At 69.9% G+C, this 50,659-nt stretch carries 42 protein-coding genes and 2 pseudogenes; 17 read left to right on the top strand and 27 right to left on the bottom strand.

The genetic code is table 11. The features are described 5' to 3' along the window. Positions 1 to 568, top strand: a pseudogene (locus tag GEV28_RS15995) (hypothetical protein); the annotation flags it as partial. Between the two features lie 86 nt (positions 569 to 654). Here GEV28_RS15995 and GEV28_RS15990 read toward each other — a convergent pair. The 5 genes from GEV28_RS15990 to GEV28_RS15970 all read right to left on the bottom strand — a co-directional run bounded on the left by GEV28_RS15990 (position 655) and on the right by GEV28_RS15970 (position 8,819). Then, a complete protein-coding gene (locus GEV28_RS15990; protein ID WP_291412864.1) occupies positions 655 to 4,044 on the bottom strand; it encodes a glycoside hydrolase N-terminal domain-containing protein in 3,390 nt (1,129 codons plus the stop codon). 84 nt (positions 4,045 to 4,128) lie between these two features. Continuing rightward, on the bottom strand, positions 4,129 to 5,103 hold the full coding sequence (locus GEV28_RS15985; protein ID WP_291412863.1) for an ABC transporter substrate-binding protein: 975 nt from the start codon (positions 5,101 to 5,103) through the stop codon (positions 4,129 to 4,131). Positions 5,104 to 5,106: 3 nt separating this feature from the next. Further along, positions 5,107 to 6,072, bottom strand: coding sequence for an ABC transporter permease (locus GEV28_RS15980; protein ID WP_291412862.1), 966 nt, complete (start codon positions 6,070 to 6,072; stop codon positions 5,107 to 5,109). 98 nt (positions 6,073 to 6,170) lie between these two features. Then, complete coding sequence (locus GEV28_RS15975) at positions 6,171 to 7,766, bottom strand: sugar ABC transporter ATP-binding protein (RefSeq protein ID WP_291412861.1); 1,596 nt, start codon at positions 7,764 to 7,766, stop codon at positions 6,171 to 6,173. A gap of 33 nt (positions 7,767 to 7,799) precedes the next feature. Beyond that, positions 7,800 to 8,819 carry an enolase C-terminal domain-like protein gene (locus GEV28_RS15970; protein ID WP_291412860.1) on the bottom strand — a complete coding sequence of 340 codons (1,020 nt, stop codon included), beginning with the start codon at positions 8,817 to 8,819 and terminating at the stop codon, positions 7,800 to 7,802. Positions 8,820 to 8,995: 176 nt separating this feature from the next. On the opposite strand from GEV28_RS15970, the gene GEV28_RS15965 reads away from it, so the two are divergent. From GEV28_RS15965 to GEV28_RS15950, 4 genes are all read left to right on the top strand, one after another. Then, positions 8,996 to 9,973, top strand: a complete 978-nt coding sequence (locus GEV28_RS15965; RefSeq protein ID WP_291412859.1) for an aldo/keto reductase — start codon at positions 8,996 to 8,998, stop codon at positions 9,971 to 9,973. 61 nt (positions 9,974 to 10,034) lie between these two features. Further along, positions 10,035 to 11,105: an XRE family transcriptional regulator gene (locus GEV28_RS15960; protein WP_291412858.1), complete on the top strand. Its 1,071-nt coding sequence runs from the start codon at positions 10,035 to 10,037 to the stop codon at positions 11,103 to 11,105. After that, positions 11,089 to 11,637, top strand: coding sequence for a GNAT family N-acetyltransferase (locus GEV28_RS15955; RefSeq protein ID WP_291412857.1), 549 nt, complete (start codon positions 11,089 to 11,091; stop codon positions 11,635 to 11,637). Before GEV28_RS15960 ends, GEV28_RS15955 begins: the two co-directional genes overlap by 17 nt. Positions 11,638 to 11,721: 84 nt before the next feature. Beyond that, positions 11,722 to 11,853: a hypothetical protein gene (locus tag GEV28_RS15950; RefSeq protein ID WP_291412856.1), complete on the top strand. Its 132-nt coding sequence runs from the start codon at positions 11,722 to 11,724 to the stop codon at positions 11,851 to 11,853. Positions 11,854 to 11,874: 21 nt separating this feature from the next. Here GEV28_RS15950 and GEV28_RS15945 read toward each other — a convergent pair whose 3' ends face one another. The 4 genes from GEV28_RS15945 to GEV28_RS15930 form a co-directional block, all read right to left on the bottom strand. Beyond that, the gene (locus GEV28_RS15945) at positions 11,875 to 13,905 is read right to left on the bottom strand and encodes a hypothetical protein (RefSeq protein WP_291412855.1); all 2,031 of its coding nucleotides are present in this window, start codon (positions 13,903 to 13,905) and stop codon (positions 11,875 to 11,877) included. Positions 13,906 to 13,972: 67 nt separating this feature from the next. Next, positions 13,973 to 14,758, bottom strand: a complete 786-nt coding sequence (locus GEV28_RS15940; RefSeq protein ID WP_291412854.1) for a class I SAM-dependent methyltransferase — start codon at positions 14,756 to 14,758, stop codon at positions 13,973 to 13,975. After that, on the bottom strand, positions 14,755 to 17,241 hold the full coding sequence (locus GEV28_RS15935) for a DNA topoisomerase IV subunit A (protein WP_291412853.1): 2,487 nt from the start codon (positions 17,239 to 17,241) through the stop codon (positions 14,755 to 14,757). The genes GEV28_RS15940 and GEV28_RS15935 overlap by 4 nt, the downstream gene beginning before the upstream one ends. Before the next feature lie 13 nt (positions 17,242 to 17,254). Continuing rightward, positions 17,255 to 20,761: an ATP-binding protein gene (locus GEV28_RS15930; protein ID WP_291412852.1), complete on the bottom strand. Its 3,507-nt coding sequence runs from the start codon at positions 20,759 to 20,761 to the stop codon at positions 17,255 to 17,257. Between the two features lie 152 nt (positions 20,762 to 20,913). On the opposite strand from GEV28_RS15930, the gene GEV28_RS15925 reads away from it, so the two are divergent. Together GEV28_RS15925 and GEV28_RS15920 are read left to right on the top strand one after the other, a co-directional pair. Further along, complete coding sequence (locus GEV28_RS15925) at positions 20,914 to 22,347, top strand: 3' terminal RNA ribose 2'-O-methyltransferase Hen1 (RefSeq protein WP_291412851.1); 1,434 nt, start codon at positions 20,914 to 20,916, stop codon at positions 22,345 to 22,347. Next, the gene (locus GEV28_RS15920; protein WP_291412850.1) at positions 22,344 to 24,884 is read left to right on the top strand and encodes a polynucleotide kinase-phosphatase; all 2,541 of its coding nucleotides are present in this window, start codon (positions 22,344 to 22,346) and stop codon (positions 24,882 to 24,884) included. Before GEV28_RS15925 ends, GEV28_RS15920 begins: the two co-directional genes overlap by 4 nt. 8 nt (positions 24,885 to 24,892) lie before the next feature. On the opposite strand, the gene GEV28_RS15915 is transcribed toward GEV28_RS15920, so the two are convergent. Then, positions 24,893 to 25,624, bottom strand: a complete 732-nt coding sequence (locus tag GEV28_RS15915; protein ID WP_291412849.1) for an SDR family oxidoreductase — start codon at positions 25,622 to 25,624, stop codon at positions 24,893 to 24,895. 48 nt (positions 25,625 to 25,672) lie between these two features. Here GEV28_RS15915 and GEV28_RS15910 point away from each other — a divergent pair, with 48 nt between their 5' ends. Then, positions 25,673 to 26,398: a haloacid dehalogenase type II gene (locus GEV28_RS15910; protein WP_291412848.1), complete on the top strand. Its 726-nt coding sequence runs from the start codon at positions 25,673 to 25,675 to the stop codon at positions 26,396 to 26,398. On the opposite strand, the gene GEV28_RS15905 is transcribed toward GEV28_RS15910, so the two are convergent. The 3 genes from GEV28_RS15905 to GEV28_RS15895 are packed head-to-tail and all read right to left on the bottom strand — an operon-like array spanning position 26,385 to position 29,626. Then, the gene (locus GEV28_RS15905; protein ID WP_291412847.1) at positions 26,385 to 27,269 is read right to left on the bottom strand and encodes a hypothetical protein; all 885 of its coding nucleotides are present in this window, start codon (positions 27,267 to 27,269) and stop codon (positions 26,385 to 26,387) included. The two genes, GEV28_RS15910 and GEV28_RS15905, sit on opposite strands and share 14 nt — an antisense overlap. A 36-nt stretch (positions 27,270 to 27,305) precedes the next feature. Continuing rightward, positions 27,306 to 28,151 carry an alpha/beta fold hydrolase gene (locus GEV28_RS15900; RefSeq protein WP_291412846.1) on the bottom strand — a complete coding sequence of 282 codons (846 nt, stop codon included), beginning with the start codon at positions 28,149 to 28,151 and terminating at the stop codon, positions 27,306 to 27,308. After that, entirely contained in the window at positions 28,148 to 29,626 is a 1,479-nt protein-coding gene (locus GEV28_RS15895) for an NAD(P)/FAD-dependent oxidoreductase (protein ID WP_291412845.1), read from the bottom strand. The genes GEV28_RS15900 and GEV28_RS15895 overlap by 4 nt, the downstream gene beginning before the upstream one ends. 106 nt (positions 29,627 to 29,732) lie before the next feature. Between GEV28_RS15895 and GEV28_RS15890 the strand changes: the two genes are divergently transcribed. From GEV28_RS15890 to GEV28_RS15880, 3 genes are all read left to right on the top strand, one after another. Then, a complete protein-coding gene (locus GEV28_RS15890; RefSeq protein ID WP_291412844.1) occupies positions 29,733 to 30,383 on the top strand; it encodes a TetR/AcrR family transcriptional regulator in 651 nt (216 codons plus the stop codon). Between the two features lie 231 nt (positions 30,384 to 30,614). Then, positions 30,615 to 30,992 (top strand): hypothetical protein, encoded by a 378-nt coding sequence (locus tag GEV28_RS15885; protein WP_291412843.1) that lies wholly within the window; start codon positions 30,615 to 30,617, stop codon positions 30,990 to 30,992. A 52-nt stretch (positions 30,993 to 31,044) separates the two neighbouring features. After that, positions 31,045 to 31,422, top strand: coding sequence for a hypothetical protein (locus tag GEV28_RS15880; protein ID WP_291412842.1), 378 nt, complete (start codon positions 31,045 to 31,047; stop codon positions 31,420 to 31,422). Positions 31,423 to 31,506: 84 nt separating this feature from the next. Here GEV28_RS15880 and GEV28_RS42305 read toward each other — a convergent pair. The 3 genes and pseudogenes from GEV28_RS42305 to GEV28_RS15870 all read right to left on the bottom strand — a co-directional run. Then, positions 31,507 to 31,614, bottom strand: a pseudogene (locus GEV28_RS42305) (DUF397 domain-containing protein); the annotation flags it as partial. Positions 31,615 to 31,669: 55 nt separating this feature from the next. Then, on the bottom strand, positions 31,670 to 31,846 hold the full coding sequence (locus GEV28_RS15875) for a DUF397 domain-containing protein (protein WP_291412841.1): 177 nt from the start codon (positions 31,844 to 31,846) through the stop codon (positions 31,670 to 31,672). Beyond that, entirely contained in the window at positions 31,843 to 32,673 is an 831-nt protein-coding gene (locus GEV28_RS15870) for a helix-turn-helix transcriptional regulator (RefSeq protein ID WP_291412840.1), read from the bottom strand. The genes GEV28_RS15875 and GEV28_RS15870 overlap by 4 nt, the downstream gene beginning before the upstream one ends. Before the next feature lie 687 nt (positions 32,674 to 33,360). Between GEV28_RS15870 and GEV28_RS15865 the strand changes: the two genes are divergently transcribed. Genes GEV28_RS15865 through GEV28_RS15855 form a run of 3 tightly spaced genes read left to right on the top strand, consistent with a single transcriptional unit; the run spans position 33,361 to position 34,356 of the window. Continuing rightward, complete coding sequence (locus tag GEV28_RS15865) at positions 33,361 to 33,594, top strand: hypothetical protein (RefSeq protein WP_291412839.1); 234 nt, start codon at positions 33,361 to 33,363, stop codon at positions 33,592 to 33,594. Next, positions 33,591 to 34,061, top strand: a complete 471-nt coding sequence (locus GEV28_RS15860; protein ID WP_291412838.1) for a hypothetical protein — start codon at positions 33,591 to 33,593, stop codon at positions 34,059 to 34,061. The genes GEV28_RS15865 and GEV28_RS15860 overlap by 4 nt, the downstream gene beginning before the upstream one ends. A gap of 52 nt (positions 34,062 to 34,113) precedes the next feature. Further along, the gene (locus GEV28_RS15855; RefSeq protein ID WP_291412837.1) at positions 34,114 to 34,356 is read left to right on the top strand and encodes an SHOCT domain-containing protein; all 243 of its coding nucleotides are present in this window, start codon (positions 34,114 to 34,116) and stop codon (positions 34,354 to 34,356) included. A gap of 157 nt (positions 34,357 to 34,513) precedes the next feature. Here the strand turns inward: GEV28_RS15855 and GEV28_RS15850 are convergent, their stop codons facing one another. From GEV28_RS15850 to GEV28_RS15835, 4 genes are all read right to left on the bottom strand, one after another. Beyond that, positions 34,514 to 35,368, bottom strand: a complete 855-nt coding sequence (locus GEV28_RS15850) for a universal stress protein (RefSeq protein ID WP_291412836.1) — start codon at positions 35,366 to 35,368, stop codon at positions 34,514 to 34,516. Beyond that, positions 35,365 to 36,270 carry a universal stress protein gene (locus GEV28_RS15845; RefSeq protein ID WP_291412835.1) on the bottom strand — a complete coding sequence of 302 codons (906 nt, stop codon included), beginning with the start codon at positions 36,268 to 36,270 and terminating at the stop codon, positions 35,365 to 35,367. Before GEV28_RS15845 ends, GEV28_RS15850 begins: the two co-directional genes overlap by 4 nt. A 58-nt stretch (positions 36,271 to 36,328) precedes the next feature. Further along, positions 36,329 to 36,832, bottom strand: a complete 504-nt coding sequence (locus tag GEV28_RS15840) for a hypothetical protein (protein WP_291412834.1) — start codon at positions 36,830 to 36,832, stop codon at positions 36,329 to 36,331. A gap of 116 nt (positions 36,833 to 36,948) precedes the next feature. Then, complete coding sequence (locus GEV28_RS15835) at positions 36,949 to 37,074, bottom strand: hypothetical protein (protein WP_291412833.1); 126 nt, start codon at positions 37,072 to 37,074, stop codon at positions 36,949 to 36,951. Between the two features lie 524 nt (positions 37,075 to 37,598). Between GEV28_RS15835 and GEV28_RS15830 the strand changes: the two genes are divergently transcribed. Both GEV28_RS15830 and GEV28_RS15825 read left to right on the top strand, forming a co-directional pair. Then, positions 37,599 to 38,093, top strand: a complete 495-nt coding sequence (locus GEV28_RS15830) for a flavodoxin domain-containing protein (RefSeq protein ID WP_291412832.1) — start codon at positions 37,599 to 37,601, stop codon at positions 38,091 to 38,093. Between the two features lie 16 nt (positions 38,094 to 38,109). Beyond that, positions 38,110 to 39,138 carry an NAD(P)H nitroreductase gene (locus GEV28_RS15825; RefSeq protein WP_291412831.1) on the top strand — a complete coding sequence of 343 codons (1,029 nt, stop codon included), beginning with the start codon at positions 38,110 to 38,112 and terminating at the stop codon, positions 39,136 to 39,138. Positions 39,139 to 39,335: 197 nt separating this feature from the next. Here GEV28_RS15825 and GEV28_RS15820 read toward each other — a convergent pair whose 3' ends face one another. After that, positions 39,336 to 40,763, bottom strand: a complete 1,428-nt coding sequence (locus tag GEV28_RS15820; protein ID WP_291412830.1) for a GAF domain-containing sensor histidine kinase — start codon at positions 40,761 to 40,763, stop codon at positions 39,336 to 39,338. 383 nt (positions 40,764 to 41,146) lie between these two features. Between GEV28_RS15820 and GEV28_RS15815 the strand changes: the two genes are divergently transcribed. After that, positions 41,147 to 41,575 (top strand): pyridoxamine 5'-phosphate oxidase family protein, encoded by a 429-nt coding sequence (locus tag GEV28_RS15815; RefSeq protein ID WP_291412829.1) that lies wholly within the window; start codon positions 41,147 to 41,149, stop codon positions 41,573 to 41,575. Positions 41,576 to 41,627: 52 nt separating this feature from the next. Here the strand turns inward: GEV28_RS15815 and narI are convergent, their stop codons facing one another. From narI to GEV28_RS15785, 6 genes are all read right to left on the bottom strand, one after another. Next, entirely contained in the window at positions 41,628 to 42,356 is a 729-nt protein-coding gene (narI, locus tag GEV28_RS15810; protein ID WP_291412828.1) for a respiratory nitrate reductase subunit gamma, read from the bottom strand. Continuing rightward, the gene (gene narJ, locus GEV28_RS15805; protein WP_291412827.1) at positions 42,353 to 43,000 is read right to left on the bottom strand and encodes a nitrate reductase molybdenum cofactor assembly chaperone; all 648 of its coding nucleotides are present in this window, start codon (positions 42,998 to 43,000) and stop codon (positions 42,353 to 42,355) included. The genes narI and narJ overlap by 4 nt, the downstream gene beginning before the upstream one ends. Next, positions 42,997 to 44,703, bottom strand: coding sequence for a nitrate reductase subunit beta (gene narH / locus GEV28_RS15800; RefSeq protein ID WP_291412826.1), 1,707 nt, complete (start codon positions 44,701 to 44,703; stop codon positions 42,997 to 42,999). The genes narJ and narH overlap by 4 nt, the downstream gene beginning before the upstream one ends. Continuing rightward, positions 44,703 to 48,365, bottom strand: a complete 3,663-nt coding sequence (locus tag GEV28_RS15795; RefSeq protein ID WP_291412825.1) for a nitrate reductase subunit alpha — start codon at positions 48,363 to 48,365, stop codon at positions 44,703 to 44,705. Before GEV28_RS15795 ends, narH begins: the two co-directional genes overlap by 1 nt. Before the next feature lie 105 nt (positions 48,366 to 48,470). Next, positions 48,471 to 48,950, bottom strand: a complete 480-nt coding sequence (locus GEV28_RS15790; RefSeq protein ID WP_291412824.1) for a hemerythrin domain-containing protein — start codon at positions 48,948 to 48,950, stop codon at positions 48,471 to 48,473. Then, complete coding sequence (locus tag GEV28_RS15785; RefSeq protein ID WP_291412865.1) at positions 48,943 to 50,124, bottom strand: MFS transporter; 1,182 nt, start codon at positions 50,122 to 50,124, stop codon at positions 48,943 to 48,945. The genes GEV28_RS15790 and GEV28_RS15785 overlap by 8 nt, the downstream gene beginning before the upstream one ends. Between the last annotated feature and the right edge of the window lie 535 nt (positions 50,125 to 50,659).

Genomic DNA, 50,659 nt, shown 5'->3' with positions numbered 1-50,659 from the left:
AGGAGAACGCCGGCTGACGGTGGCCGCCGACGAGACCCCGCGCGGTGTCGCCGCGGCCGCCCTCGTGCGGGACGCGGCGGCGGCCGCCGGCCTCGAGGCGCGACCCGCCCCCAACCCGCCACCGGGCCCGACCGCCGGCCGGGCACCCGGCACCGCCGACCCGACACCGAGCGCCACCGGCACAGCCGCGGCCAACGGAGCCCGCGAGCCGGATGTGGCCGTGGACGCCGGCGCGCTGGTGGTTGTGTCCGGGTGGTCCGCCGCCGACGCCACCCTGTCAGAGGTCGCCGCGGGTCGACTCCCCGCCGGCGGCGCCTACCTCGCGCCGTGGCTGGTCACCGGGTCGCTGCCGCTCATCGCCGCGAGCACACACGTCACCCGGCGGTTCGCCCCGGCCGACCCGCTGCCCGGCCGCTACCGGTCCGCGCTGCGCGACGACTACCCCGGCATGCCGCCGTCCCCGGCCGGGTTCGGGGCCTGGCTCGCCGGCCGGACCGTCACCGAGCGCCTGCCGCACCCGCGCGTCGTGGCGGCGACGGCCGGCGCCGACACCTGGTCACCGACCTAGCTCGCGAGTCCCCCACCCGGGACCCGCGAGTCCCCACCGGCAGGGGACTCGCGGGTCGCGAACGGGGGACTCGCGAGGTAGTGCGGTCAGCCGAAGGCGTGGGTGCGCCAGTCGGGCACCTGCTCGGCGGTGAGCGCGACCGGCAGGATCGCCGTCCGGTCCACCGCGCCGGTCAGCCGCTGGCCGCCACCCTGGTCCGCGCCGAAACGCAGCTCCCTGTTGGCGCAGCCGTTGATCCCGTCGTCCGGAACCGTGGCCGTCGCCGCCTGCTGGCCGTCGAGGTACACGGTCAGCTCACCCGCGTCGGTCATCGTCACCACGACGTCGACCCAGCGCCCGGTCGGCACCACCGCGGACGTGGTGGTCCCGGTGCCCGACCCGATGAACCGCACCTGGTTCGACGGCGTCAGGTCGATCAGCACGCCGTCCGTGCCCGGGTCGCCGCTCGGCTGCCAGTCGAACAGCCGCCGGAAGCCCGAACCCGACACCTTCACCTCGGTCGCGAACGTCGCCTGCCTGAGGAACCCGAGCATCGTCGGCGCGGTGCGCAGGTAGGACTGGCCGTCGAGCACCACGCCCGACCCGGTCGGTGCCGTGTCGTCGTAGGTCGCGGTGCCCTCGACGGTCGCGTCCCGGTTCGCCGCCGACACGTCGTCCACAGTGGACCCGGCGGTCGGGTCCCAGGCCACCAGCGGGCCGGCCGGCGGGAGCGCGCACGGCGGTGCCGGCTCGATCGACACCCCGGAGGACCCGGTGTGCCGCCAGCCGTCCCCGGTGAGCACCGCCCGGATCGGCTCGAACTCCGCCTGCCCGCTGACCGCCGTCACCGAGAACGTGTACGTCGCCGACCGGCCACTCCGCAGCTGCGGCACCTGCCGCGTGGCCGGCGTGGCCGTCCACCCCTCGGGCAGCGCCAACGCCAGCTCACCGGCGGGGAGCGTGCGGCCCAGCGCCGACACGGTGACGGCCACGTCGAACGGGGTCGACGCCACGACCTGTTCCGGCGCCTCGACCTGGACCGCCGCGAGCGCCCTGACCACGTACGTGCGGCCACGCTTCGCGTCGATCGTGATGTTCGCGCCCGACTTCGTCACGTGCACCGGCTTCCCGCGCGAGTCGACCACCTCGTACCGGCCGGCGAACAGGTCGGACGACACGGTCAGCGGCCCGGACCTCCCTGCCTCCAGCTCGATCCGGGTCGGCGTGCCGCCGGTCCAGTCCACGTCCACGGTCACGTCGCCGCGGGCCCGCAGCCCCTCGACCGAGCCGTCGGCCCAGAGGTCCGGCAGCGCCGGCAGCACGTCGACCACCCCGGACTGGCTCTGCACCAGCATCTCCGCGACCCCGGCGGCGGCGCCGAAGTTGCCGTCGATCTGGAACGGCGGGTGGGTGTCCCACAGGTTGTCGAGCGTGCTGGACTTCAGCAGCTCGGACAGCATCAGGTGGGAGTGGTTCCCGTCCAGCAGCCGAGCCCAGAAGTTGATCTTCCAGGCCTTGCTCCAGCCGGTGCCGCCGTCCCCGCGTGCCTCGAGCGACGTGCGGGCCGCGGCCATCAGCTCCGGGTCGTCCTGCGGGGTGATCTGCCGGCCGGGGTGCAGGGCGAACAGGTGCGACACGTGCCGGTGGGTGTTGTTCGGGTCGTCCCAGTCCTCCTTCCACTCCTGCAGCTGGCCCCACGACCCGACCCGGATACCCGGGTCCAGCCTGTCCAAGGTGGACTGCGCCTGCGCGGCGAACTCCTGGTCGCCGAGCTTCTTCGCCGACGCCACCGTGTTGGTCAGCAGGTCCCACACGATCTCCTGGGACATCGACGCGCCCACCGAGAACGGCCCGTTCTCCGGCGAGTAGCTCGGCGTCACGACGAGCTTGCCGTCGCGGGGGTCGACCACCAGCTCGTCCATCCAGAACTCGGTGAGCGAGCGCATCAGCGGGTAGGCCCGCTCGCGCAGGAACATCTCGTCCCGGGTGAACAGGTAGTGCTCGTAGTAGTGCTGGGCGAGCCACGCGCCGGCCTCGGGGAACCAGAAGGACTGCGCGTAGTTGTGCAGGCCGGTGAAGCCGTACGGGTTGGTCTCGTTGTTCACCACCCAGCCGCGGTTGCCGTAGATCTCCTGGGCGGTCACCTCGCCCGGCGCCACCATCGAGTCCACGTAGTCGAACAGCGGCGCGGTGGTCTCCGACAGGTTCGTCGTCTCGGCCGGCCAGTAGTTCATCTGCAGGTTGATGTTCACGTGGTAGTCCGCGTCCCACGGCGGGCTGGTCGAGTTGTTCCACACGCCCTGCAGGTTGGCCGGCAGCGAGCCCGGCCGGGACGACGCGACCAGCAGGTAGCGGCCGTACTGGAAGTACAGCGCCTCCAGCGCCTTGCGCTGCGCGGCCGGGGTGGCCGGGTCGCGGTAGGCACGCAGGAGGTCGTCGGTCGGGATGTCCGGCATCTCCTGGCCGATGTCCAGGCGCACCCGGTCGAACAGCTCCTGGTAGTCCTCGAGGTGCGCGGCGCGCAGCCGGCCGAAGCCCTTGTGCGCGGCCCGGTCCACCCGCTGGGTGACCACGCCGTGCGGGTCGCGCCCGGTGCGGTAGGTCGGGTACACGTTGGAGTAGTCGGTGGCCGCGGCGATCACCAGGGTCACCGCGTTCGCGCCGCTCACCGTCACCGAGCCGTCCGCGTTGTCCGTGCGCGTGCCGCCCTCGTTGAGCACCCGGATCTGGGACTCGTAGCGCAGCCCGTTGTCGTTGAGCGCGCCCGCGAACGTGATCCGCCCGTCGCGGGCGGTCACGGTCTTCGACCGGTTGTCCGGCGCGGTGACCGCGGTGGTGAAGCCGACCTTCCCGCGCTGGTCGGCGGACATCCGGGCGACGATCACGTCGTCGGCCGCCGAGGCGAGGTACTCGCGGGAGTACCGCACCCCGCCGGAGGTGTAGCCGACGCCCGCGGTGGCCTCGGCGATGTCGAGGTCGCGCCGGTAGCCGGTGACGTCGGCCGGCTCCTCGGGCTGGGTGAGCCGGATGTCGCCGAAGATCTGGTACGAGCCGAAGCCGGTCTTGGGCTGGCCGAGCTGCTGGGCGACCCAGTTCGGGTCGGCCTCGCCCTCGGTCGCGATCCGCTCCTGCACCGCCTCGATGGCCCCCGGCCGCGGCGCGCGCCAGTTGCCGAAGTCGTAGCCGGGCGAGCCGGGGCCGCCCGACCACAGGGTCTTCTCGTTGAACTGCAACAACTCGGTCCGCACGCCGCCGAACACGCTCGCGCCCATGGCGCCGTTGCCGATCGGCAGCGACTCGGACTCCCAGTTGGTCGCCGGCTCGTCGTACCACAGGGTGAGGTCGGCGTCGCGGCTCGCATGACCGCCGCCGTGCCCGCCGGAGCCGGTCGCGGCCGCGCCGGTGCCCACCAGTGCGGTGCCGGCGAACGCGGTGGCCGCCACCACCGTGGTCACCAGCACTCGGGTCGTTCTCTCGCGTAAGGGTCTGTTCGCCATCACGACTCCTCTGTCATGAGCGCAGGCCTGAACAGGCATCGGAAAGGGTTTCCGTGCCGGATAAGGGATCTTCAGGAAATCAGGTCAGTCGTACAACACGGCTTTGATGTCGGCGGCGTCCACATTGGTCTTGTCGTACCACTTGAAACCGGTGTCGACGGTCTTCGGCTGGTCCTCGCCGTTGATCGCCTTCATCGCGGCGACCACGAGCTCCCGGCCCATGTCGACCGGGTCCTGGGTGACCGCGCCGGCCATCGCGCCGTCCCGGATCGCGTCGACCTGGGCCTTGCCGGAGTCGAAGCCGACCAGCTGCAGGCCGGTCTTGCCGCTCTCCTCGACACCCTTGATGACGCCGATCGCGGAGCCCTCGTTGGACGCGTAGATGCCCTTGAGGTCCGGGTTCGCCGAGATGATCGACTTGGTGATGTTGGCCGACTCCAGCTGGTCGCCGCCGCCGTACTGCGGCTCGAGCACGGTGATGTCCGGCGCGTTCTGCTCCATCCACGCCATGAAGCCGTCCCGGCGGTCGGTGCCGGACTTGGAGGTCTGGTCGTGCACGACCATGGCCACCTTGCCCTTGTTGCCCACCAGCTCGGCCATGTGCTTGGCGGCCTCGGCCGCGGCGGCCTTGTTGTCCGTGCTCACCGTCGTCACCGGCACGTCGCTGTCCACCCCGGAGTCGAACGCGATCACCGGGATGTTCTGCGACTTCGCCTGCTGCAGCAGCGGTTCCGCCGCCTGGCTGTCCAGCGCGGCGAACCCGATGGCCTGGGGCGACTTGGCGATGTCGTTGGTGAGCATGTTGATCTGCTCCTCGACATCCTGCTCGGTCGGCGGGCCGACGAAGGTGACCCGCGCGCCCTGCTTCGCGGCCTCCTCCTCGGCACCCTTCTTCACCGCCTGCCAGAACTGGTGCTGGAAGCCCTTGGAGACGATCGCGATGTAGGGCTTGTCGCCACCACCGCCACCGTCGCCGGTGCCACCCTCCTCGCCGCACGCGGTGAGGGAGAGGGTCAGGGCGGCACCGAGGAGAACCGCACCGGCCTTGAGCATCTTCATTGATCAGGCCTCTTTCTTCCGGAGAATGTCGGTGTAGACGGCCACGAGGATCACGCAGCCGAGGATGACGTTCTGCCACTCCTGTGGGATGGACATGATCTGCAGGCCGTTGTTCAGCGTGGAGATGATCAGCGCGCCGATGAGCGTGCCGACGATGGATCCCTTGCCCCCGGACAACGACGTGCCGCCGATGACCACCGCGGCGATCGCCTGCAGCTCGTAGCCCATGCCGGTGGCCGGCTGGGCGGACCCGAGCCGCGCGGAGATCATGATGCCCGCGAGGCCGATGAACAGGCCCGCGAGCGCGTAGATCGCGATCTTCCACTTCCGCACGTCGATGCCCGACAGCGCGGTGGCCTCCTCGTTGCTGCCGATCGAGTAGGTGTAGCGGCCGAGCACGGTCTTGGTCAGCAGCACGCCCGCGATGACCGCCACGACGATCAGCACGAGCACCGCGTTCGGGAACTCGACGCCGGGGATGATGTTGCCGGTGGAGATCTTGGTGTAGGACGGGTCATCGCTGAAGTAGATCGGCGCGCTGTTGGACAGCACCAGCGCGAGCCCCTCCGCCACCAGCATCATCGCGAGCGTGGCGATGAACGGCGGAATCTTGAGGATGGCGATGTTGATGCCGTTGACGAGCCCCATCAGCCCGCCGAACAGGACCGTCGCGACGAGCCCGACCACCAGCGGCAGGTCCATGTTCACGATGAACACGCCGGACATCACCGCGCACAGCGCCATGCCGGTGCCGATCGACAGGTCGATGCCGCCGGTGATGATCACGAACGTGGTGCCGATCGCCAGCGTGCCGATCACCACCGTCGAGAACAGGATCGCGGTGAAGTTGCCGTAGGTGAAGAAGAACGGGCTCGCGAACGAGAAGAACGCGTAGATCACGATGAGGCTCGCGAACGCGAGCAACCGCTGCAGCGTGCCCGCCTCCCCGGACTTAACCCTTGTGGTCACCGTGGGTTGGTCCGGTCCAGTTCCGGACGTACCGGTGGCTGGGTTGCGTCCCGTTCCCCTTGGGTGCGGTTGGCGGGCACCCGGTTCGTGCATGGGTGTCATGTGTCTCCCTCCCCCTCGGCAGCGCCGGTTTCCACCGGGTCGAGGCCCAGCTCGACGGCGTCCTCGACGTTCTCGTCCGGCCGGAGCGTGGCGTAGTGCATGATGCTCTCCTGCGTCGCCTCGGCCGCGGTGAGGATCCGGGTCACCCGGCCCTCGCTCATCACCACCACCCGGTGCGACATGCGCAGCACCTCGGGCAGCTCCGAGGAGATCATGATGATGGACTTTCCTTGCCCGGCAAGCTCGTTGAGCAGCTGGTAGATCTCTTCCTTCGCGCCGACGTCGATGCCGCGGGTCGGCTCGTCGAAGATCAGGATGTCGCAGTCGCGCACCAGCCACTTGGCGATGACGACCTTCTGCTGGTTGCCGCCGGAGAGGAACTTGGTCGTCTGGTCCACCGACGGCGTCTTGATCTTCAGCGCGCCGACGTACTCGCCCGCCCTGGTCCGCGCGGCCCGGTCGTTGATGAACCCGGCGGTGGCGAACTTGTCCCGCAGCGCGCCGAGCGTGACGTTGGCCTTGACGTCCTTGTCGAGCAGCAGCCCGTAGCGTTTGCGGTCCTCGGACAGGTAGCCGATGCCGTACCGGACCGCGTCGGCCGGGTGCCCGATGCGGACCGGCCTGCCGCGCAGGAAGATCGTGCCGCGGTCGGTCGGGTCGGCGCCGACGATCGCGCGGGCGGTCTCGGTGCGGCCGGCACCCATCAGCCCGGCGAAGCCGAGGATCTCGCCCTCGCGCAGGTCGAACGAGACGTCCTTGAGGAGCGCCTTGGTCGACAGGCCGGCCACCTCGAGGACGGTCTCGCGGTCGTCCCGGACGTCGTGCGGGCCGGCGCCGTCGGCGATCGTGCGGCCGACCATCATCGAGATGATCTCCCGGGTGGTGCTGCTCGCGACCTCGACGGTGTCCACGTACTCGCCGTCCCGGATGACGGTGACCCGGTCGGCGATCCGCCTGATCTCCTCCATGCGGTGGGAGATGTAGATGACCCCGGTCTCCGGCCTCACGAAACGTCGGATCAATTCGTGGAGCGTCGCCACCTCGGCGTCGTTCAGCGCCGCGGTCGGCTCGTCCATGATCAGCACCTTGGGATCGTGCGACAGCGCCTTGGCGATCTCGACCATCTGCTGGTTGGCGACGGTCAGGTTGCCGACGATCGCGTCGGGGTCGAGCGGCAGGTGCAGCCGCTCGATGAGCTCGCGCGCGTCGCGGGCGAGCCTGCGCTCGTCGAGCAGGACCCGCATGCGGCGCGGCTCGCGACCGATGAAGACGTTCTGCGCCACGGTGAGGTGCGGCACCAGGTTGAACTCCTGATGGATGATGCTGATGCCGAGCTCCATCGCGTGCTTGGGCCCGGCGATCTCCACCGTCTCGCCGCCCAGCAGGAAGAACCCGGTGTCGGCGGGGTAGATGCCGGAGAGCAGCTTCATCAGCGTGGACTTGCCGGCGCCGTTCTCCCCGACCAGCGCGAGCACCTCGCCCGCGCGCAGCTCCAGGTGCATGTCGGACAGGGCCCGCACGCCGGGGAAGGTCTTGTCGACGCCCGCCACCTCGAGGAGGGGCACCGTGGCGACCTGGGGTTCGACGGTCAACACCTCGCCCCCTTCCCGCTTCGGCGGTACAGCTCAGCCATGGGTGTACTCCACAATGGACGCATCGAGCAGCTGTGCGCCCGCGCCGGGCGCCTTGGGAGCACGGTAGCGCCCACCGGTCACCTCGACCGGGGTGACGACGTGCTCGTGCAGGTGGTCCACGAACTCGATCATGCGGCCTTCCGCGCTGCCGGACACCGCGAGGTAGTCGAACATCGCCAGGTGCTGGACTGTCTCGCAGAGCCCGACGCCGCCGGCGTGCGGGCACACCGGAACCCCGTACCTGGCCGCCAGCAACAGGATCGCGATGTTCTCGTTGACACCGGCCACCCGGGTCGCGTCGAGCTGGAGGATCTGGAGCGCGCCCGCCTGGAGGAACTGCTTGAACATCACCCGGTTCGCCATGTGCTCGCCGGTGGCCACCGGGATCGGCGCGACCCCGCGGGCGATCGCCGCGTGGCCGAGCACGTCGTCGGGGTTGGTCGGCTCCTCGACCCACGCGACGTCGAACGGCTGGAGTGCCGTGACCCACTCGGCGGCCTCGGCGACCTCGCACCGCTGGTTGGCGTCGACGGCGATCCGGATGCCGGGCCCGCAGACGTCGCGCGCGATGCCCAGTCGTCGGATGTCCTCGGTGAGGTTGGCGCCGACCTTGAGCTTGATCTGGGTGAACCCGTCGGTGACGGCCTCGCGGCAGAGGCGGGCGAGCTTGGCGTCGTCGTAGCCGAGCCGGCCGGGGGTGGTGGTGTGGGCGCGCAGTTGCGAGTCGTGGACCAGCTCGCGCCAGAAACCGCCGAGGTCGTCGAGCACCTCGTCGAGGTCGCGGTCCTCCAGGTAGGGCGCGAGCGCTCGGATGGCGGCGACCTGGACCTCGTTGCCGCGGCCGATGGTGAACACGAAGCCGTGGCCGTCGGGCCCGCCGGCGGCGTCCGTGCAGATGCGCACGTAGGCGGCCGAGTAGTCGGGGTCGGGGTTCATGGCGTCCGACCCGTCCAGTGACAGCGACGTGGGGAACCGCACGTCACTCGTGTCCAACGCAACGATGCGAGCCACGAACGCTCCTGCTCCTGGGCGTGATCTCCCCCGGAGGTTAGACATCGGATGTATTCGGCGTCAAGGCTCTTGTCTACACCGCCGACTCCACCACCGACCACACATTGAAACCTCGGATCTCTGCCGGGCATATCGTTGGACGGTCAGCCGTGCCGTGGTTGGGAGGAGATCCACAGATGGAGTACGTGCGCCTTGGCGGTTCCGGGCTCGAGGTGTCGAGGGTGGTGCTGGGCTGCATGAGCTTCGGCGACCCCGCCCGCGGCAACCATGTGTGGACGCTGGGCCTCGACGAGGCGCGACCGCTCGTCAAGCAGGCGCTCGACGCCGGGATCACCACCTTCGACACCGCCAACGTGTACTCCGACGGGTCCAGCGAGGAGATCACCGGCCAGGCGCTCGACGAGCTGGTCAAGCGGGACGAGGTCGTCATCGCCACCAAGGTCCACGGGCGGATGGGGCCGGGACCCAAGGGCTCGGGCCTGTCCCGCGCGGCGATCATGACCCAGGTCGAGGAGAGCCTGCGCCGGCTCGGCACCGACTACATCGACCTCTACCAGATCCACCGCTACGACCCGCGGGTCCCGATCGAGGAGACCATGGAGGCGCTGCACGATCTCGTGCGTGCCGGCAAGGTGCGCTACCTCGGCGCCTCGTCGATGTGGACCTGGCAGTTCGCGCAGGCGCAGTACGTCGCCGACCTGAACGGCTGGACCCGGTTCGTCGCGATGCAGGACCAGTACAACCTGATCATGCGCGAGGAGGAGCGGGAGATGCTCCCCTTCTGTCTCGACCAGGGTGTCGGCACCCTGCCCTGGAGCCCGCTGGCCCGAGGCCGGCTCACCCGCGACTGGGACGACACGACCACGCGCGCCGAGAACGACGACTTCGGCAGCTCCCTCTACCGCCAGGCACAGGACGCGGACCGCCGGGTCGTGGACGCGGTGAAGGCCGTCGCCGAGGCCCGCGGCACGGCGCGGGCCCAGGTCGCCCTCGCCTGGCTGCTCCACCAGCCGGCCGTCAGCGCCCCCATCGTCGGCGTGACGAAGGACCACCACCTCGCCGACGCCGTGGCCGCGGTGAACCTCCACCTGTCCGCCGACGAGCTGGCCCAGCTGGAGGAGCACTATCTCCCGCACACCCCCGAGGGGTTCTGACCGCAACCACCCGGGATTCTCCGCACACGACCTGGCTAGTCGCCGCAAAGTCTTGGAGCAATTGTCAATTCTGAGCAGCGCCGCGCTGATTCGCCCGATCCGGCAATGGGTCGCGTCATTACCTGCCGGGCGTGACGAGCCGATCGGCCTTGACAATCTCGACGAGCTCCGGGATGCCGTCAAGCTGTTCCGGCGCTGGGATGCGTCCGGTGTCGGAGGTCTGAAACGCAAGGCTGTGGTCGGCCAGCTCAACGCTGTGGCGGAAAGCGTGCACGAAACCAGGGACGCCGTGACCAGAGCCAAGCTGCTGCCGATCATGGCCGAACTGTCGCAACTGGCCGGGTGGATGGCTTACGACCACGGCTTAGCCGGTGCCGCCCAGCGCTACTACATGATGGCGTTACATGCCTGCCGCGAAGCCGGGCCAGCAGCGCTGGCGCTCGGCGTCAAGGTCATCGGTGACATGACCCAACTGTCCACGGCGCTCGGCAGCTACGACGACAGCCTGAACCTGGCGCAGGCCGGCCTGTACGCCTTGCACCGGTCGGAGAGCCGGTTGGTCCGGTCAGAACTACTCGGGCTCGAATCACGTGCATACGCGCAGCTCGGTAGCCGGGAAGCGCCCGACGCGGCCCGCTCGGCTGAAGCCTGCGTCGAGGTCTGGTACGAAGCCGCCGACGACGGACCAGCACCCGACTGGCCGCACTACATGAACCAAGCCGAGGTTGACTGCTTGGCCGCCAACACCTACACCCAGCTCGCACTGCAGACGGAAGATCAAGCCCGCTGGCGGGCCTACGCCGGCCGCGCCGAGTACCACACCTTGCAAGCCCGCCAGGCCAGGGCCAACGGCTACGACCGCAGCCGCATCCTCGATGAGATCCGCTTGGCCAAAGTGCGGCTGAGCCAGCGCGAACCGGCGGAATCGGTGGAGGTGGCGACCGCTGCGCTCAGCCTGGCCGGAGCTGTCCGGTCATCCGTCGTCTACGACTGGCTGATTCGCTTCCACGCTGAGCTGGTCACCCGGCACGCGGGCGAAGCGTCGGTAACTAACGTCACCGACCAACTCCGCGACTACCTCCGCCAAGCCGCTCCCATACGAGAGGGTGACGTGATTGCCGCCGAAGGTTGAGTACGCCTCGATAGACGGCGAGCAGGCCGCACAGCACAGGGACGAGTTGACCGAGCTGTACACGGAGGTATACGCCGAGCCCCCGTACGAGTGGGGTCAGGAGCACGCCGAGCTGTTCGCTGAACGCTTCGACGGCCAGCGACGGCAAGACGGCTTCACTCTGGTTGAGGCTTGCGACCAGGGCCAATTGGTCGGCATGGGTTTCGGTGTCACCCTGCTGCCGAATACGCCCTGGTGGCAGAACCTCACCACGCCGGTGAGCAAGACGATCACGGAGGAGCACTCGAATCGCACGTTTGCCCTGGTAGAGCTACTGGTACGCGCTCCCTGGCGACGCCAGCACGTGGCCGAGACGATGCATGATCTCCTGCTTACTGACCGCGTCGAGGAACGGGCCACGCTGACAGTGCTGCCAGCCGCCGAGGCAGCGCAGGCCGCCTACCGCAAGTGGGGCTGGCACAGAGCGGCCCAGAAGCGCAATCCGCTGCCGGGTTCGCCGGCGTTTGATGTGATGGTGAGGAAACTGGGGTAATGGCTTAACAGCGACGACGAACTAACCTGCTGGCGGCCACCCGCGCCGCGGGTCGCCGACCACCGTGTGTCGGCCCGGAAGGGCGTGTCTGCGGAGATCATCCGCGAGACGCTCTACCGGCTCCTCCACCTCCAGGAGCCCGAGCTCCAGGCGACGTGGCGCCGGGTCGACCATCCCCGCCTAGTGCAGGACGAGCCCTGGGCCTCCCTGCGCTGACCGGCTGACCGGTGGTCCCGGTCAGCCCCAGGCGAGGCTGCGCTCCCACGTCTGGAGGTAGACCTCGGCGCCGCGGGCCATGTCGTTCGTGATCTCCGTGGCGTCGGGACCCGCGGCGATCCGCAGGTCGGCCAGCCAGTCCGGGAGCAGGCCGTAGTGCGCCATGCCGTCGACGTTCAGGTCGTACACCCGCTCTCCGGTCCGCTGGTGGTCCACTGTGGACCCGCCGTCGAAGGTGGGGAACGGGTACTCCAGCGGGTGGGCCGCCGCGTCCGCGCGGGGCGGCGGCTGGTGGCCGAAGCCACCCGTGTCGAAGCCCGCGCCGGTGCCGAACTCGTAGTCGGGGTCGGCCGCGGCCTTGACAGTGTGCCAGTCCTCGACGAACTGCTGCGTGCCCGAACCGTACGGGCCGGCGACGCCACCCAGCGACAGGATCCGCGGGTAGTAGCTCGGGTCCAGCCACGAGTGGCTCGACACCACGCCCGGGTAGTCGTTGGCCTCCAGCAGGTCCAGCGCCTGGTCCATCGACCGCACGCCCATGTGGTCGACGTCGATCATGATGCCGCGCGACATCATGCCTTCCATCGCGTACCGGCCCAGGTCGGTCAGCCCGTTGATGTTGCAGTGCGGCGCGCTCGGGTACACCGGCAGCGTGACCCCCGGCGGCAGCAGCCCCGACAGCGGCCCGGCCAAGATGTCGCTCTCGACCGAGATCGTGTTGTCGTGCGCGGGACCCGTGCACGTCTCCGCCTGCCAGAACCGGCCGGTCGAGTAGAAGTTGGCCGCGTTGACGACCACGCCCACGGTGCCGCCGTCGAACCTGACGCCGCACAGCGCGTTGTCGAACTTGTGGCACACGAACATCCGCCGCACACCCAGGTCGTACAGCTCGTCCAGGCCGGCGTCGATGTCCGCCTGGTCGCACTGCGGCACGCCGTTCCTGATCCCGCAGCCGAACGGCTGGGACACCTCGACCCCCAGCACGACCGCGAGCTTGCCCTGCTCGATCACCGACCGCGCCTGCGCCGGGTCGCGCACGATCCGGAACCACCCCTGCCCGGCCCCGCCGTTCCGCGCGTCGATGAAGTCCTGCAGCTCGTAGATCCGCTGCGCCTGCAGCCGGATCGACGCCATGTCCTCGCACGGGTTGTGCTTCAGCGGGTAGATCTCGCACAGCGCCGCGTTGTTCACGAACAGGTTGGTGTAGACGCGAAGCCCACCACGCCAGGCCCGCTCCAGCCACTTGTAGTACGACGCCTGGTGGGTCCACGAGTTGTGCTTGGGCCAGTCCGTGAACGTCGGCCAGCCGGTCGTGTCGTGAGTGAACGTCGGGTAGCCGCCGCCGGCCAGGTTCTCCCACCACGCGCCCAGGCCGTTCGGCTCGTGGTCCGGGCAGTCGACGAGTGCCGCGGTGATCCCGTACGGGCTCCACGGGTCGCCGCAGATGATGTCGCCGCCGATGAACTCGAACGAGGTCAGGTGGTTGTGCAGGTCGACGACCCCGCGCACCTCACCGTCCGGGGTGGTGCCGGTGAACGGCGAGCCCTCGACGTCGACCTCGGCCTCCGGCGCGGTGGCACAGCCCGTGGTCTCCACGAACGTGAAGCTGGTGCCGGTGGCGCGCAGCGCCAGGGTGGAGAAGATCGGGTCGGCGGCGAGCTGGCGGTTCGCGGCCGGGGAGGTGATCGTGACGGTCTCGCCGGAGGCGGTCAGCCGCCACTCGGTCCGCGGCCCGGCCGCGGCCGCCTTCAGCACCCCGAGCACACCCAGCCCGGTGCCGAGGAAGTCCTTGGCGGTGCCGTAGAACAGGTAGCTCGCCTGCGCGGTCTCCTGCAGGCGGAACGGCTGCGACGGCGCGTCACCGGTGGCCTGGTAGCCACCCAGGGCGTTGCGCACCACGTACTTGCCGGACGGCGCCTTCAGCGCGACGCAGCCGCCGTCGAGGTCGTTCACGTCGGGCGCGGCCGCGGCGGGCGACGAGCCCGGCAGGGCCACGACCCCCGCCACCAGAGCGGCCGCGACCAACCCGACAACCCGCCTTCGGTGCGCCATTGCTACTCCCCGGTAAGGTGACTGGTCCTCACCTTGGCGGGGCGTGTGGCGCTCGTCAATCCGCCGATCAGCGGGCAGTGCCGGCGAGAACCTCCCGGCCGTCGGCGAAGTCGTCCGGGCCGAGCCCGGTCAGCCGGCGCCGGACCGAGCGCAGGAACTCCTCCTGGGCGGCCGGCTCGAGCCGGGCCAGGCGGCGGGCGGCGACGCCGAGGCTGGTGTGGTGGGCGACGAACTCCTCGCGGTTCTGCGGGAGCGACCACGGCACCGGGCCGACATCGACGGCGGTGAAGCCGGCCGCCGACAGCACGGCCGCCAGCTTCTCCGCGCTGTTGAGCACGACGTGCCGGCTGACCAGCGGGTCGTCCTGCGGCGCCCCGTGCCGGTCGAGCTCCTCGCGCCAGATCTCGACGGCGCGCACCGGCCGCTCCTGCCCCCACACCGCGATCCCGGCCACGCCGCCCGGCCGCAGCACCCGGCGCGTCTCCCGCAGACCCGCCGCCGGGTCGGGCAGGTGGAACAGAATGAACGCGAGGACCATGACGTCGAAGACCCCGTCGGCGAACGGCAGCCGGGCCGCGTCGACCACCACGCGGGGGAAGCCCGCGGGCGACCGGCGCAACATGCCTGCGGCCCGGTCGGCCCCGACGACAACCGCGTCCGGCGCGGCGGCCCGCAGGTCGGCCAGCAGCGTGCCGACGCCTGTGCCGAGGTCGAGCACCCGGCGGGCGCCGGCCAGCGGCAGCCGGTCCAGCAGCCGCAGGCTCACCGGGTTGAGCACGCCGGCCCACCCGCGCTCGTACGCCTCGGCCGACGCCGAGTAATGGTCCGCGAGCGCGCGGGTGGCGTCGGTCACGAGCGCTCGATCAGCCGGCCCACCATGTCCGGGCCCGGGTGCGCGGTGCCCGAGCCGTCGCGGCGCGGGTCGGGCTCGGGCAGCTCGACGGCCGAGCCCGTGCGCGACACGCCCGCCGGCCGCGGACCCACCCACCCGAGCACCAACCGGCTCTCCCCCTTGAGGAAGCGCTGGGTGCGCACGCCGCCGGTGGCCCGGCCCTTGGCCGGGTATCTCGCGAACGGTGTGACCTTGACGCTCTGCCCGCTGGCCGTGACGACCATCGGCTCGCCGTGCTCGTTGTCGTCGGTGCGCAGTGCGGCGAAGAACACGACCTCCGCGCCGGCGACCAGGTTGATGCCGGCCATGCCGCCGCCCTTGAGGCCCTGCGGCCGCACCACCGACAAACCGAAGCGCAGCAGCGCCGAGTCCGACGACAGGAACACGCACGTCTCCGTGCCGTCGCTGAGCCACGTGGCGCCGATGACCTCGTCGCCGTCCTTGAGGCCGATGACCTCGAACTCGTCGGACCGCACCGGCCAGTCCGGCGCGCACACCTTCACCTGGCCCTGCCGGGTGCCGAGCGCGAGGCCCGGCGAGCCCTCGGCCCGCTCGCCGAGCGGCACGATGCCGACGACCTTCTCGCCCTTCTCCAGCGGCACGAGCTCGCTGGTCGCCATGCCGCCGCCCAGCGACACGGTGCCCGCGTGCTCGGGCAGGACCGGCAGCGGCAGCACGTCGGTCTTGAACGCCCGGCCGCGGCTGGTGACCACCAGGACCTGCCCGCGCGCGGTGGAGTGCACGAGCGCGGCCACCGCGTCGTGTTTCGCGCGGCCGCTGCGCCTTCTGGCCTCGGTGGCCTCCTCGGACTCCGCCGCCGTGCGTGCCACCAGGCCGGTGGCGGACAGGATGACCTGGCACGGGTCGTCCGCGACCTCCAGCGGGCCGGCCGGCTTGGACGCGGCCAGCACCTCCTTGAGGTCGCCGTCGATGAGCGCGGTACGCCGCTCGCCGGCGAGGTCCTTGGCGATCTTGGCCAGCTCCGTGGAGACGACCTTCTTGAGCACCGACTCGTCGTCGAGGATCTTGGACAGCTCGGCGATCTCGGCACGCAGCCGGTCCTGCTCGTTCTCCAGCTCCAGCTTGTCGTACTTGGTGAGCCTCCGAAGTGGAGTGTCCAAGATGTAGGTCGCCTGGGTCTCGGAGAGCTTGAACCGCTTCATGAGGCCCTCCTTGGCCTCGGCAGCGTTCTCGCTGGCCCGGATGAGCCGGATGACCTTGTCGATGTCGAGCAGCGCGATGAGCAGGCCCTCGACGAGGTGCAGCCGCTCCTCGCGCTTGCGGCGGCGGAACTTGGTGCGCCGGGTGACGACCTCGTAGCGGTGCCGCAGGAAGACCTCGAGCAGTGCCTTGAGGCCCAGCGTCCGCGGCTGGCCGTCGACGAGGACGAGGTTGTTGATGCCGAACGACTGCTCCATCGGCGTGAGCCGGTAGAGGTCGGAGAGCAGCGCCTGCGGGTTGACCCCGACCTTGCACTCGATGACGAGGCGGGTGCCGTTCTCGCCGTCGGTGAGGTCCTTGACGTCGGCGATGCCGGTGAGCCGCTTGGACTTGGTGACCTCGTCGGTGATCTTCTCGATGATCTTCTCGGGGCCGACCGCGTACGGCAGCTCGACGACCGTGATGGCCTGCCGGCCGCGGCTGCCCTCCAGCGGGCCGGTCTCGACCTTGGCCCGCATGCGGACGACGCCGCGGCCGGTCTCGTAGGCGCGGCGGACCTCGTCGAGGCCGAGCAGCATGCCACCGGTGGGCAGGTCGGGGCCGGGGACGAACTCCATGAGCTTGTCGAGCGTGGCGGTGGGGTGGTTGATGAGCCACCGCGTCGCACCGATGATCTCGCCCAGGTTGTGCGGGATCATGTTGGTGGCCATGCCGACCGCGATGCCGGACGTGCCGTTGACGAGCAGGTTGGGGAAGGCCGCCGGCAGCACGGTGGGTTCTTCGAGCGACCCGTCGTAGTTGGGCCGGTAGTCGACGGTGTCCTCGCCCAGCTCCCCGACGAGCAGCATCGCCTCCGGCGACAGGCGCGACTCGGTGTATCTGCTCGCGGCCGGTCCATCGTCCGGGGAACCAAAATTTCCGTGCCCGTCGATGAGGGGCGCGTTCATCGAGAAGTCCTGGGCCAGGCGGACCATCGCGTCGTAGATGGCCATGTCGCCGTGCGGGTGGTAGCGGCCCATCACGTCGCCGACCACGCGGCTGGACTTCACGTACGCGTGCGTGGGCCGGTAACCGTTCTCGCTCATGGAGAACAGGATTCGGCGGTGCACCGGCTTGAGGCCGTCGCGGGCGTCGGGCAGGGCCCGGGAGTGGATGACCGAGTACGCGTACTCGAGGTAGGAGTCCTCGATCTCGGTCTTCAACGGGTTGTCGAAGACCTGCGCGCCCGCCCGGTCGAACGCGGACGGGTCGACCCGGGTCGTGCGGGCCTTGCGGCGTGCCATTGCTTTCCTATCCTCAGATGTCGATCGTCGACTGGTCCACCCGGACGGAGGACTCGACCAGCCACGCCCGCCTCGGCTCGACCTTCTCACCCATCAGCAGCTCCAGCGCTTGTTCGGCCGCGTCGACGTCGTCCATGGTGATCCGGCGGACCGAACGGGTCGCCGGGTTCATCGTGGTGTCCCACAGCTCGTCGGCGTCCATCTCGCCGAGGCCCTTGAACCGCGGCACCGGCGTGACGATCTGCTTGCCGGCCTTCTCCAGCGCCGCGAGCTTGGTCTCCATCTCCCGCTGGGTGAAGGTGAAGTGCGTCTCGGGGCTGCGGCCCCTGGTGGTGATCTTGTGCAGCGGCGGCATGGCCGCGAAGAGTCGGCCGTCCTCGATGACGGGCCGCATGTACCGGGCGAACAGCGTGATGAGCAGCGTGCGGATGTGCGATCCGTCCACATCGGCGTCGGCCATCAGGATGACCCGGCCGTAGCGCATGGTGGACAGGTCGAACGTGCGCCCGCTGCCCGCCCCGAGCACCTGCACGATCGACGCGATCTCGGCGTTGCGCAACGTGTCGGCGAGGCTCGCCTTCTGGACGTTGAGAATCTTGCCGCGCAAGGGAAGCAGCGCCTGATACTCCGACACGCGCGCGTGCCGCGCACTGTTGTGCACGAACACCCCTGCTTCGAGCGCGAAGTTGCGGTAGCCCTCGACCGTCAGGTCGTACACGTCCGCGGTCTCGTCGAGCGGCTCGACGGCGGCCACCGTGTGATTGACCTGGGTGGCAGCTTCCCTCAATCGCGCGTAGTCGCCGTCGCAGTACGCCAGGAGGCGAGCGAACCGGAGCCCGGTCTTCGCCCATTGCAGCCGATCCGCCTCGTATGCGGAGCTCAGGTCGGAGTCGGACAGGTGCAGAAAGGCCGACAGACGCTTGAGCGCGGCGATTCGGCGTCCGTCCTTCTGCCGAGCCACCCGATCCGCGCGAGGCACCGTGGTCACGTATCGCGCGCGTCCGGCCTGCACGCTGGCCAGATGACCGTTCGCAGGATCGCTCATCCGGCGCTTCATCCGCAGCGAGTGTGCCGCACCGAACTCGGGGTGCTCGCGATGCCACGCGAGGACCGCCGCTCGCTGCCTCTCCCGCTCGGCCGGGTCAGCGAACTGCTCCACGGTCGCCTTCCTGCGCCAGTCGAGCAGGCATTCGTCCTGCCACTGTGCGCGGGAGCGGGCACTCCACTCGACGCGCCGCACGGGATCGGCGAAGAACGAGCGAACCCGCTGCGCGGCAACCGCCCGGTGCTCCGGATGTGCCCAGTACTCGGCCTGGCGTTCCCTCATTCGTTCGGCGTAGGCCGCCTTCTCCTGCTCGCTCAGAGCGGTATACCAATCCTGGAATCCCTGCTGAATCCTCTCGCGGAACGCGGGATCCTGGTTCCGCGCCGCGAGTCGCGCGAGGCACGCCTCGCGGAAGGCGGGATCCTGCCACTGTGCGGTGAGCATCGCCGACTTGAACTCCTGGCCCCCGCTGCTGGCCAGCCACGCGCGATACCCCTCGTGCACATGATCGCCCATCATCGCCGCGTGCAAGGCGGCGTGGTCGTCCCACGTCATGCGCCGGATGTTGCGTGGATCGTTGTTCCGCTTGTTGACATCCACATGATGGCGAACTGTTCCGTTGTCGGCGCTGTCCAAGCCGTGCCGAAGGTTGTAGCCGTCGGCCACGTAGTGCGTGTAGACCCACTCCTCGCGGTCGTTCATCCACACGCGTTCGTACCCGTCCAGCTTGTCGCCCTTCGCCTTGGCCGACACCGACCGGTACAGCGGCATCAACGAGACGCCCGATTCCAGGGAGTCGGCACGGCGATAGGAACCGTCGCGCAGCCGGAACCGATGGTCCGGCGTGCACCGCACGGACTCGCCGTTGTCGAGCGTGACTCGCACCAGCGGCGCGGCTCGCTTGGTCAGCCGCGGCTCGGCCAGCAGAACGACGACCACTCGACCGGACTTGTTGGTGGCGTAACCGAAGTGAGTGACGCCGCGCTGCCAGTCGGCCGCCAGGTCGGCGAACGAACGGCTCTGCCCGGATGCCAACGCCACCATCGTGTCCCCGGTAAAACAGCCGAGCGCGCTGTCGCCTTCCACGAGGAACAGCTCGCTCCGGGAGATGCCCGTCGCGCGGCAGTCGACCAGTTTCGGGGGCATCGCCGCGCCTTCCAGCGCGGTCTTGCGGCGGGCGGCGTCCTTCTGCTGCTTCTGGACCAACCGGACGCGGGCCGCGTCGACCACCTTCTGGAGGACGGTCTTGGCCTCGGTCTTGGTCCTGCGGTTCTCCGTCCACGCCTTGAGCTGCTGCTCGACGATGCCCTGCAGCACCTTGGTGATGCCCGCCGTGGACAGCTCGTCCTTGGTCTGCGAGGTGAACTGCGGCTCGGGGATCCGCACGTGCACGACCGCGGTCATGCCCTCCTGCACGTCATCGAGGGTGGGCGGGTCCTCCTTGGGCTTCAACAGACCGCGCGTCCTGCCGATGGCCTCCTGCACGGCCTTGACCACCGCGCGGTCGAAGCCGCGGCGGTGGGTGCCGCCGTGCACGTTGCGGATCGTGTTGGTGAAGCACTCGACCGTGCGGTCGTAGCCGGTGCCCCAGCGCAACGCGACCTCGACCTCGGCCCGGCGCTCCACTTTGGACTGCATGACACCGTTCTCGTCGGCGGCGTTCTCCCGGTAGGTGCCATCGCCGGTGATCATGAGCATGCCGGACACCGGCTTCTCGTCGCCCGGCGCGAGGAAGTCGACCATGTCCGCGAGGCCGTTGGGGTAGGCGAAGGTCTCCTCCGCGATGGCGCCCTCGGTGGTGTTGCGCAGCACGTAGCCGACCCCGGGCACGAGGAACGCGGTGTTGCGCAGCTTCGCCCGCACCGCCTCGAGGTCGAGCGCCGCGCTGTTCTCGAAGTAGCGCGCGTCGTACCAGTACCGGATGGACGTGCCGGTGCGCTCGCCGCGCTTCATCCGCCGCGCCACCTGCAGGCCGGACTTCTTGGTGAACTTGGCCTTCGGGCCCTGCCCGTCGAACTCCCCGGGCACGCCGCGGGCGAAGGACATGTGGTGGACCTTGCCCTCCCGCTTCACCGTGACGTCGAACCGGTGCGACAGCGCGTTGACCGCGGACGCGCCGACGCCGTGCAGGCCACCGGAGGTCTTGTAGCCGGAGCCGCCGAACTTGCCGCCCGCGTGCAGCCGCGTGAGTACCAGTTCTACGCCGGACAAACCGGACTTGGCGTGCACGCCGGTGGGGATGCCGCGGCCGTCGTCGTCGACCTGGACGCTGCCGTCGGCGTGCAGGGTGACCACGATCTTGCTGGCGTGACCGGCCACACCTTCGTCGGTGGAGTTGTCGACGATCTCGTTGAAGAGGTGGTTGATCCCCCGGCTGTCGGTGGACCCGATGTACATGCCGGGTCGCTTGCGCACCGCCTCGAGACCCTCGAGATGCGTGAGGTCGTCGGCCCCGTACAGCGTCTCCGCAGTCACCCTCAACTCCCAGATCATCGGTGCCGCCGAGATCGACATCATGCCGACGGCGCGCGCACCACCGTAGAGAAGGGTATCCGCAGCCCCCGACAACCCCGCGCATTTGGCGAAGTCGTTCGCTCGGGTCATGAGCATGCCGAATACTGGCCGGCATGCTCCTGACCGTCTCCACGACCCATCGCCCCGCTAGTGACCTGGGCTTTCTGTTGCACAAACATCCCGATCGGGTCCAGCGGTTCGACGTGGCGGCCGGGGTGGCCCACGTCATGTATCCGGAGGTGGCGGACGAGCGGTGCACCGCGGCGCTGTTCCTGGAGGTGGATCCGGTCGAGCTGGTGCGGTCGGCCCGCGGCCCGGCAGGCGAGGGGTTCTCGCTCGGCCAGTACGTCAACGACCGGCCCTACGCGGCTTCCTCGCTGCTCGCGGTGACCCTCGGCAAGGTGTTCAACACGGCCATGAAGGGCCGCTGCGACGCGCGCCCGGAGCTCGCCGCGACCGCGATCCCGTTGGAGATCCGCGTACCGGTCCTCCCCTGCCGGGGCGGGCCTGCGCTCGCGGCGCGGCTGTTCGAGCCGCTCGGCTGGTCGCTGGTGGCCGCACCGATCGAGCTGGACCCGGCGTTCCCGGAGTGGGGCGCGAGCCGCTACGTCGACCTTCGGCTGGCCGGGACGATGCGGCTGGCCGACGCGCTGTCCCAGCTCTACGTGCTGCTGCCGGTATTCGACGACGCCAAGCACTACTGGGTGTCCGGCGACGAGATCGACAAGCTGATCCGCTCGGGCGGCGCGTGGCTCGCCGCGCACCCGGAGCGAGATCTGATCACCACCCGCTACCTCGCCCACCAGCGCCGCTACGCCGCCGAGGCGCTGGCCCGGCTGACCGAGCTGGACGACCGGCCGGCCGAGGACGCCGCGGCCTCCGAGGTCTCCGACGGACCCGGCCACGACGCGGGCGACCGGCGGCTGCCCTCGCTCGCCGACCAGCGGCGGGCCGCCATTCTCGCCGAGCTGCGGGCCGCGGGTGCGGCGCGGGTCGTGGATCTGGGCTGTGGCGAGGGAAACCTGCTGCACGCCTTGCTGGCCGAGCCGGCGTTCACCGAGATCGTCGGCGTGGACGTGGCGGCCGGCGCGCTGCGGGTGGCGGCCGCGCGGCTGCGGCTCGACCAGCTCGCCGACCGGCAGCGGGCCCGGATCTCCCTGCTGCAGGGCTCGGTGACCTACGCCGACTCCCGGCTCGCCGGCTACGACGCGGTGGTGCTGTCCGAGGTCGTCGAGCACGTCGACCCGCCACGGCTGCCCGCGCTCGCCACGGCCGTGTTCGGGTCGGCCCGCCCCGCCACGGTGCTCGTGACCACACCCAACGCGGAGTACAACGTGCGCTGGGACTCGTTGCCCGCGGGCGAGATGCGCCATCCCGACCACCGTTTCGAGTGGACCCGTGCGGAGCTCGCGGCGTGGGCCGACGCGGTCGCCGGGGCGCACGGGTACACGGTGCGGTACGTGCCGGTCGGCCCGGTCGGCGACGAGGAGGGGGCCGAGGTTGGCGCGCCGACCCAGCTCGCGGTGTTCACGAGGGGGAACCGATGAGGACGCTGGAGATTCCGGAGCTCTCGCTCGTGGCGCTGGTAGGCGTCACCGGCTCGGGCAAGTCGACCTTCGCCGCGCGGCACTTCCTGCCGACCCAGGTGCTGTCCTCGGACGCGTTCCGGGCGCTGGTGTCCGACGACGAGAACGACCAGGGCGCCACCCGCGACGCGTTCGACGCGCTGTTCTACGTGGTGGCCAAGCGGTTGCGGGCGGGGCGGCGCACCGTCGTGGACGCCACGCACGTGCAGCGGCAGGACCGCGCGCAGCTCGTCGCGGCCGCCAGGGAGCAGGACGTGCTGCCGGTGGCGATCGTGTTCGACCTGCCGGTGGCGCTGTCCTACCAGCGCAACGCGGCGCACCGCGAGCTGCCCGAGCACGTGATCCGCCGCCAGCACGACGCGCTGCGCCGCTCCGTGCGCCACCTGCACAAGGAGGGCTTCCGCAAGGTCCACGTGCTGTCCACTGTGGAGGAGGTGGACGGCGCGCGGATCGAGTGGGAGAAGGCATACAACGACAAGCGTGAGCTCGCCGGGCCGTTCGACGTGATCGGCGACGTGCACGGCTGCCGCGCCGAGCTCGAGTCGCTGCTGACGCGGCTGGGCTACGCGCTGACCCGCGACGACGAAGGCCGCCCGGTCGGCGCCACGCATCCGGACGGCCGGACCGCGGTGTTCGTGGGCGACCTCGTGGACCGCGGCCCGGACACCCCGGGGGTGCTTCGGCTCGTGATGGGGATGGTCGCGGCCGGCACAGGGCTGTGCGTGTCGGGCAACCACGAGCACAAGCTGGTCCGCGCGCTGGACGGCCGGGACGTGTCGGTGGCGCACGGGCGCGCGGAGTCGCTGGCGCAGCTGGCCGCCGAGCCCGAGCGGTTCCGCAAGGACGCCAGGGAGTTCATGTACGGGCTGGTCAGCCACTACCGGCTGGACGGCGGCCGGCTGGTCGTCGCGCACGCGGGGCTCAAGGAGGAGTTCCACGGGCGCTCGTCCGGGCGGGTCCGGGCGTTCTGCCTGTACGGCGACACCACCGGCGAGACCGACGAGTACGGCCTGCCGGTGCGCTACCCGTGGGCGAACGACTACCGCGGCGCCGCCACCGTGGTCTACGGGCACACGCCGGTGCCGGAGGCCACCTGGGTCAACAACACGATCTGCGTGGACACCGGCTGCGTGTTCGGCGGCTCGCTGACCGCACTGCGGTGGCCGGAGAAGGAGCTCGTGGCGGTGCCCGCGGAGCGGACGCACTACGAGCCGGTCCGGCCGCTCGCCCCGCCGGAGCGGCCCGCGGACCTGCTGCGGGTCGACGACGTGCTCGGCACCCGGTTCGTCGAGACCGGGCTGCACGGCCGGGTGAAGATCCTCGAGGAGAACGCGGCGGGCGCGCTGGAGGTGATGAGCCGGTTCGCGATCGACCCGCGCTGGCTGGTGTACCTGCCGCCGACGATGGCCCCGTGCGCCACGTCCACTGTGGACGGGATGCTGGAGCACCCCGGCGAGGCGTTCGCCGCCTACCGCGCGGACGGGGTGGCGCGGGTGGTGTGCGAGGAGAAGCACATGGGCTCCCGCGCGGTGGTGGTCGTGTGCCGCTCCGCCGAGGTCGCGCGCGACCGGTTCGGCGCGACGGACGGCACGGGCGCGATCCACACCCGCACCGGCCGGTCGTTCTTCGCCGGCGAGGTCACCGAGCGGCTGCTCGCCCGGGTCCGCGCCGCGGTCGACTCCGCCGGGCTGTGGGCCGAGCTCGGCACGGACTGGCTGGTGCTCGACGCGGAGCTGCTGCCGTGGTCGCTGAAGGCCGGCGAGCTGTTGCGCCGCCAGTACGCTCCGGTGGGCGCCGCGGCCCGGCACGTGCTGCCGGCGGCACTGGACGTGCTGGACCGGGCGGCCGCGCGCTACGCCGACCCCGCGACGATCACCGCGCTCGCCGACCGGCAGCGCATCCGGCTCGCCAACGCGACAGCGTTCACCGAGGCGTACGGCCGGTACTGCTGGCCGGTGCACGACGTCGACGGCGAGCTCGACGGGATCTCGCTGGCGCCGTTCACGGTCCTCGCCGGCGAGGGCGCCTGCCACGCCGACCGGGACCGCGGCTGGCACCATGCCCTGCTCGATCGGCTGGTCGCCGCCGATCCGGCGTTGTTCCGCGCCACCCGACGGTCCATTGTGGACACCACGGACCCGGACTCGGTGGCCGCGGGCGTCGTGTGGTGGACCGAGCTCACCGCGGCGGGCGGCGAGGGCATGGTCGTGAAGCCGTACGAGGGCACCGAGCGAGGCAGGCACGGGCTGGTGCAGCCGGGCGTGAAGTGCCGTGGCCGGGAGTACCTGCGGATCATCTACGGCCCCGACTACCCCGAGCACCTCGACCGGCTGCGGCAGCGCTCGTTGGGCCGCAAGCGGTCCCTGGCGCTGCGCGAGTACGCGCTGGGCCTGGAGGCGGTCACCCGGTTCGCCGCGGCCGAGCCGCTGTGGCGGGTGCACGAGGCGGTGTTCGCCGTGCTGGCCCTGGAGTCCGAGCCGGTGGACCCACGGCTCTGAACCTCGCGCTAACCCCGCCCGATGAACGGCATCGTCGTGGCCATCAGTGTCACGAACGCGACGTTGGCGCTCAGCGGGAGCCCGGCCATGTGCACGACCATGTCCCCCACGTGCGTGGCGTCCATCGTGGGCTCGGGGCGCCGCGAGCCGTCCGCTTGCAGGGTGCCCGAGCCGAAGCCCGCGGTCATGTCGCTGGCCGCGTTGCCGATGTCGAGCTGGCTCACCGCGATGTCGTGCGCGCGGCCCTCCAGGGACAGTGCCTTCGTGAGGCCGGCGATCGCGTGCTTGGTCGCGGTGTAGGCCACCGCGTTCGGGCGCGGAACGTGCGCGGAGACCGAGCCGTTGTTGATGATCCGGCCGCCGCGCGGGTCCTGCGCCTTCATCAGCCGGAACGCCGCCTGGGCGCAGCGGAACGAGCCGGTGAGGTTGGTGTCGACCACGGCCTGCCAGTCCGCTTCGGACAGCTCGTCGGCCGGGCCGACGGGCCCCGACACGCCGGCGTTGTTCACGAGCAGGTCGAGCCGGCCGTACCGGTCGGCGACGTGGTCGAACAGCGCGCGCACGGCGTCGGGGTCGGTGACGTCGGCGACCACCGGGTCGGCACCGGACACCGACTCGAGCGAGGCGCGCGTTCGGCCCGCGACCACCACCCGGTAGCCGGCGCCGGTCAGCGCGGTCGCGATCACCCGGCCGAGGCCGGAGCCGCCGCCGGTCACGAGAGCGATCTTCGGAGTCGACAAGACAACCTCCCGGGGTACGCAGGACCTACCGGCGAAAGGGTGGCACGCATGGACGGCATCAGGGTGATCGCCTGCGACGTCTTCGGCACCACGGTGGACTGGTACACCGGCGTGGCCGACCAGGTCGCCGAGATCCTCCCGGACCTCGACGCGGGCGCGTTCGCGAGCGAGTGGCGCGGGATGTACCTGCCGTCGATGGCGAACGTGCGCGAGGGCCGCCGCCCGTGGGCTTACCTGGACACCCTGCACCGCGAGTCCCTCGACGAGCTGCTCGCCCGGCACGGCGTCGACCCGGACGAGGGCACCCGGCGGCGGCTGGTTCGCGCCTGGCACCGGCTGCCGGCCTGGCCCGACTCGGTCGACGGCCTGGCCAAGCTCGGCCGGCACCACACGCTCGCGACGCTGTCCAACGGCGGCTTCGCGCTGCTCACCAGCCTGGTCAAGCACGCGGGGCTGCCGTTCGACTGCGTCCTGTCCGCCGAGCTCGCCCGCACCTACAAGCCCGACCCGGCCGTCTACCGGACCGCGGCCGGGCTCCTCGACGTCGAGCCGAACGAGGTGCTGATGGTGGCCGCGCACCGCTGGGACCTCGACGGCGCGCGGAAGGCGGGCATGCGGACGGCGTTCCTGGAGCGGCCCGCCGAGAAGGGGCCGCTTCGTGTCGATGGCTCGTTCGCAAGCTCACTCGCAGCCGCCGACCGCGCCGCCGACGTCACCAGTGACCTGTCCGTCGCGAGCTTTACCGAGCTGGCCGACGTCCTCAGCCGGGCGTGAGCCGCCGCGGTCCGACCAGGGCCGCCACGCCGCTGAGCACGTAGCCGAGCGCCGGACCGTACGCGCCGAAGGACAGCCCGTCGTCGCCTCCGCCCAGGTCCTGCACCGCGTAGACGTGCACGCCGGCGATGACCAGCAGGACCAGCCCGGCGATCCGGCGGAACATGGCCAGCCCGGTTTTCAGCATGAAGATCACGAGGATCAGCGCGGCCACCGCGATCACGATCGTGGTGATCTCCTGGCGGGAGAAGTCGAGGCCGGCGTCCTCGCCGAAGAGGCCTGCGGCCGGCCCGACGCCGTAGCGCAGGAGCAGCCAGCCGATCCCGACGATCGCGAGCCCGGCGAAGATCATCTTTCCGGCGACCGACTCCAGCACCGACACGAGCGCCAGCACGATGCCGAGCGCGGCGAGCGGGTAGCTGAACAGCACCAGGTACCAGCCGCCGAAGCCCTGCGCACCGGCGTCGGAGGCGAGGTCCCACAGCTCCGGCAACGAGATCGACTCGCCACCCGCGGCCGCCGCGGACACCCACGGCAGGACGAGCATGCAGAGGATCTGCACCACGATGCCGAGCAGGCTCAGGACCAGGCCGAGGCCGGGCACCCGGAACTTGAACCCGCCGTCGTCCGGATACTCCGGCGGGGGCTCCGGGCGGCGGGCCGCCGGTGGTCTCGGCGGTGGCCCGGGCTGGCCGTACTGCGGCTGCTGCTGGTAGCCGGGGTCCTGATGAGCGTCCTGGTACGAGTCCTGGTACGGATCCCCCGACGGCTGCCGCTGCTGGTACTGCTGGGGGTACTGCCGCGGCGGGTGCTGCCGTCCGTAGGGGTCCTGGCGCCCTGGCTCGCCCTGGTACGGGCCGGATGGGGACATGCGGGCACCGTACCGGCCGTGCGCCCGATGGCAAGGTCAGCCGGGTACCGAGTCCGCCCAGAACCCCCGAACGAGCTGGGCGAACTCCTCCGCGCGCTCGATTTGCGGCATGTGTCCGGTGTCGGCGAACAGGTGCGTGCGGGCGTGCGGCAGCAACACCTTCGCCGCCTCCAGGTGGATCGCCGGCAGGACCAGGTCGTGCGAGCCCCACACCACGAACGTGGGCACGGCCGCCGCCGCGGTCGCGGTGAGCACGGCGTCCCGCCAGGGCCTGCTCACGCCCCGGAACGTGCCGAGCGAGCGGCACAGGTCCAGCATCACCCGGGCCCCGTGCGGTCGCTTGGCGAGCTCGAACGTGCGGGCGATCCGCGCCTCGGTGACGAAGCTCGAGCTCCGGAAGATCGCGCGCTCGGTGCGCCGCGCGCCGCCGCGCGACGGGTGCAGCAGGAGCCGGCCCAGCGGGCGCAGCGCGAGGATCCGCAGCGCGATCGTCACCTCGCTGCCGAACCCGGCGCTGTTCGCCAGCACGAGGCTGCGCACCCGGTCCGGGTAACGCAGCGCGAGCAGCATGGCCACCGCGCCGCCGAGAGAGTTGCCGATCACGTGCGCGGGCCGGGTCTCCCCCACCTCGTCGAGGAAACCGGCGACCGCGTCGGCGAGCCCCGGCAGGGTGGACTTACCGGGCAGCGGGTCGGACTCGCCGAACCCGGCCATGTCCACGCTGTGGACCCGGAGCGCGGCGCCGAGCAGGTCGTGCTGCTCGGCGAAGTCGTCGAGGCTGCGGCCGATCCCGTGCAGCATCAGCACGGGCGGACCGTCGCCGGTCACCCGGTAGCGCACCCGCCGCCCGGCGACCAGCACCCACTCGTCGACGGCGGTCACCCGCTCTGTCCACTGAGGACGGAGACGGGAGCGCGGTCGAACCGCATGTCGTCGTCCACCGGGCCGTAGCGCATCAGCAGCACGTCGCGCGGGTAGTTCTGGTGGAGCCGCCACGGCGCGGCCGGGCCCTGCTTGGGCAGCTTGTCGATGCTGCGCAGCACGTAGCCGGAGCGCAGGTCGACGAGCGGCACGGTGGCCTCGGTGCCGGCGGGCGGCTCGGGCGTGCTCGTCCGGTAGCCGTGCGCGGCCATGTGGTTGAGGAGCCGGCACACGTAGCGGGCCACCAGGTCGCTCTTGAGCGTCCAGGAGGCGTTGGTGTACCCGATGGTGAGCGCGAAGTTCGGCACGCCGGAGATCATCATGCCCTTGTAGGCCAACGACTTCCCGAGCTCGACCGCCGCACCGTCGACGGTGAGCGACATGCCGCCGACCGGCAGCAGGTTCAGCCCGGTGGCGGTGACCACGATGTCGGCCGGCAGCTCCTGGCCGCCCGCGACCGTGACGCCCGACTCGGTGAAGCCCTCGATCCGGTCCGTGACGATCGACGCCCGGCCGCTCGTGACGGCCTTGAACAGGTCGGCGTCCGGCACGAAGCACAGTCTCTGGTCCCACGGGTCGTACCGCGGCGCGAAGTGGGTGTCGACGTCGAAGCCCTCGGGCAGCAGGCTCATCGCGCCCTTGCGCAGCAACGTCTTCATGACCTTCGGGGCCCGCCGGCTGAGCTGGAACACGGCCAGCGCGCCGAGCACGTTCTTCCACCGCACCAGCGGGTAGACCCACTTCGCGGGCAGCCGGTCGCGCAGCAGGTCGGCAAGCGGGTCCCGGGACGGCAGCGACAGCACGTAGCTCGGCGAGCGCTGCAGCATCGTGACGTGCCCGGCGGTCTCGGCCATCGACGGCACGATCGTCACCGCGGTCGCGCCGCTGCCGATCACGACGACGCGCTTGCCCGCGTAGTCGAGGTCCTCCGGCCAGTGCTGCGGGTGCACGACCGGGCCGGCGAACTTCTCGATGCCCGGGAGGTCGGGGGTGTAGCCCTTGTCGTAACGGTAGTAGCCGGAGCAGACGAACAGGAACCGGCAGCTGATCGTCTTCTCGGTGTCCCCGTGTCGCACGTGGACTGTCCAGAGGCCGTCGTCGGTCGACCACTCGGCGCCGGTGACCTTGTGGTTGAACCGGATCTGGCTGTCCACACCGAACTCGCGGGCGGTGTCCCGGACGTACTCGCGGATGGATCCGCCGTCGGCGATGGCCTTGGCCTGGTTCCACGGACGGAACGAGTAGCCGAGCGTGTACATGTCCGAGTCCGACCGCACGCCCGGGTAGCGGAAGAGGTCCCAGGTGCCGCCGATCGCGTCCCTGGCCTCGAGGATCGCGACCGTCCGATCGGGACACCCGCGCCGCAGGTGGCAGGCGGCGCCGATGCCGGAGAGCCCGGCACCCACGATCAGCACGTCGACGTGGTCCACAGACATGACGTCCCCATCTCTGTCGAGCCTTGCCGGTCACGTTATCGACAGGGTGTCGAGTGAGTCAACACGGTGTTGAGCGAGCGGCCGGGAGCGGGGTAGCGTCTGGGGCATGCCCGTTCCCGCCAGGTCCGTGCGCGGCCGCCGCCCGGCCCGGCCCTCCGGCGACGACCGGGAGGTCGCGATCCTGGCGACGCTGGAGCGGCTTCTCGCCGCGCGGGGGATGCACGAGATCTCCACCGACGACCTGGCCCGCGGCGCGGGCATCTCGCGGCCGACATTCTACTTCTACTTCCCGTCCAAGGACGCGGTGCTGCTCGCGCTGCTGGACCGGGTGGTGCAGGAGGCCGACGCGGCCGTCGACGCGGTGCCCGACGTCCTGGCGAGCGACCCGCCGAGGTACTGGCGCGACTGCATAGCCGCGTTCCACGAGACGTTCCGCGCGCACCGGCCGGTGGCGCTGGCCTGCGCGGTGGCCCGGGTGACCAACGGCGAGGTGCGCGCGCTGTGGGCACGGGTGATGGAGTCGTGGACCCTGCTGGTGACCGAGGCGATCGAGGGCGAGCGCGAGCGCGGTGCGGCCCCGCCGGGCCTGCCGGCCCGCGACCTCGCGGTGGTGCTGAACTCGATGAACGAGCGGGTCCTGTACGCGACGTTCGCCCAGGACGGCCCGACAGTGGCCGAGGAGGACGTGGTGGACGTCCTGCTGACGGTGTGGCTGAACGCGATCTACCAGACCACGACCCCACCGCCCGCGCCGTAGCCGCATGCCCTGAACGACGCGCAGGGGACCCCCAACGTCCCGAAGGCGGCGTTTGGTCTTAGGGTACTGCCGGCTTGATCCACGTCGGCAACAGCGGACGCCACCGGTTCGCCGTGTCTCGCGCCACGAGTTCCCCACCGCGTCAATGACGATCACCGCGACCACCGCGCGCACATGATCGGTATTGCGCGGATCGAGCACCAGCAACGCGAGCAGCGATGCGAACACGCCGTGACCGGCCACCGGTCCCACGCGGACGCGCTCGTCGAGCGCTACTCCGCCGGCCGCTCCATCCGCGAGCTAGAACGCGGCCACGGGCTACAACCCGGCGCGCTCGCCAACCACCTCAAACCATCGGTACGCGGAGGGTTCCCCCGACTGGAGATCCTCGAACGCTTCGCCGAAGTCCTCGACGCCCCGCTCAAAGAGGTCACCGCCGCGTTCGCCAAAGACGCCCGGCTCGAACTCTTCGACAGCGAACCCCTCAGCCCCGACACCGAACAACTGGTCAACCTCTACCACCAGCTCGACCCCACCCGCAAAGACCTCGCCCGCGCCACCCTCCGCGCCATCCTCGACCAACAACACGCCGAACACCCCGAGACATGACACTCCGCCGCAACACCCGAGGAACACGACGCATCAAGGGAAGAGATACCCGTTGTCCGCCAGGTCCGGCCGCCGCGTCGACAGGCTCATCCAGCGCTACGCACCCGACACGTCGATCAAGGAACTGGAACGCCAGAACAACCTCGCCCCCGGCGCATTGAGTAACCACCTCAAACCCGCCAGCAGGGGAAGGTTCCCCCGCCAACCCATCCTCGAACGCTTCGCCGCGGTCCTGCGAGCCCCACTCAGGGAAGTCACCGCCGCCTTCGCCGCCGACGCCGGACTCGCCCTGGTCGCCGACCCCCTACCCGCCCACGCCCAACAGGTCCTGGACGACTACCTCGCCCTCGACACCAAAGACCAGGCACTCGCCCGCGCCATCCTCCACACCATCCGCCACCGCCCCGAACCCGACCAGCACAGCACATGAAACGGGACGGCTCATGGGCCGCCGTGGTCGTCTGCGATGCCTACAGCGCGTCGTTGTCGTACCGTTCGTGGTAGCGCGGAGCCGGTCCCACGCGGCACCGCGAAGGAAGAGCGCCCCACCGTCCGGGTTCTTCGAGTCCCGGACCGCGGCGTCGGCTTGGAGTGGTGTGACCTCGACGGCCCCTCGCTTCAATAGCAACGAGCCCCGGCCAACCTACGTGCCGGGGCTCGTGTTTCTGGGTCGGCGGTTAGCGATCGAACCGCCCGGCCTTGACCAGGTTCAGCATGCTGTCCAGGTCAACGCTCAAGGTCGGCCCTGTGACGTTCTTGCTGTCTCGCACCATGCCGGAGTGGGTTAACTCGACGCAGCTGGTCTCTTCGCCGCTGTAGCTCGACTTCTTCCAGCCGTTGGGTGCCTTGCTCATGTCGTCTCCTTGATGACTTTGGCGATGAGCCCCAGCGACTCTTCGGGGCTGAGAGTCACTTGGTGAATCCGGTCGATCGCTTCGAAGTACGCCTGAACGTCGTCGTCGTCGAAGATGAAGGCCGACGACCTGTGGTGTTCCACGTGGACGATCGGCTTGGCCTTGGGGAAGGTGAGTACGACGAACGGCCCCAGTAGTCCTGGATGCCACCGGGTGTTCGCGGGCATCACCTGGATGGTCACGTTCGGCAGCTCGGCGGTCTTGAGCAGATGGTCAAGCTGCGCGGCCATCACGTCCGGTTCGGCAATCGGCTGCCGGAGGGCGGCTTCGCCGATCAGGGCGGTGAACTCGGCTGGGTTGCGCCGCGTCAGGACGTCGCGCCGACCGAGCCTCATCGCCACGCGCGTGTCCGCTGTCGGCCGGTCGCCCATGATCGACCGGGCGTAGTCCCCGGTCTGCAACAGGCCGGGAATCACCAGTGGACCCACCTCGGCGATCGTGGTGGCGACCTTCTCGAACCACATCAGGGCTGCGAGCTGCTCGGCGATGCCGGGAATGCCGACTTCCAGCCAGTTGGGTTGACCGGCAGACCGCGCCATGTCCAGCAACCGGTCGAACTCGTCACCGGTCACCTCGATGGCCGTGAGATACCTCGCGACGTCCTCGGTCGTGGGGATCTTCTTGCCGTTCTCCCACAAGCTGATCTTGGCGTGGCCGATGCCCAGCTTCTTGGCCAGTTCCCGGACGCCGATACCGGCCGCCACGCGCGCCTCGCGCAGCTCAGCGCCGAGGAAGCGGGCTCGCGGGTTGTAACTGGTTCCGGCCATGCGCACAGGATATCGAGAACCGGCGGCAGAGAGTGACACCACCGGCCCCTAATCGGACCATTGCGTAGCGGTGTCGAACCAGCGACACTGGTTCCGAACCACTATGGTTGGTTCGACACCGGCACTCTAGCCTCAAGGACGACCATGGACCAGAACCATCTGACGCGATCCATCGAGTGCCGAGACGTCGGTGGACGTCGGACTGCGCTGCGTGTCTATGCCGAGCCCGGAGCCATCTTCCTCAAGGCGCCGGCCGGCGAAGTGGCCCACCTCGACCCGCCTCAGATCGAGACAGTAAAACAAGCGCTCACAGATGCTCTCGTAATCGCCGTTCGAGGCGACCAGCCATGAAAGCCGTGGAACCCGGCGCTGCCCACCGTGCTCGCGCGTCGGAGCTACCCATGACCGGGCGCTACTTCGAGTTGTTCGGCATTCCCTGCGTGCAGTGCGGCCAACCTGCTCACCACATCGAGGTTCACCCCAACGGCGTGCGAACGGTCCACGTGGAGCCACGAAACCGGCCGTGCGACGCGGTGCGCCCTCGCAAGCAACCGGACGGATGCGGTTCTGAGCGGCCCTCAATCCTCCCGCACGCTCCCGCGTCCGTCCGGTCCCCAACTCCGAACTGAACGACCTCGACCGGCACGTCACGTGGACCGTTCACTCCAGAAGGAGGTTCAGCGGCGGATGGACATCAACGACAGCAAGCCCCCGATTGTGTGGGGTCACTCGATCCTCGAACCCGACCGTGGGCACGTCCGCGAACCCGACACCCACATGATCGACGGGGCGGTGGTGGGTTTCGCGATCTGCGGCGCCTGGCTCATCGGCGACCTGCCCGTGCAGGACGGGGACTTCCCCCGCTGCTCGGCCTGTATGACGCTGCTCGACGAGCGGCAACGCGGTGAGGCAGGACGGTGACCGACCCGGAGATCCCGATCTCGCCGGCCTTGGGTGCCTGGCTGGCGCTGCGCCGCGTGGACCGGGGCAGTGTCGTGTTCGACGACGGTTTCGGGATGTTCTTCGACCGGGGTCGGCGGGTGCCGACCTACCTGTACGCGCCGTTCCACGACCTGGTCGCCCGCGGCTACCTCCTGCTCCACCACCCAGCGGGTGTGCGTTCCTACCTCGTGGTCGACGCGACCGAGGCGGGTCGCGGACTGTACGCCGACCTGTGCGAGGCCCGGCGACTGTGGGTGGCCGACCGCGACCGGACCACGGAACAACGACGCGGGCGACAGCGCGCGACGTCCGGGGATCGCCCGCGTTCGCGACAACCATGGCATGGGTGGCCAGCGTGGATCACTGCTTGGACTGTCGTCGCCGGGCGGCGCTGCATGTGCGGACGTCCCGGTCGCAACGGGACCTCGGTCTCTGTCGGCGGATAGCTGCGGGCGGGACCGTTGAGGCGAAGCAGGTCAGACGAGAGGGAGGTTCGACATGCCGTACTGGAACCACGGCTTCGGCTGGGGCTGGTTCGGGCTGCTGATGGTGATCGGGACGATGGTGCTCTTCTGGTGCGGTCTTGGCACGATCGTTTTCGTTCTCGCGCGCCGGTCCGGCCGCGTTGGCGCCGGCCCGACCCGGGACGCCGACAAGATCCTCGACGAGCGGTTCGCGCATGGCGAGATCGACGACGAAGAGCTCGAGCGGTGCCGGGACGTGCTGCACAACAGACACTGAGCGCATCCGCTCGAAATCCACGCGCGGAGCACGGACCCATGTCATCCGGAAAGACCGTCAGAACACGTACTTGGACATCGGTTCTCCCACCGTGGTCATCGGTGCTGACTCCATCCCACGGGCCGGCCTCCGGTGAGCACGCGGACGGCGTTGGTCATCAGGACATGCCGCGCGTGAGCTCGGCGGAGCGGGGGCGGGCGATCACGACAGGGCAGCCGCTTCGGCGGATGAGCGTTCGACCCACCGAGCCGAACAGACCGGAGGCAAGCCGCCCATGTCCGCGGGATCCGAGCACGAGGAGGGCGGACGTGCGGGACCGCTGGGTGAGCACGTCGCGCGGGTCGCCGGCTACGACGTCGTGGGCGGCGTCGACGCGCGGATAGAGGGCCCCGAACCCTGTGAGAGCGCGGGCGAGCCCGGGCAGGATGCTCCCGTCGTCGTGACCATCGAGAACGCAGTGCAGGACACGTAGTGGTCGGCGAGTCCGGTCGGCGGTGGCGAACGCGTAGGCCATGGCCGCCTGGGACGTGCCGGACTCGTCGAGCGCGACGACCACCGGCATGTCGGCCCGGATGTTCAGGTCTGAGTGGGGCACGACCACGAGCGGGCAGGGTGCGGTGGTCAGTAGCGTGCCGGGCACGGACCCGATGATCGCCTCGGTGAACGGGCTCTGGTCATCGGCGCCGACGACCAGCAGGTCGGCGTGGGTCGCCGCGGCGAGAAGCACGTCGGCGGGCCTACCGCCGACGACCTCGGTGGTGATCCACAGCCCGGGCCGGTGCTGCTCGGCGTACTTCGCGGCCTGGGCGAGCGTGTCGTGCGCGTCGCGCCGGAGCTCGTCCGCGGCGTCGGAGGGCAGGTAGCGCTCCGACGCCGCGCGCTGCGGGACCGCGGTCACCAGGCGCAACTCGGCGCCGCGGGCGGCCGTTTCATCGACCGCCCAGCGGATCAGCTGCGGCCGGGTGTCGAAGGAGGACACCCCGGCGACCAACCGACGGTTTTCGACGTTCATCGGGAGTCCGCTCGGACCACGGCGACCGGGCATTCGGCGTGGTGCAGCAGGGACTGGCTGACCGAACCGAGCCCGAGACCGGTGAGCGCACCACGACCGCGCGAACCGACCACGACGAGTTGGGCGCCGGCGGCGTGCCGGAGCAATGCGTGGGCCGGTCGGTCACGCTCGAGAACCTTGCGCACCACGATGTCGGGGAACTTCTCGACCCAGCCGGAGAGGGCCTTGTCGAGCTGCTTCGCCTCCTGGGCCTCGACCCACTCCCAGTCGATCGTCGACGGCAGGGCGGCCCAGGTTGCCGCGACGCTCACGTCGACCCAGGTGTGGATCGCGACCAGCGGAACACCGCGCGCGGACGCGGACTCGAAGGCGAACCGCACCGCGGCGTCGCTGAGCGACGAGCCGTCGACGCCGACCACCACCGGGCCGCCGTCGGCCGCTGTTCCGTCCACTGTGGAGGCGGGACTGACCACGACCGGGCAGTGCGTGTGGGCGGACAAGGCCACCGCGACCGAGCCGAGGAGCAGCCCTGTGAACCCGCCGAGCCCGCGGGAGCCGAGCACCACCAGCTGCGTCGTTGTCGACTCGCCGACCAGGACATCGGCGGTGGCTCCGTCACGAAGTTCGGTGGTGAGCGCGACTCCGGGCCCTGCGGTGCGGGCCGTGTCGGTGGCCTGGCTGAGCCAGTGCCTGCCCTGGGCGAGGACAGCGTGGCGGTAGTCGGGTGGCGGGGCGACCTGCTTCGGGTGCTGCACCGGCACGAGGTAGCAGACGTGCACCAGGTGCAGCGGCGCGTTGCGGCGTTCGGCCTCCTTCGCGGCCCAGCGCACCGCCTGCAGCGCGGACGCGGAACAGTCCACACCGACGACGACCGGGTGCTGTTCGGTTCCGACGTTTGTCATGACATGCCCTCCTCGATGGTTGCGAATGTGGTGTCGAGTTCTGTGATGACCCCGGCCGTCAGTGGTTGCGCTTGTTCCAGTCCCGCTCAGCCCGTTCCCACTCCAGGCTCCAAGCGCGGTATCGGCGGCGGTTGAGCAGGCGGTGGATGCCGACCTGGGCGAGGGTGAGCAGACCTGCGACGGTGACCCAGCCGAAGGCGGCGGTCATGACGCCTGCGGCCGCCGCGTCGGTCGAGGTGACCGGCGCCTCGACCACCCTGCCCTCATCGTCGAGCCAGATGTCGACCTTCGCGCCGGCCTTGAGCCCATTGTCAGCGCGAACCAGGCCGGTCGCCGCAGTGCCGTTCGGCAGTCTCCACTCGGCCGACACCTTGGACGTGCTGGTTGTGTTGTCGTGAACGGTCACGACGGCGTCCGGTGCATCCTCGGCCAGGACGGCGACCGCTTCATGCCGGGTCCGGCCCTGCTCCTGGCCCTTCTCGCTGATGTCCGCATAGATCACCGACCCCAGGGTCAGCATGATCGGCAGGAGGAGCAGGCCGATGGACAGCACGACGACCAATGAGCGCGCCTCGACACGGTCAGTGCCCCGTACCAGCGGGTTGCCGCGCGGTCGTAGGAGCCTGACCAGCCGCGTCATCGGCGAGCTCGCCATATTCGATGAGCTCGACGTGCCGCTCATCGCCGCCCCCGGTGTGCGGCGATCTCCCGCTGGACCTCGTCGGCGCGAGTGGACTGCCGGGCGCCGTCCACGTCGAGTTCGGCCTGCTCGATGATCAGCCAGTCTCCTGGTTGGGCATGCATCGTAATCCTCCGACCGTGTCGGACCGTTCGCTTTCGCCTAATGTTCTGCGGAGTTGCCTCGTCGCCGGCAGGGACCGAGGTCCTCGGTCCCTGGGCCCAACGCACTCAGTTGCGCGGCCGACGTGGACGAGCCGCGAGCGCGACCGCCACCCCTCCGCCGAGCAATATCACGACGCCCCGAGAGCACCCCGATCGCGACGGGCCACAAGGCCGGCGTGGAGGCCGCGAAGCCGATGTCCGCACTGACTCCGGGGCGTGCCGAGGCATTCATCACCACGAGCGACCAGTCTCCCGGCCGCGGCCTCCAGCGGAGGGTCAGCGGGCCGGTGCCGGACGCCGTGTCGGCCCAGATGTCCGTGCCCTGCGACATTGTCGGCGGCGCGAGCCCGCGGGACAGCCGCTCCGTGCGCAGCGTCTGGTGGCGACGGACAGGGCCCCTCGGAGGTGCCCGATGGGCCTTTGGTCGCACCACGTAAGGCGCAACGGCACTCCCCACCTCCGTCGTGGGACGCGACCGTGGATGCATGACACGCGTACTAGTGGCTTTCGCCAGCAAGATGGGCTCGACCAAAGAGATCGCCGAGGCGATCGGCGCCCGGCTGACCGAGCGCGGCTGCCAGACGGAGGTCCGCTCCGCCGAGACCGTCGACTCGGTCGACGGCTACGACGCCGTGGTGCTCGGCAGCGCGGTCTACGCGACGCGGTGGCGGCCCGAGGCCGTACGGTTCGTCCGCCGGCTCCGATACCAGCTCGCGTCCCGGAAGGTGTGGCTGTTCGAGAGCGGCTGGCTCGGCAAGCGGCCGAGCACCATCACCGCCACCCAGGGCGCGAGACACCGCGCGAGCCGGGTCAGCGCGCCGACCCCGACCGTCTTCGGCGGCCGGCTCGACCCGGACCTGGCCACGGGCGTCATGGACCGTGCGTTCGCCAAGCGGATGTCCGGCGACGCCCGCGACTGGGACGAGATCGGCTCGTGGGCCGACGGCGTCGCGGACGCTCTGGTCACTCAGCACAAGTGAGGAAGGAGACCGGCCGATGACCATGAACGCGTACACGCCGGACCATCACACACTGCTCGGCGCCATCGGGTTGGCCAACCGCGCACCGTCGGTGCACAACACCCAACCGTGGCGCTGGCTGCTCGGCGACGCGTCGATCCACCTGATGGCCGACCAGACTCGCCGGCTGTCGGTCGCCGACCCCGATGGGCGAGACCTGCTGCTCAGTTGCGGTGCCGCCCTGCACCACCTGCGGATCGCGCTCGCGGCACTCGGCTGGCGCGCGATCGTCCACCACATCCCCAACCCCAGCGACCCTACCCATCTCGCCGCGGTGGAAACAGCTCAGCGCGTTCCGTCCGAAGAGGACATCACACTCGCCGGCGCGATCTCCCGCCGGCGCACCGATCGGCGCCGCTTCTCGTCGTGGCCCGTCCCTGACGGGCACCTCGACCAGATGGTCCGCCGCTGCGGCGAGGCAGGCGCCCTGCTCGTGCCGGTGGACGACGCCACGACCCGGCGGCAACTCACCCGCGCGATCGACCGTGCCGCACATCTGCAGCAGGACGACCCCACCTACATCCAGGAGCTCGCCGCCTGGAGTGGCCGCAGCAAAGTCGCGGAGGACGGCGTCCTCAGCGGCAGCGCCCCATCGGCGCGACGCATCCACGGTGACACCACCATGCGCACCTTCCCGGGCGGCACCCTCGCCGACGCCCACACCGGGCGCGGCGAGCCCGACGGCGGTGAGCTGCTGGTCCTTGCCACCCTCACCGACGACCCCGTGTCCGTACTTCGCGCAGGCGAGGCGGCCAGCGCCGCGCTGCTCACCGCCACCGACCTCGGCCTGGCCAGCTGCCCCCTGTCGCAGCCACTCGAGATCGCCGACACCCGCGCCCTGATCCGCGACCAGGTCCTCGACAGCGCGGCATACCCCCACCTGATCCTGCGCACCGGCTGGCTGCCGACCGCGGCACCCCTGCCACCGCAAAGTCCGCGCCGCCCAACCGACCGCACGATCGACTACCTACCCGGCACCCGACGCCCGACTCACAGCGAGAGGTGAGTCGATCCTGCGCTACACCGGCGCGGGGCTGGCCGGTTCACATCATCGGCAAGGCACACCGCGCACCGACCACGAACGGAGCGAACTCGCCACCACCGGGTATGTCACCCTGGATCGACGGCGGACCAGCGCTCCACATGCGCATCAGCGGACCTGCCCCGATGGACCCCGCGCCGCTGACGCGGGCACGGCGAGGGCTACGTGTCCGTCGTGGGATTGGGCAGCGGCACGGTCCAGGTGAGCGTGGTGCCGTGCCCGAGTGTGCTGTCGATGATGAAGGTGCCACCGTGTTTCTCCGCGCGTGCGCGGAGGTTGGCCAGGCCGCTGCGGCGGGTGGTGTCGCCCATGCCGCGGCCGTCGTCCTCGATGCGGGCGGTGAGGGTGTTGGGGGTGGCAGTGATCTGGACGGTGGCCGTGGTGGCGTGGGCGTGGCGGGCGGTGTTGGACAGCGCTTCGCGGACGACGGCGGTCAGGTCGGCGGCGACGGCGCCAGGGACAAAGGTGTCCAGGGGCCCGTCGAGCCGCAGCGCTGGGGTGAAGCCGAGTGGGTGGGTGGTTTCGCGGGTGATCTCGGTGAGTGTGCGGCGCAGGCTGGGCAGGGCCTGCTCGCCTGGTGCGGACTGATTGTGCAGGTCGAAGATGGTTTCGCGAATGTCGCGGACCACCTGGTCGAGCTTGCGCACCGCGTTCATCAGCCGGTGTTGCTGATCGGTGGCGGCTGTCGAGGCGATGCTGTGCAGGGACATGCCGGTGGCGAACAGCTCCTGGATGACGTGGTCGTGCAGGACTCGGCCGATCCGGTCCCGATCCTCCAGCAGTCGCAGCTCCTGGGTGTAGGTGCGGTGCTCTGCGAGTTGCTGGGCCAGCGCGGCCTGGGAGGCGAACGCGGCGAGCATCTTCAGGTCACGCTGATGGAAGCAGTGCCTGCCAGGTTTGTTGGCGACGAGTAACACTCCCGTCGGTGGCTGGCCGAGCGGAGCGATCATGCCGGGACCAAGGTTCGCGGCCCAGGCTGTGCCCGGAGTGCGGCCACGCTCGTCCTTGCCGATGTTGTCGCTCAGCAGTGGTTGCGCGATGGTCATGGCCAGCTCACACAGCGACCCGTCCGCGGGTAGCTTCTGCCCGAGCACGTCCCCGGCGCCCTCGCCGACCGCGGCGTGCACGTCGAGCGTCCCGGGCTCATCGGTCTGGAGGATGACGGCGGCGAGGTCGGCGTTCGCGACGGTGTGGGCCTGTTCGGCGACCAGCCGCAGGACGTCGTCGGTGTCGCTGCCGGCGAGCAGGGCGGCGGTGATGTCGACGCTGGCGCGTTGCCACGCCGCCCGGCGCTCGGCCTCGGCGTAGAGGCGTGCGTTGTCGATGGCGACCGCGGCGAACCCGGCCAGCGACCGCACGAGTTGTATGTCTTCGTCGGTGAACTCGGGGCTGGGTTCGTCCGCGTCCTGCTTGTCGGTCAGGTAGAGGTTGCCGAACGCCTGCCCGCGGATGAGGATCGGCACCCCGAGAAAGGACCGCATCGGGTGGGGTTCGGTGATGAGCAGACCGAGAATGCCCTGCCCGCGGGGCAGATGCCCGATCCTGGCGGCGTCTTCCTGGTCGATGCCGTTGTACACGAACTCGTCCACGGTCCTTCCGGACCGAGCACCCCCAACGCGGCGAACTGGGCGTTGACCAGGTCCTTCGCCGCGTCCACCACGTGGCGCAGCACTACTGCCAGGTCCACGTGGGAGGCCACCAGATGGCTGGCCCGCAGCAGCGACCGCAAGCGTTCCTGCGTGTTCCGAACAGTGTGTGCGTGGGTGACCAGCACCTCGATCGCGCGGTCGAGTTCCAGCCGCGCCGCATCCGGGAACTCGAGCGGATCGGACACGTCTCCACCATAACGCGCACAGACCTTCTTCGCGTCCCTCGACTCCACCGTCAAGGGACTTCCGACCCTGCGTTCACCGGGGTGGAGCGGGCATGCTCGAAGGTGATGCGTTGTACCCGTTCCGTCTTGGGAGTCGCCATGACCGATCGACAGCGGCTCGAGGTCCTGGACCGCGAACGGTGCCTGGGGTTGCTTGAGACCGTGCGGGTCGGACGGCTGGTGTTCACCGAGGACGCCCTACCCGCGGTGCAGCCGGTGAACTTCCGAATGCACCAGGAACGGGTGGTTGTCCGGGTCGCCGGCGGCGCCAAGCTGGCCGCCGCGACCGGGAACACCGTGGTGGCCTTCCAGGCCGACGAGCTCGACCCCGACCTACGCAATGGGTGGAGCGTGACCGTGGTCGGCCACGCGAACCTGATCACCGACGTGACCGAGCTGGTGGAGCTGTCCGGCACCTTCCTGCAGCCGTGGGTGGACGGCCGCCGCGACCACTTCATCCGCATCGAGACCGAGAAGGTGACCGGGCGCAGGCTGCATGCGCCCGTTCCCGCCCAACCCGGCGCATAACCGTCCGCGGCGCTGGAGGCAGGCGGGCGCTACCGGAGCGTGACCGTATCGGTCATTTCACGCGATCCCATCCCCGCCGGGGTGCCCGGTTACCCAGGCCGGTGTCGCGGCTGCGGTAGACGATGTACGGGCGGGTGAGGTAGCCCAGCGGCATGGAGAAGACGTGCACGAGGCGGCTGAACGGCCAGAACGCGAACAGCGCCCACGCGGCGAACGCGTGCAGTTGGAAGCCGAGCGGCGCCCCGGCCATCAGCTCAGGTTCGGGCTGGAGGTAGAAGATCGACCGGAACCAGGGCGAGACCGATTCCCGGTAGTCGTGGGGGTCGCCGGTGAGGTTGCCCAGCACCGTGGTGCCCAGGCCGAGCACGATGGTGCCGACCAACAGCACGTACATCACCTTGTCGTTGCGGGTGGTGGCCGAGAAGACCGGGCCAACGGTGCGGCGGCGGTAGACCAGGATCGCCGCACCTGCCAACGTGCAGGCGCCGGCGAGGACCCCGAGGCTGACGGCCAGCGCGTGGTAGGTGGTCTCGCTGATCCCGCCGGCCTCGGTCCACGACTTCGGGATGAGCAGGCCACCGATGTGGCCGAGGGCGACGAGCAGGATGCCGAAGTGGAACAGCGGGCTGCCCAGCCGCAACAGCCGGTTCTCGTAGAGCTGGGATGAGCGGGTGGTCCAGCCGAACTTGTCATAGCGGTAGCGCCAGACGTGCCCGACGATGAACACCGCGATCGCCACGTACGGGACGACGACCCACAGCATGATGTCCAGCGTGCTCATCGGGGGCCTCCCTGCGGCATGTACTCAGGCGGGGCGAACGGGGCGAGGCCGACCTCTTCCTCGGGTGGACCTTCCGCCGCTAGGCGTGCGACCGCCTCGTGTTCGTGCCGGCCCAGCGGCGGCAGGGTCGCGGACACGGAGTCCAGCACGCCCGCCCACGGCGAGCCCGCCTCGCGCAGGCCGAGGCGCATCATTTCCAGGCCGGCGCGGTGTTCGATGAGCAACCGCTGGCCGGTGGCCGGATCGCCGGTGGCAGCGAACTCCAGCACGACCGCCAGGTGGTCAGGCAGCTCTGCGTTGTCCGCACTGTCGTCGAGGTTCAGACCGGCGGCGCGGTAGGCATGTTTGAACCGCAGCAGCGCCATGCCGCGTTTGCGGGTGTCCCCATAGGCGAAGTAGGTCAGGTAGGGACTGAACCGCTTGCGGTGGTCGAACGTCGCGACGTAGTCGGCCGCCAGCGTGGTGAGCGGGGTGCGGTCGAGGTGGTCGAGAACGGTGTGCAGCGGCGCGCCTAGCGCAGTGGGCAGGGTTGCCGTCGCGGCCCGCAGCAGCGGGACCCGGTCCAGCAGCCGCTGGTCGGGGTAGCTGATCAGCAGTGACTGAACCTGCCAGGCGGTGACCCGGTGCGTATCGGTGATGGTCACGGATTAGGCTCCACGTCGCCTGCCGGGTCGCCGCCCGGATCGCTGTCGTTCGGGTTCGTCTTCTGCGGGAAGAGGCCTTCCGGGCGGTCCTTGCCATCCCAGTTGAGCAGGTTGACGCGGCTGCCCTTGTCGACGGGGCCGCCGATCGTGTCGGTGGTCTGCCTGTCCCGCAACATGCGGAAGTTCTCCACCGCGATGGGCGAGACACCGCCGGAGGACTCACCGAAGGGGCCGGAGCCGCCCATGCCGGGGCCGCCCTCGTAGTCGAGGCTGCATTCGGTGGCCAGCTCTTCCAGGCCGTGGGCCTGTTCGGCGTGTGCGGGCGGGATGACGTAGCGCTCGTCGTACTTGGCGAGCGCGAGCAGCCGGTACATGTCGTAGATCTGCTCGCCGGTCATGCCGACCTTGGTGGCGATGTTGTCCTGGGGTTCGCGGCCGAGGTTGATGTCACGCATGTAGGAGCGCATGGCAGCGAGCCGGCACAGCACGGCGTTGACCGGCTCGACATCGCCCGCGGTGAACAGCCGTGCCAGGTACTCCACCGGGATGCGCAACGCGTCGATCGCGGCGAACAGGTTGCCGTGGTCCTCCGCGTCGTGACCGGTGTCGCGGACGACGTCGACCACCGGCGACAGCGGCGGGATGTACCAGACCATCGGCATGGTGCGGTACTCCGGATGCAGCGGCAACGCCACTCTGAACGTGTTGATCAAAGAATAGATCGGCGAGCGTTGCGCGGCCTCGATCCAGTCCCGCGGGATGCCCGCCCGTCCGGCCTCGCGGACCACGGTCGGGTCATGCGGGTCGAGGAACACCTGCCGCTGCGCCTCGTACAGGTCCTGCTCGTCCGGAGTGGACGCCGCCGCCAGGACCCGGTCGGCGTCGTAGAGGACCAGGCCGATGTAGCGCAGCCGTCCCACACAGGTTTCCGCGCACACCGTGGGAATGCCGACCTCGATGCGGGGGAAGCAGAAGGTGCACTTCTCGGCCTTGCCGGTGCGATGGTTGAAGTAGACCTTCTTGTACGGACAGCCGGACACACACATCCGCCAGCCCCGGCAGCGGTCCTGGTCGACCAGCACGATGCCGTCCTCGCTGCGCTTGTAGATCGCCCCCGAAGGACACGAGGCGGCGCACGACGGGTTGAGGCAGTGCTCACAGATCCGCGGCAGGTAGAACATGAAGGTCTGCTCGAACTCGAACTTCACCTTGTCCTCGATGCCCTTCAGCAGCGGGTCCTGGTGGCCGTGATCGGGTGAGCCACCGAGGTTGTCGTCCCAGTTGGCCGACCACGTGATCTTCGTCGGCTCGCCGCTGATCAGCGACCGCGGCCGCGCGACCGGCGTGTGCTCCTGCAGCGGTGCACTGGTGAGATTCTCGTAGTCATAGGTCCATGGCTCGTAGTAGTCGTTGATGCTGGGCAGCTTGGGGTTGGCGAAGATGGTCAGCAGCTTGCGCAACCGGCCGCCGCCCTTGAGCTTCAGGCGGCCGCGCTTGTTCAGCGCCCACCCGCCGCGCCAGCGTTCCTGGTCCTCGTAGGTGCGTGGATATCCTTGCCCTGGGCGGGTTTCGACGTTGTTGAACCAAACGTACTCGACGCCGGAGCGGTTGGTCCACGCCTGCTTGCAGGTGACCGAGCAGGTGTGGCACCCAATGCACTTGTCCAGGTTCATGACCATCGCCATCTGTGCCATCACTCGCATCAGTACGTCACCTCCTGGCTCCGCCGGCGGATGACCGTGACCTCGTCGCGCTGGTTGCCGGTCGGTCCCAGGTAGTTGAACGCGAACGACAGCTGCGCGTACCCGCCGATCAGGTGCGACGGCTTGATCAGCAGCCGGGTTAGCGAGTTGTGGATCCCACCCCGCTTCCCGGACGTCTCGCTGCGCGGCACGTCGATCAGCCGGTCCTGGGCGTGGTGCATGTAGACAGTGCCCTCCGGCATCCGGTGCGAGACGATCGCACGCGCGACGACGACCCCGTTGCGGTTCACCGCCTCGATCCAGTCGTTGTCGGCCACACCGATCTTCGCCGCGTCCTGTGTGGATATCCAGATCGTCTGCCCACCTCGGGACAGGCTGAGCATGAACAGGTTGTCCTGGTACTCGGAATGAATCGACCACTTCGAGTGCGGTGTGAGGTACCGGACGGTAATGCCCAGCTCGCCTTTCTCCCCGATGCGTGGTTCACCGAACAGGGCGGTCATGTCCAGTGGCGGGCGGAACACCGGCAGCTGCTCCCCCATCTCGGCCATCCAGTCGTGGTCGAGGTAGAAGTGCTGCCGGCCGGTCAGGGTGTGCCACGGTTTGAGCCGTTCGACGTTGATCGTGAACGGCGAGTAGCGGCGACCGCCGGTCTCCGAGCCGGACCACTCCGGGGAGGTGATCACCGGGACGGGCGCGGCCTGGGTGTCCGCGAAGGTGATCTGCTTGCCCTCGTGCTCGGCGGCCAGGTCCGCCAGTTCCGTGCCGGTGCGCTGTTCGAGGGTGCGGAAGCCTTGCGTGGCAAGGTGCCCATTGGTAGTGCCAGACAACGCGAGGATGGCCTCGCACGCGTGCACGTCCCGGACCAGGGAAGGACGGCCGTCTGCGGGCCCGCCGCGGACGGCACCGTTCTTGTGTCTGAGGTAGTCCACTTCGCGGTCCACGCGGAAGGTGACGCCCTTCGTGGTGGCGCCGAGCGAGTCGGCCAGCGGGCCCAGGGCACCCATCTTCGCCGCGATCGCGGTGTAGTCGCGCTCCACGACCGTGAGCCTCGGCATGGTCACACCCGGCACCGGTTCACACTCCCCGGTCCGCCAGTCCCGCACCACGCCGTGTGGGGTGGCCAACTCGTCAGGAGTGTCGTGCAGCAACGGCGTCGCGACCACGTCCTTGCGTACGCCGAGGTGTTTCTCCGCGAGCCGACTGAAGACCTCCGCGATGGCCCGGAACGCCGCCCAGTCGGTGCGGGTCTGCCAGGGCGGGGCGATCGCCGGGTTGAACGAGTGCACGAACGGGTGCATGTCAGTCGTGTTCAGGTCATGCTTCTCGTACCAGGTCGCCGCCGGCAGCACCACATCGGAGAACAGCGTGGTGCTCGTCATGCGGAAGTCCAGCGACAGCAACAGGTCCAGCTTTCCTGTCGGCGCACCGACATCGGGTTCACGTAGCGACGAGTCGGTTCCCAGCAGATGCTTGAGGAAGTACTCGTTGCCCTTGGCTGAGGAACCAAGCAGGTTCGCCCGCCACACACTCAGCACCCGCGGGAAGTTCTCCGGCGAGTCCGGGTCCTCACATGCGAACCGCAACCGCCCGGCCTTCAGTTCCTCAACCACATAGTCCGAAGCGAACCCGCCCGAACGTTCGGCGTCGTCCGCCAGGTTCAGCGGGTTGCGGTCGAACGTCGGGTAGGACGGCATCCAGCCCAGCCGCGCGGACAGCGCGATCAGCTCGGCGGTGCTCTTGCCGGCCATCTGCCCGCCGGCGGTGGCGCCCGCGAGAGTGTCGGCTCCGAACCGGTCGTAGCGGAACTGGTCGGTGTGGAGATACCAGTAGGCGGTCTGGATCATCTGCCGCGGCGGCCGCGACCAGTCCAGCCCGAACGCCAGCTGCGACCAGCCGGTGATCGGGCGGCACTTCTCCTGCCCGACGTAGTGCGCCCAGCCACCACCGTTGACGCCCTGGCACCCGGTGAGCGTGGTCAACGTCAGAAACGCGCGGTAGATGGTGTCCGAGTGGAACCAGTGGTTGGTCCCGGCACCCATGATGATCATCGACCGGCCACGGGTCTCCTCGGCGTTCGCCGCGAACTCCCGGCCGATCCGCGCGGCGGCCTGCGCCGGCACGCCGGTGATCGCCTCCTGCCACGCGGGCGTGTAGGGCTGCTGGGCGTCCTCGTAGCCGGTCGGCCAGGTGCCCGGCAGCCCGTCGCGGTGCACACCGTACTGCGCGAGCAGCAGGTCGAACACCGTCGTGACCAGGTGCCCACCGACCCGCCGGGCCGGCACCCCGCGCCGCAGCGGGCTGGTTGTGCCATCCGATGCGTCGAAACGCGGCAGATCCACGACCACGGACTCACCACCCAGGACGGACAGCAGCGGGTCCATGTCACCGAGGTCGAGGTTCCATCTGCCCGCGCCCTGCTCCCCATAGCGGAAGCCGAGCGATCCGCCCGGCACCACCGGCTCACCCGCGGCGCCGAGCAGAACGGTCTTGAACGCCGCGTTCTCGGTGCCCGCGTGGTCGTCGAGGTCGGCGGCGGTGAGGAACTTACCCGGACGGTAGGCATCCCCGTGTTCATCGAGGCGGACCAGGAACGGCAGGTCGGTGTACCGCTTGACGTAGTCGGTGAAGTACGAGAACTGCCGGTCGACGAAGAACTCGCGCAGGATGACGTGTCCCATCGCCATGGCGAGCGCGCCGTCGGTGCCGGGGTGGGCGGCGAGCCACTCGTCGGCGAACTTGACGTTGTCGGCGTAGTCCGGGGCAACCGCCACGACCTTCTGGCCGCGGTAGCGGGCCTCGGCCATCCAGTGCGCGTCCGGGGTCCGGGTGACGGGCAGGTTCGAGCCCCACATGATGAGGTAGCCGGCGTCCCACCAGTCACCGGACTCGGGCACGTCGGTCTGGTCCCCGAACACCTGCGGCGACGCCACCGGCAGGTCGGCGTACCAGTCGTAGAACGACAGCATCGACCCTCCCAGCAACGACACGAACCGCGCGCCCGAGGCGTGCGAGACCATGGACATCGCGGGGATCGGCGAGAACCCGGCGATCCTGTCCGGGCCGTACCGCTTGATCGTGTGTACGTGCGCGGCGGCGACCAGCTCGGTCGCCTCGTCCCACGACGCTCGCACGAGCCCGCCCTTGCCGCGGGCCGCCTTGTACCGCCGGGACAACTCCGGGTCCTCGACAATGGATTCCCAGGCGAGCACCGGGTCACCACCGGCGCGGGCCTTGGCTTCCCGGTACATCTCCAGCAACAGGCCACGCACGTACGGGTATCGCACCCGTGTGGGTGAGTAGGTGTACCAGGAGAACGCCGCCCCGCGCGGGCAGCCGCGCGGCTCGTACTCGGGGCGGTCCGGGCCGACCGACGGGTAGTCGGTCTGCTGGGCCTCCCAGGTGATGATCCCGTCCTTGACGTACACCTTCCACGAGCAGGACCCCGTGCAGTTCACCCCATGCGTCGAACGCACCACCTTGTCGTGACTCCACCGGTCCCGGTAGAACTCGTCGGCCTGCCGCCCGCCGATCTTGTGCAACACGCGCAGGTCGTCGGATACCTCGGCACGGGTGAAGAACCGGCGCGTCCGCACCAGCGCGTCCCACAGTTCCGTGTCCAAACCCGTGTGGCCGGAGGATGGTTCGGTTGCGGAGCTCACGTGTCGGTTCCTCCTGACAGTCGCTGGCAGGTTGATCGACGGAGCCAACTTGACCCTAGTGGTCAACCCGCGAGGTCGCAGATCGCTTGCCGGCCGTCGCCGGGCCTATCGGGTCGGGGTGGGTGCCGGGGTTGTCGTACCGACACGGGCGCGGACCGCCTCGATCGCCTCCCAATCAGCGGTGCCGAGGCTGGCCAACGCTGCGGGAAAGGCAGCGTCCTGCTCGGCGAGAATATGCTCCCGCAACACGTGCAGCGCGTCCATCAGCCGTGCCGGCCAGGTCGAGTCGGCGGGTACCTCGTCGGCGGCCTCGCCGAGGACACCGTCGATGTACCGGTGCTGGGCGATCAGTTTGGCGACGTGGTCGGGGAACTCGGCGGCCAGCGGCGGGAACAGGCCTTGCTCCTCCACCGCGGTGTGCGGGCCGAGCACCGCGGCGATCTGCCTGGCAAGGCGCGCCGTCGCGGCGTGATCACCGGTGACGTGCGCCGACCGCACCCGGCTGATCAACGTGACGATGTCGTCGTGTTCCCGGGTCAGGTCGGCGATCGCGGACAGCGCCTGGCGGCCGCAGTATTCACACACGCCGCGACCCCACCGGCTCGACGGAGCGCCGCAAAGTGGCCCTCACCCTGGTCAGAGTGAAAGCGAGGGTGGCTGCGGCGACCACCGCCAACGCGGCCAGCCCGAGACCGTAGGAGCCGAACGCGCCGTAAAGGGCGCCCATCACCAGCGGCGGGACGAACCCACCCAGTCCACCGGCGGCACCAACCACCCCGGTTACCGAGCCGACCTTGTTCCCCGGCGCGAGCAACGCGACGAGTGCGAACACCGCGCCGCTACCCACGCCCAACACGGCGGCCATGGACAGGAACGCGATCGTACCGATCGGCATCAGGGCCGGAGTGAATGCCTGCACCGCAGCACCGGCGGTCACCACCGAGAACACCGCGACCAGCACCCGCCCCGGACCGAGACGATCGGACAACCAGCCGCCCACCGGGCGCATCAGCACGGCGAGCAGCACGAACCCGGCCATCCGGTTCGCCGCGTCGGACTGCGTGAGCCCGTATGCGGTCTTCAGATAGGCGGGCAGGTAGACCGAGAACGCCACGTACCCACCGAAGGCCACCGCATACAGCCACGACGCCTGCCACGTCACCGGCAAACGGGCGGTGTCACGCAGCCGACGAGTCACCGACTCAGCGGGCACGACCCGCCCCGGGGCGTCCCGCAACAGCAACACCGCGACGACCGCGTAGACCGCAAGCACCACCGCTGTGACGACGAACGGCGTCGCCACCCCGCCGGCGTCGACCAGTCTCACCGTGGTCAGCGCACTGATCGCCGTGCCACCCATACCCGCCCCGAAGACCCCGATCGCCAACCCACGCCGCTTCGGCGGGAACCACGCGTTGACGAACGGCACCCCGACCGCGAACGAGGTACCGCCCAGACCGAGGAAGAACCCACCGACCAACAACGCGACCAGCGTCGAATGCCCGCCCAGGCCGAGGAACAGCACCGGCACGATCGTGACCGCCGAGATCAGCGGGAACATCACCCGCCCACCGAACCGATCCGTGAGCGCCCCCACCGGAATCCGGCCCAATGACCCGACCATCACCGGCACGGCCACCAACAACGCCTGCTGGAACGCACTCAACCGCAGCGCGTCCTTGAACAGCGGCCCCAGCGGGCTCAGCAACGCCCACGCCCAGAAGTTCACCGCGAATCCGACCGTCGCCAAGGCCAGCATCATGATCCGGCGACGTCCGGTCGAGGCATTACCGTCCGCGTGCGGCGGCTGCGTAGCCGCACATGTTTCTGCATTGTTCGTCGAGGTCATCGTCGTCCCAGTCCGTCACTCGCGCAGTCGCGTCCAGCCCGCCGAATCAGCGAGTACCTCCAGCGTGCGGCACCCGCCCATCGCCCCAGTAGAGCCGAGAGCCGTCCTACGGTGGGACCAAGGTCCCTACAACCGTCAACGATCACCAGGATTCCCGCGGGCGAGGTGGCCCAACAAGGACACCAGCCGGGTCAGCACCGGTCCCAACACAGGTTGCGCCCGTCCCACTGGTCAGGCGTCGAGCATGGGGGTTGGTCGGAAGAACGCCCGCGCGGGCCGCTTGACAGACGGCGGACAGGATATTGGGGTCTTCGATGTTAGCCGGGCTTGGCTCGTCGCCAGGTCGCTCGGATGGTTGCGCAGCGTGATCGTAGTCGTTGGTTGATGGGGTTGCGGAAACCGAAGGCGTTGCGGGCCTCCAGTTTGATCAGCCGGTTGACGCCTT

This window comes from Actinophytocola sp. (assembly GCF_009379765.1).
GTDB lineage: Bacteria > Actinomycetota > Actinomycetes > Mycobacteriales > Pseudonocardiaceae > Actinophytocola.
Note: the sequence above shows the minus strand (reverse complement) of the source record. Positions and strands in the feature narration are given on the sequence as shown.

Excerpts from the sequence above, each read along its gene's own strand:
- GEV28_RS15895 (WP_291412845.1), bottom strand. The coding sequence starts at position 29,626 with ATGTCTGTGGACCACGTCGACGTGCTGATCGTGGGTGCCGGGCTCTCC.
- GEV28_RS15875 (WP_291412841.1), bottom strand. The coding sequence starts at position 31,846 with ATGAGCAAGGCACCCAACGGCTGGAAGAAGTCGAGCTACAGCGGCGAA.
- GEV28_RS15870 (WP_291412840.1), bottom strand. The coding sequence starts at position 32,673 with ATGGCCGGAACCAGTTACAACCCGCGAGCCCGCTTCCTCGGCGCTGAG.
- GEV28_RS15865 (WP_291412839.1), top strand. The coding sequence starts at position 33,361 with ATGGACATCAACGACAGCAAGCCCCCGATTGTGTGGGGTCACTCGATC.
- GEV28_RS15830 (WP_291412832.1), top strand. The coding sequence starts at position 37,599 with ATGACACGCGTACTAGTGGCTTTCGCCAGCAAGATGGGCTCGACCAAA.
- GEV28_RS15850 (WP_291412836.1), bottom strand. The coding sequence starts at position 35,368 with ATGAACGTCGAAAACCGTCGGTTGGTCGCCGGGGTGTCCTCCTTCGAC.
- GEV28_RS15835 (WP_291412833.1), bottom strand. The coding sequence starts at position 37,074 with ATGCATGCCCAACCAGGAGACTGGCTGATCATCGAGCAGGCCGAACTC.
- GEV28_RS15925 (WP_291412851.1), top strand. The coding sequence starts at position 20,914 with ATGCTCCTGACCGTCTCCACGACCCATCGCCCCGCTAGTGACCTGGGC.
- GEV28_RS15990 (WP_291412864.1), bottom strand. The coding sequence starts at position 4,044 with ATGGCGAACAGACCCTTACGCGAGAGAACGACCCGAGTGCTGGTGACC.
- narI (WP_291412828.1), bottom strand. The coding sequence starts at position 42,356 with ATGAGCACGCTGGACATCATGCTGTGGGTCGTCGTCCCGTACGTGGCG.
- GEV28_RS15965 (WP_291412859.1), top strand. The coding sequence starts at position 8,996 with ATGGAGTACGTGCGCCTTGGCGGTTCCGGGCTCGAGGTGTCGAGGGTG.
- GEV28_RS15815 (WP_291412829.1), top strand. The coding sequence starts at position 41,147 with ATGACCGATCGACAGCGGCTCGAGGTCCTGGACCGCGAACGGTGCCTG.
- GEV28_RS15905 (WP_291412847.1), bottom strand. The coding sequence starts at position 27,269 with ATGTCCCCATCCGGCCCGTACCAGGGCGAGCCAGGGCGCCAGGACCCC.
- GEV28_RS15985 (WP_291412863.1), bottom strand. The coding sequence starts at position 5,103 with ATGAAGATGCTCAAGGCCGGTGCGGTTCTCCTCGGTGCCGCCCTGACC.
- GEV28_RS15910 (WP_291412848.1), top strand. The coding sequence starts at position 25,673 with ATGGACGGCATCAGGGTGATCGCCTGCGACGTCTTCGGCACCACGGTG.
- GEV28_RS15920 (WP_291412850.1), top strand. The coding sequence starts at position 22,344 with ATGAGGACGCTGGAGATTCCGGAGCTCTCGCTCGTGGCGCTGGTAGGC.
- GEV28_RS15845 (WP_291412835.1), bottom strand. The coding sequence starts at position 36,270 with ATGACAAACGTCGGAACCGAACAGCACCCGGTCGTCGTCGGTGTGGAC.
- GEV28_RS15890 (WP_291412844.1), top strand. The coding sequence starts at position 29,733 with ATGCCCGTTCCCGCCAGGTCCGTGCGCGGCCGCCGCCCGGCCCGGCCC.
- GEV28_RS15945 (WP_291412855.1), bottom strand. The coding sequence starts at position 13,905 with ATGGCGCACCGAAGGCGGGTTGTCGGGTTGGTCGCGGCCGCTCTGGTG.
- GEV28_RS15785 (WP_291412865.1), bottom strand. The coding sequence starts at position 50,124 with ATGCTGGCCTTGGCGACGGTCGGATTCGCGGTGAACTTCTGGGCGTGG.
- GEV28_RS15825 (WP_291412831.1), top strand. The coding sequence starts at position 38,110 with ATGACCATGAACGCGTACACGCCGGACCATCACACACTGCTCGGCGCC.
- GEV28_RS15855 (WP_291412837.1), top strand. The coding sequence starts at position 34,114 with ATGCCGTACTGGAACCACGGCTTCGGCTGGGGCTGGTTCGGGCTGCTG.
- GEV28_RS15935 (WP_291412853.1), bottom strand. The coding sequence starts at position 17,241 with ATGGCACGCCGCAAGGCCCGCACGACCCGGGTCGACCCGTCCGCGTTC.
- narH (WP_291412826.1), bottom strand. The coding sequence starts at position 44,703 with ATGCGAGTGATGGCACAGATGGCGATGGTCATGAACCTGGACAAGTGC.